The sequence below is a fragment of the Enterococcus sp. JNUCC 77 genome (assembly GCF_054819945.1).
Genome location: NZ_JBTHIG010000002.1, coordinates 57,672 through 115,342 on the forward strand (window position 1 = coordinate 57,672; position 57,671 = coordinate 115,342).

The 57,671-nt window shown below is 35.2% G+C and carries 60 protein-coding genes, 2 pseudogenes and 1 other annotated feature (2 of these 63 cut by a window edge); of the genes and pseudogenes, 15 read left to right on the forward strand and 47 right to left on the reverse strand.

The genetic code is table 11. The features are described 5' to 3' along the window. A protein-coding gene (locus ACVWNY_RS13095; RefSeq protein WP_454072118.1) for a hypothetical protein crosses the window boundary here: on the forward strand, positions 1 to 1,119 show its 3' end. 1,284 nt of this gene lie to the left of the window's left edge; 1,119 of the gene's 2,403 nt are visible here — the last part of the coding sequence; its start codon lies off the left edge, out of view; its stop codon occupies positions 1,117 to 1,119. A gap of 43 nt (positions 1,120 to 1,162) precedes the next feature. Here ACVWNY_RS13095 and lacD read toward each other — a convergent pair whose 3' ends face one another. From lacD to ACVWNY_RS13130, 7 genes are all read right to left on the reverse strand, one after another. Further along, positions 1,163 to 2,155 carry a tagatose-bisphosphate aldolase gene (gene lacD, locus ACVWNY_RS13100; protein WP_218325993.1) on the reverse strand — a complete coding sequence of 331 codons (993 nt, stop codon included), beginning with the start codon at positions 2,153 to 2,155 and terminating at the stop codon, positions 1,163 to 1,165. A 19-nt stretch (positions 2,156 to 2,174) separates the two neighbouring features. Further along, positions 2,175 to 3,347 (reverse strand): SIS domain-containing protein, encoded by a 1,173-nt coding sequence (locus ACVWNY_RS13105; RefSeq protein ID WP_218325994.1) that lies wholly within the window; start codon positions 3,345 to 3,347, stop codon positions 2,175 to 2,177. Between the two features lie 13 nt (positions 3,348 to 3,360). After that, positions 3,361 to 4,092 (reverse strand): GntR family transcriptional regulator, encoded by a 732-nt coding sequence (locus ACVWNY_RS13110; protein WP_218325995.1) that lies wholly within the window; start codon positions 4,090 to 4,092, stop codon positions 3,361 to 3,363. Between the two features lie 263 nt (positions 4,093 to 4,355). Next, positions 4,356 to 4,769 (reverse strand): YjdF family protein, encoded by a 414-nt coding sequence (locus ACVWNY_RS13115; RefSeq protein ID WP_218325996.1) that lies wholly within the window; start codon positions 4,767 to 4,769, stop codon positions 4,356 to 4,358. A 141-nt stretch (positions 4,770 to 4,910) separates the two neighbouring features. Continuing rightward, positions 4,911 to 5,393, reverse strand: a complete 483-nt coding sequence (locus ACVWNY_RS13120; RefSeq protein ID WP_218325997.1) for an MGMT family protein — start codon at positions 5,391 to 5,393, stop codon at positions 4,911 to 4,913. Between the two features lie 60 nt (positions 5,394 to 5,453). Beyond that, positions 5,454 to 6,071 (reverse strand): phosphatase PAP2 family protein, encoded by a 618-nt coding sequence (locus ACVWNY_RS13125; RefSeq protein WP_218325998.1) that lies wholly within the window; start codon positions 6,069 to 6,071, stop codon positions 5,454 to 5,456. Positions 6,072 to 6,172: 101 nt separating this feature from the next. Continuing rightward, positions 6,173 to 6,778, reverse strand: a complete 606-nt coding sequence (locus ACVWNY_RS13130; protein ID WP_218325999.1) for a helix-turn-helix domain-containing protein — start codon at positions 6,776 to 6,778, stop codon at positions 6,173 to 6,175. 202 nt (positions 6,779 to 6,980) lie between these two features. Here ACVWNY_RS13130 and ACVWNY_RS13135 point away from each other — a divergent pair, with 202 nt between their 5' ends. Further along, positions 6,981 to 8,315, forward strand: coding sequence for a dihydrolipoyl dehydrogenase family protein (locus ACVWNY_RS13135; RefSeq protein WP_218326000.1), 1,335 nt, complete (start codon positions 6,981 to 6,983; stop codon positions 8,313 to 8,315). Between the two features lie 57 nt (positions 8,316 to 8,372). On the opposite strand, the gene msrA is transcribed toward ACVWNY_RS13135, so the two are convergent. The 7 genes and pseudogenes from msrA to ACVWNY_RS13170 all read right to left on the reverse strand — a co-directional run bounded on the left by msrA (position 8,373) and on the right by ACVWNY_RS13170 (position 14,169). Beyond that, positions 8,373 to 9,158: a peptide-methionine (S)-S-oxide reductase MsrA gene (msrA, locus tag ACVWNY_RS13140; RefSeq protein ID WP_218326001.1), complete on the reverse strand. Its 786-nt coding sequence runs from the start codon at positions 9,156 to 9,158 to the stop codon at positions 8,373 to 8,375. A gap of 54 nt (positions 9,159 to 9,212) precedes the next feature. Beyond that, a complete protein-coding gene (locus tag ACVWNY_RS13145) occupies positions 9,213 to 10,046 on the reverse strand; it encodes an HAD family hydrolase (protein WP_246601459.1) in 834 nt (277 codons plus the stop codon). Positions 10,047 to 10,052: 6 nt separating this feature from the next. Beyond that, complete coding sequence (locus ACVWNY_RS13150) at positions 10,053 to 10,787, reverse strand: DeoR/GlpR family DNA-binding transcription regulator (protein ID WP_218326002.1); 735 nt, start codon at positions 10,785 to 10,787, stop codon at positions 10,053 to 10,055. 91 nt (positions 10,788 to 10,878) lie between these two features. Then, a complete protein-coding gene (locus ACVWNY_RS13155; RefSeq protein ID WP_218326177.1) occupies positions 10,879 to 12,054 on the reverse strand; it encodes a MalY/PatB family protein in 1,176 nt (391 codons plus the stop codon). Continuing rightward, positions 12,044 to 12,900, reverse strand: a pseudogene (locus ACVWNY_RS13160) (DUF3737 family protein). The gene ACVWNY_RS13155 and the pseudogene ACVWNY_RS13160 overlap by 11 nt, the downstream one beginning before the upstream one ends. A gap of 4 nt (positions 12,901 to 12,904) precedes the next feature. Next, complete coding sequence (locus ACVWNY_RS13165; protein ID WP_246601460.1) at positions 12,905 to 13,411, reverse strand: cyclophilin-like fold protein; 507 nt, start codon at positions 13,409 to 13,411, stop codon at positions 12,905 to 12,907. 197 nt (positions 13,412 to 13,608) lie between these two features. After that, positions 13,609 to 14,169 carry a DapH/DapD/GlmU-related protein gene (locus ACVWNY_RS13170; protein WP_218326004.1) on the reverse strand — a complete coding sequence of 187 codons (561 nt, stop codon included), beginning with the start codon at positions 14,167 to 14,169 and terminating at the stop codon, positions 13,609 to 13,611. A gap of 109 nt (positions 14,170 to 14,278) precedes the next feature. On the opposite strand from ACVWNY_RS13170, the gene ACVWNY_RS13175 reads away from it, so the two are divergent. Then, the gene (locus ACVWNY_RS13175) at positions 14,279 to 15,151 is read left to right on the forward strand and encodes a LysR family transcriptional regulator (RefSeq protein WP_218326005.1); all 873 of its coding nucleotides are present in this window, start codon (positions 14,279 to 14,281) and stop codon (positions 15,149 to 15,151) included. Here ACVWNY_RS13175 and ACVWNY_RS13180 read toward each other — a convergent pair. From ACVWNY_RS13180 to ACVWNY_RS13205, 6 genes are all read right to left on the reverse strand, one after another. Then, positions 15,148 to 15,540 carry a hypothetical protein gene (locus ACVWNY_RS13180; RefSeq protein ID WP_218326006.1) on the reverse strand — a complete coding sequence of 131 codons (393 nt, stop codon included), beginning with the start codon at positions 15,538 to 15,540 and terminating at the stop codon, positions 15,148 to 15,150. The genes ACVWNY_RS13175 and ACVWNY_RS13180 overlap by 4 nt on opposite strands. Before the next feature lie 16 nt (positions 15,541 to 15,556). Further along, positions 15,557 to 16,414: an aldo/keto reductase gene (locus ACVWNY_RS13185; RefSeq protein WP_454072120.1), complete on the reverse strand. Its 858-nt coding sequence runs from the start codon at positions 16,412 to 16,414 to the stop codon at positions 15,557 to 15,559. A 97-nt stretch (positions 16,415 to 16,511) separates the two neighbouring features. Then, on the reverse strand, positions 16,512 to 17,057 hold the full coding sequence (locus ACVWNY_RS13190; RefSeq protein WP_218326007.1) for an NAD(P)H-dependent oxidoreductase: 546 nt from the start codon (positions 17,055 to 17,057) through the stop codon (positions 16,512 to 16,514). A 22-nt stretch (positions 17,058 to 17,079) separates the two neighbouring features. Further along, positions 17,080 to 17,652, reverse strand: a complete 573-nt coding sequence (locus ACVWNY_RS13195; RefSeq protein ID WP_218326008.1) for a flavodoxin — start codon at positions 17,650 to 17,652, stop codon at positions 17,080 to 17,082. Between the two features lie 160 nt (positions 17,653 to 17,812). Next, entirely contained in the window at positions 17,813 to 19,720 is a 1,908-nt protein-coding gene (locus tag ACVWNY_RS13200) for an SSURE domain-containing protein (RefSeq protein WP_218326009.1), read from the reverse strand. Between the two features lie 493 nt (positions 19,721 to 20,213). Continuing rightward, complete coding sequence (locus ACVWNY_RS13205) at positions 20,214 to 20,675, reverse strand: hypothetical protein (RefSeq protein WP_454072121.1); 462 nt, start codon at positions 20,673 to 20,675, stop codon at positions 20,214 to 20,216. Between the two features lie 80 nt (positions 20,676 to 20,755). Between ACVWNY_RS13205 and ACVWNY_RS13210 the strand changes: the two genes are divergently transcribed. After that, positions 20,756 to 21,109 carry a VOC family protein gene (locus ACVWNY_RS13210; protein WP_246601461.1) on the forward strand — a complete coding sequence of 118 codons (354 nt, stop codon included), beginning with the start codon at positions 20,756 to 20,758 and terminating at the stop codon, positions 21,107 to 21,109. A gap of 149 nt (positions 21,110 to 21,258) precedes the next feature. On the opposite strand, the gene ACVWNY_RS13215 is transcribed toward ACVWNY_RS13210, so the two are convergent. The 24 genes and pseudogenes from ACVWNY_RS13215 to ACVWNY_RS13330 form a co-directional block, all read right to left on the reverse strand. After that, complete coding sequence (locus ACVWNY_RS13215) at positions 21,259 to 21,570, reverse strand: carboxymuconolactone decarboxylase family protein (RefSeq protein WP_218326011.1); 312 nt, start codon at positions 21,568 to 21,570, stop codon at positions 21,259 to 21,261. A gap of 11 nt (positions 21,571 to 21,581) precedes the next feature. Then, positions 21,582 to 21,986: a cupin domain-containing protein gene (locus tag ACVWNY_RS13220; RefSeq protein ID WP_218326012.1), complete on the reverse strand. Its 405-nt coding sequence runs from the start codon at positions 21,984 to 21,986 to the stop codon at positions 21,582 to 21,584. 1 nt (position 21,987) lies between these two features. After that, complete coding sequence (locus tag ACVWNY_RS13225; protein WP_218326013.1) at positions 21,988 to 22,530, reverse strand: flavodoxin; 543 nt, start codon at positions 22,528 to 22,530, stop codon at positions 21,988 to 21,990. Between the two features lie 135 nt (positions 22,531 to 22,665). Continuing rightward, positions 22,666 to 25,326: an ABC transporter permease gene (locus ACVWNY_RS13230; RefSeq protein WP_218326014.1), complete on the reverse strand. Its 2,661-nt coding sequence runs from the start codon at positions 25,324 to 25,326 to the stop codon at positions 22,666 to 22,668. Positions 25,327 to 25,339: 13 nt separating this feature from the next. Continuing rightward, on the reverse strand, positions 25,340 to 26,008 hold the full coding sequence (locus tag ACVWNY_RS13235) for an ABC transporter ATP-binding protein (RefSeq protein ID WP_218326015.1): 669 nt from the start codon (positions 26,006 to 26,008) through the stop codon (positions 25,340 to 25,342). A 119-nt stretch (positions 26,009 to 26,127) separates the two neighbouring features. After that, complete coding sequence (locus ACVWNY_RS13240; protein WP_218326016.1) at positions 26,128 to 27,033, reverse strand: sensor histidine kinase; 906 nt, start codon at positions 27,031 to 27,033, stop codon at positions 26,128 to 26,130. Next, positions 27,030 to 27,698, reverse strand: coding sequence for a response regulator transcription factor (locus ACVWNY_RS13245; protein ID WP_218326017.1), 669 nt, complete (start codon positions 27,696 to 27,698; stop codon positions 27,030 to 27,032). The genes ACVWNY_RS13240 and ACVWNY_RS13245 overlap by 4 nt, the downstream gene beginning before the upstream one ends. A gap of 297 nt (positions 27,699 to 27,995) precedes the next feature. Beyond that, the gene (locus ACVWNY_RS13250) at positions 27,996 to 28,154 is read right to left on the reverse strand and encodes a hypothetical protein (RefSeq protein ID WP_454072123.1); all 159 of its coding nucleotides are present in this window, start codon (positions 28,152 to 28,154) and stop codon (positions 27,996 to 27,998) included. A gap of 213 nt (positions 28,155 to 28,367) precedes the next feature. After that, positions 28,368 to 28,736: a hypothetical protein gene (locus ACVWNY_RS13255; RefSeq protein ID WP_246601462.1), complete on the reverse strand. Its 369-nt coding sequence runs from the start codon at positions 28,734 to 28,736 to the stop codon at positions 28,368 to 28,370. Beyond that, on the reverse strand, positions 28,736 to 29,368 hold the full coding sequence (locus tag ACVWNY_RS13260) for a TetR/AcrR family transcriptional regulator (protein WP_218326018.1): 633 nt from the start codon (positions 29,366 to 29,368) through the stop codon (positions 28,736 to 28,738). The genes ACVWNY_RS13255 and ACVWNY_RS13260 overlap by 1 nt, the downstream gene beginning before the upstream one ends. A 143-nt stretch (positions 29,369 to 29,511) precedes the next feature. Continuing rightward, a complete protein-coding gene (locus tag ACVWNY_RS13265; protein ID WP_218326019.1) occupies positions 29,512 to 30,354 on the reverse strand; it encodes a transporter substrate-binding domain-containing protein in 843 nt (280 codons plus the stop codon). 22 nt (positions 30,355 to 30,376) lie between these two features. Then, positions 30,377 to 31,123: an amino acid ABC transporter ATP-binding protein gene (locus ACVWNY_RS13270; protein ID WP_218326020.1), complete on the reverse strand. Its 747-nt coding sequence runs from the start codon at positions 31,121 to 31,123 to the stop codon at positions 30,377 to 30,379. Then, a complete protein-coding gene (locus tag ACVWNY_RS13275) occupies positions 31,123 to 31,794 on the reverse strand; it encodes an amino acid ABC transporter permease (protein WP_218326021.1) in 672 nt (223 codons plus the stop codon). Before ACVWNY_RS13275 ends, ACVWNY_RS13270 begins: the two co-directional genes overlap by 1 nt. Further along, the gene (locus tag ACVWNY_RS13280; RefSeq protein WP_218326022.1) at positions 31,775 to 32,434 is read right to left on the reverse strand and encodes an amino acid ABC transporter permease; all 660 of its coding nucleotides are present in this window, start codon (positions 32,432 to 32,434) and stop codon (positions 31,775 to 31,777) included. The genes ACVWNY_RS13275 and ACVWNY_RS13280 overlap by 20 nt, the downstream gene beginning before the upstream one ends. 379 nt (positions 32,435 to 32,813) lie before the next feature. Next, complete coding sequence (locus tag ACVWNY_RS13285; RefSeq protein ID WP_218326023.1) at positions 32,814 to 33,722, reverse strand: LysR family transcriptional regulator; 909 nt, start codon at positions 33,720 to 33,722, stop codon at positions 32,814 to 32,816. An 11-nt stretch (positions 33,723 to 33,733) separates the two neighbouring features. Further along, on the reverse strand, positions 33,734 to 34,831 hold the full coding sequence (locus ACVWNY_RS13290; protein WP_218326024.1) for an aminotransferase class I/II-fold pyridoxal phosphate-dependent enzyme: 1,098 nt from the start codon (positions 34,829 to 34,831) through the stop codon (positions 33,734 to 33,736). Then, on the reverse strand, positions 34,818 to 36,023 hold the full coding sequence (locus tag ACVWNY_RS13295) for a MalY/PatB family protein (RefSeq protein ID WP_218326025.1): 1,206 nt from the start codon (positions 36,021 to 36,023) through the stop codon (positions 34,818 to 34,820). The genes ACVWNY_RS13290 and ACVWNY_RS13295 overlap by 14 nt, the downstream gene beginning before the upstream one ends. Positions 36,024 to 36,079: 56 nt before the next feature. Then, positions 36,080 to 36,303 (reverse strand) — a binding site (T-box leader). Between the two features lie 43 nt (positions 36,304 to 36,346). Continuing rightward, positions 36,347 to 37,228 carry a LysR family transcriptional regulator gene (locus ACVWNY_RS13300; RefSeq protein ID WP_218326026.1) on the reverse strand — a complete coding sequence of 294 codons (882 nt, stop codon included), beginning with the start codon at positions 37,226 to 37,228 and terminating at the stop codon, positions 36,347 to 36,349. Positions 37,229 to 37,303: 75 nt separating this feature from the next. After that, the gene (locus ACVWNY_RS13305; protein WP_454072342.1) at positions 37,304 to 38,269 is read right to left on the reverse strand and encodes a 5'-nucleotidase C-terminal domain-containing protein; all 966 of its coding nucleotides are present in this window, start codon (positions 38,267 to 38,269) and stop codon (positions 37,304 to 37,306) included. Beyond that, positions 38,255 to 39,952: pseudogene (locus tag ACVWNY_RS13310) on the reverse strand (bifunctional metallophosphatase/5'-nucleotidase); the annotation flags it as partial. The gene ACVWNY_RS13305 and the pseudogene ACVWNY_RS13310, both read right to left, overlap by 15 nt. Positions 39,953 to 40,402: 450 nt before the next feature. Then, positions 40,403 to 42,154, reverse strand: a complete 1,752-nt coding sequence (locus ACVWNY_RS13315; protein WP_218326027.1) for an ABC transporter ATP-binding protein — start codon at positions 42,152 to 42,154, stop codon at positions 40,403 to 40,405. Then, positions 42,147 to 43,910, reverse strand: a complete 1,764-nt coding sequence (locus ACVWNY_RS13320; RefSeq protein ID WP_218326028.1) for an ABC transporter ATP-binding protein — start codon at positions 43,908 to 43,910, stop codon at positions 42,147 to 42,149. The genes ACVWNY_RS13315 and ACVWNY_RS13320 overlap by 8 nt, the downstream gene beginning before the upstream one ends. A gap of 19 nt (positions 43,911 to 43,929) precedes the next feature. Continuing rightward, complete coding sequence (locus tag ACVWNY_RS13325) at positions 43,930 to 44,373, reverse strand: MarR family winged helix-turn-helix transcriptional regulator (RefSeq protein ID WP_218326029.1); 444 nt, start codon at positions 44,371 to 44,373, stop codon at positions 43,930 to 43,932. A gap of 153 nt (positions 44,374 to 44,526) precedes the next feature. Then, positions 44,527 to 44,766 (reverse strand): hypothetical protein, encoded by a 240-nt coding sequence (locus ACVWNY_RS13330; protein WP_218326030.1) that lies wholly within the window; start codon positions 44,764 to 44,766, stop codon positions 44,527 to 44,529. A 365-nt stretch (positions 44,767 to 45,131) separates the two neighbouring features. Between ACVWNY_RS13330 and ACVWNY_RS13335 the strand changes: the two genes are divergently transcribed. After that, complete coding sequence (locus ACVWNY_RS13335) at positions 45,132 to 45,368, forward strand: GNAT family N-acetyltransferase (protein WP_425514611.1); 237 nt, start codon at positions 45,132 to 45,134, stop codon at positions 45,366 to 45,368. Positions 45,369 to 45,412: 44 nt separating this feature from the next. On the opposite strand, the gene ACVWNY_RS13340 is transcribed toward ACVWNY_RS13335, so the two are convergent. The 3 genes from ACVWNY_RS13340 to ACVWNY_RS13350 form a co-directional block, all read right to left on the reverse strand. Beyond that, a complete protein-coding gene (locus ACVWNY_RS13340) occupies positions 45,413 to 45,559 on the reverse strand; it encodes a hypothetical protein (RefSeq protein ID WP_218326031.1) in 147 nt (48 codons plus the stop codon). Between the two features lie 35 nt (positions 45,560 to 45,594). Then, complete coding sequence (locus ACVWNY_RS13345) at positions 45,595 to 47,100, reverse strand: zinc ABC transporter substrate-binding protein AdcA (protein ID WP_218326032.1); 1,506 nt, start codon at positions 47,098 to 47,100, stop codon at positions 45,595 to 45,597. Between the two features lie 143 nt (positions 47,101 to 47,243). After that, entirely contained in the window at positions 47,244 to 48,149 is a 906-nt protein-coding gene (locus ACVWNY_RS13350) for an AraC family transcriptional regulator (protein WP_218326033.1), read from the reverse strand. Positions 48,150 to 48,293: 144 nt separating this feature from the next. On the opposite strand from ACVWNY_RS13350, the gene ACVWNY_RS13355 reads away from it, so the two are divergent. The 10 genes from ACVWNY_RS13355 to ACVWNY_RS13400 form a co-directional block, all read left to right on the forward strand. Next, positions 48,294 to 49,319 carry a galactose-1-epimerase gene (locus ACVWNY_RS13355; protein ID WP_454072125.1) on the forward strand — a complete coding sequence of 342 codons (1,026 nt, stop codon included), beginning with the start codon at positions 48,294 to 48,296 and terminating at the stop codon, positions 49,317 to 49,319. A 4-nt stretch (positions 49,320 to 49,323) separates the two neighbouring features. After that, complete coding sequence (locus ACVWNY_RS13360) at positions 49,324 to 50,505, forward strand: galactokinase (protein ID WP_218326035.1); 1,182 nt, start codon at positions 49,324 to 49,326, stop codon at positions 50,503 to 50,505. A 98-nt stretch (positions 50,506 to 50,603) separates the two neighbouring features. After that, positions 50,604 to 51,491 (forward strand): diacylglycerol/lipid kinase family protein, encoded by an 888-nt coding sequence (locus ACVWNY_RS13365; RefSeq protein ID WP_218326036.1) that lies wholly within the window; start codon positions 50,604 to 50,606, stop codon positions 51,489 to 51,491. 280 nt (positions 51,492 to 51,771) lie between these two features. Further along, complete coding sequence (locus ACVWNY_RS13370; protein WP_218326037.1) at positions 51,772 to 52,905, forward strand: acyltransferase family protein; 1,134 nt, start codon at positions 51,772 to 51,774, stop codon at positions 52,903 to 52,905. Next, positions 52,905 to 54,407, forward strand: coding sequence for an AMP-binding protein (locus ACVWNY_RS13375; protein WP_454072126.1), 1,503 nt, complete (start codon positions 52,905 to 52,907; stop codon positions 54,405 to 54,407). The genes ACVWNY_RS13370 and ACVWNY_RS13375 overlap by 1 nt, the downstream gene beginning before the upstream one ends. A 12-nt stretch (positions 54,408 to 54,419) precedes the next feature. After that, positions 54,420 to 55,412 carry an aliphatic sulfonate ABC transporter substrate-binding protein gene (locus tag ACVWNY_RS13380; protein WP_218326039.1) on the forward strand — a complete coding sequence of 331 codons (993 nt, stop codon included), beginning with the start codon at positions 54,420 to 54,422 and terminating at the stop codon, positions 55,410 to 55,412. An 11-nt stretch (positions 55,413 to 55,423) separates the two neighbouring features. Beyond that, positions 55,424 to 56,185 carry an ABC transporter permease subunit gene (locus tag ACVWNY_RS13385; RefSeq protein WP_218326040.1) on the forward strand — a complete coding sequence of 254 codons (762 nt, stop codon included), beginning with the start codon at positions 55,424 to 55,426 and terminating at the stop codon, positions 56,183 to 56,185. Between the two features lie 11 nt (positions 56,186 to 56,196). Beyond that, entirely contained in the window at positions 56,197 to 56,925 is a 729-nt protein-coding gene (locus ACVWNY_RS13390; protein ID WP_218326041.1) for an ABC transporter ATP-binding protein, read from the forward strand. Positions 56,926 to 57,046: 121 nt separating this feature from the next. Beyond that, positions 57,047 to 57,244 carry a hypothetical protein gene (locus tag ACVWNY_RS13395; RefSeq protein ID WP_218326042.1) on the forward strand — a complete coding sequence of 66 codons (198 nt, stop codon included), beginning with the start codon at positions 57,047 to 57,049 and terminating at the stop codon, positions 57,242 to 57,244. 86 nt (positions 57,245 to 57,330) lie between these two features. After that, positions 57,331 to 57,671 carry the 5' end (the start) of a CPBP family intramembrane glutamic endopeptidase gene (locus tag ACVWNY_RS13400; RefSeq protein WP_454072127.1) on the forward strand. The gene runs 448 nt beyond the window's last position, so 341 of the gene's 789 nt are visible here — the first part of the coding sequence; it begins with the start codon at positions 57,331 to 57,333; its stop codon lies beyond the right edge, outside the window.

Genomic DNA, 57,671 nt, shown 5'->3' on the forward strand with positions numbered 1-57,671 from the left:
GTTGATTACTATCATTTAACAAAAAAAGACATGATTCGTGACTATGTGATAAAAATCGGACGACATTTTGTAAAGGAACACATAAACGATCAAGGTGCTGTATGGTGTCAAAATAAGAGCACTAGCATTCCTAGAGATTATTCGACGGTTCACACTCCTGTAACTGGTTTACACAAATTAGCCACAATAGCTTTTGACAAAGATCAAACATATTTTTTAAAAACAGCTGAAAAGTTGGCTGATCATATCTGCCAAAGAGGACTGAACTTTCCTACTGAAGGAGAACAATCGACAGAAGATGGTTCAATGGCTTGCAGTGCTTTGTCTTTGTTATATGCTTATAAGCATATTCAACCAAAAAAAGAATATTTAAATACAGCCAAACTAATCTTGGATAAACACCGTGTTTTAGAACTTAACGGTGCAGATAGTCGTCTTTTTTATTCCAGTTTACGATTTTGGGAAACCATGTATGAAACAAGATCTTGGGGACCATCAATTAATGGCGGTCATGCTTGGAGTTTGTGGACAGCTGAAGCAAAATTACTCTACTCAGAAATCACCGATGATTACCAAGCCTTTAAAGAAGCTTACTGTGGATTTATGGCGACTTTAAGTAATATGGATGAAAACGGCGGGATTTTTTGTTGCTACACTCCAGACATGCTTCCAGGTAAACCACATTCTTATGATCTTTATTTAGAGAATCAAATTGAAAAAGGAAACTTTATTGATCTTTATGAAACAAGTACAAAATTTGCTCAAAGTCAACCGACTCACAGCTATTCTACTAGCGGAACATATACTTTAATAAAAGCAACTGAATACTGGAATCGCATAGCAGGTATAGATTTTACTGATTATACAGCTATCAATGGTCTGCTAGAAAACACTACTTTTACTCTTGCCATTGAAAATGAAGGCACGTTATTGATCAATGGTTTACCAGAAGAAGAATTATTCATTATCTTACCACCTGAAAATACTACATTAAAAATTAAAATGACGCCTGATCAGTTTCAAAAACTCACATTTTTAAATTGTGAAATAATAAAAATTGATGGTGGCTATTCAATTAATAAAATCCAAAAATCATTTTCAATCAAACCAAAGAAATAAAAAAAACACTTGGGACAGCGCAGCAAGCGTCCCAAGGTTTTTTTTATTCTATAACTTCAATTTTTTGATACCAAGAAGTGGCAGTTTCAGACAACACTTTATTTAAACTTTCAATATTATTACGTCCTTCTGTTTGCAACCACTCGCGGGCATTAGCTTCTCCTGATTCAACTAAAGGTTTCACACCATCTTTCCAAGTTGCACGCCCACACAAAACGCCATTAAAAGTTGAACCTGCTTCATGGGCAAAAAGAAGTGTTTTTTGGAACATATCAGTAGAAACACCGGCACTTAAAAAAATAAAGGGTAATCTTGTTGCCTCACTTTGATCACGGAAAAATGCAGCTGCTTCTGAAGCAGAATAAGCTATCTCTTCTTCAGCAAAACCTTCAACATAATGCATGTTTACTGGTACCTCTACTTTTAGAACATCTACTTTGTAACGTGGTTTATCAAACTCTTTCATCATCTCAATAACTTTGTGTGGTTTTACTTTAGCATATGCTAAAGAATTCGCGTCATTATCTATTGCATCATAAGACACTAACTCTAGATAAAATGGCAAATCTTCTGCCGCACATTCACTGCCCAGACGTTCAATAAACACATGCTTTTGATGATTAATTTCCTCATCTTCATCCACATCATAATAAAGCAGAAATTTAATTGCATTGGCCCCTTGCTCTTTCAAACGCAACACCGACCAATCAGCTAATAAGTCGGGCAAACGTCCCGGTGTACTTGCATCGTAACCAGTTTTCTCATAAGCCAATAATAGTCCAGCTTCAGAATCCCGAGCATTCGCGGCCGGTAAACCATATTCTGGGTCAAGTAAGATTGACGAAGCATAAGGAGTCAATACTTCTGACACTAATTTTTTAAACTCTTCAATTTGCTGATCTGTTGGTTCTTTCCCTAGGGCTTTTATCATTTTTTTCAAGGCACCTCGTTGATCAATTGCAAGAGCGCTAATCACACCATCTTTGTTAGATAAGTGATCCATGGCTGCCTTTTTATTTTTCGTCAATTTTAGCATGAATTTTTCCTCCATTTTTCTACTGATAAGGGTGAATGGTGACACCTTTTACTACTCTGTTAACTGTGCCAGTCGGTGAAGGCGTATCTGGTGTATTTCCAACTTTAACTGAAGTTAATAAGGCAACAGTTTGAGCCACCATCACGAAAGCCAAAGCCGCGTAGCCATCTGGAAGCAATGCTAATTCTTCTGAAAAAGAAAATTGATCACCAGAGAAATTTCTTTTCCCTGGTTGTGTGATAGCAATGACACCCGCTGCAATCTCATCTGATCGAACTTCCTCTAACACGTCTAAATCATAATCTCGTGTATACGTTTGGTTGTTAACAAAGCCGAACATAACTGTCTTATCATTAATAAAAGATTTGGGACCATGACGAAAGCCCATCGAAGAATCAAATACTGTTGCCACTTTGCCAGCGGTTAATTCTAAAATTTTCAACTGAGCTTCGCGACTCAAACCAGCTAAACTACCTGATCCTACATACACAATTCGATCAAAGTCAAGATCAACAATTTTTTGAATGTCTTTTTCACGAGCAATCACTTCTTCACCTAATTTGCTAAGCGTTTCAACATACTGCTTTTTTGTTTCTAAGTTGGATTGATCAAAAACTAACAAGGTACTTAATGTCATACACGAAAAGCTACCTGTCATGGCAAAACCATCATCATTTGATCGACTTGGCATTAATAAAAGAAAACTTTTCGCATCTGCTTGGCTCATTTTTGCTAACTGCCCATCAGCAGCACAAGTGATCGACAAATGATGAATTGTATTCACTACCTGATTAGCAATCTCAACAGCCGCGATACTTTCTGGACTATTTCCGCTTCGTGCAAAAGAAACAAGTAATGTCGGTTCATCACTAATCAAATATTCTTGAGGAGAAGCAACAATATCTGTTGTCCCGATTGCTTCAAAAATAAAATCTTGATGATTTCCGTGCTGACGTAAATATGGTGTGATAGTATCACCAACGTATTGTGAAGTACCAGCGCCTGTAAAAATAACTCTCGTTTTTTGACCTTTTGCTGCTTCTTTGACTTTTCCAATAAATTCTTGTAGTTCTTCTTGCGCATTTTTGTAAATATTTATAGTTTCTTCCCATAATTCTGGTTGTTGGTGAATTTCACGAGTTGTAATTTCTGCACCAAGATCTATTAATTTTGATTTTTCTAATTCAAACATTTTTTTATTTCTCCTAACTATTTCGAATATGTCGAATCTTGTAATGAAATTGATCCGCACGAGCAACACTCAATGTGTACTCAATTATTTCATTTTTTACATTGTAAGTTGAACGAGCCAAATGAAGCACAGGGGCACCTTCAGGAATCATTAACAATTTTGCGTCTTCCAAAGAAGCAATACTTGCATAAAGTTCTTCATCTGCTAATCGAATGATTTGATCGAAATCTTCAGAAAAAACATCATAAAGTGGTTTGCTCCGAAGAAGTGATTCTTCCAATGATAGAAATTTTTTAGCTGGTAAATAAGTCTCTTCAATCATTAATGGTTCGTTATCAGCTAATCTCAACCTACTTAAGTGATAAACCTCTTCCGATAAAGAGAGGTTTAAGCGCTGAGAAACGAAATAATCCGTTGTGATTTTTTCAAACAATAAAATGCGGGTTTCTGGTTTTTTTCCCATCTGCTTCATTTGTTCAGTAAAGCTATATGCTGTTGCCAAATCAGTATCATCATTTTTGATATCAGAAACAAAGGTTCCTTTACCGTGGCGTCGATAAATATAGCCACTGCGCTCTAATTCTTCTAAAGCCAGGCGGACAGTTGTTCGGCTAACATCATATTCATGAGTTAATTTTCGCTCAGATGGCAACTTGTCATGTGGAATCATGCCAGTGTTCATTCGCTCTTTTAATAAATCGGCCAATTGGTGATACAAAGCTTTGTTTTTTAAAGAAGTTGTCATAAAATTCTCCTACCTCGATAACTGGTTATAACCTTATACCAATAGTACGGTGGTTTTTTTTATTCTGTCAAGATAAAATATTTTTCCTTTTTTTTAGAGATTAAAAACCCGATTGTTTCAGCAATATCGGAAAAATATTAATTTGGATTAATAAAAGACCCAGTATGATAATTTAAAATAAAGTATGAAAATCTAATACCAGTTAAGAAAATAAAACTAAAAAAAGAAAACTTTCAAATAGAAAGTTTTCTTTTCGTGCCTATTTAATGCCCTTTTTTCTTTTGTTGCTTTTTTAATTGCTTTTGCTGAAATTTTGCTTCTGCCACATCAGCTTTATCTTGCTTTTGTCGTTTTTGCTTAGCTTTTTTGTTCAGCTGATGAACTTCTTGCAGTGCAAGTTGTGACTTGGTGGAAACAACTGGTTGACGTTTGGCACGATTAATCATTCGTTGTCGCCGTTTAGGATTAATTTTTCTCTCAACAATACCATTGTTTTCAGCTTTAACCGTTTGGCTACTGGCTAGAATTTTAGGCAACTGCTGATGAATAAAAATCATAATGTCCTGATCTTTTGGCTCTGGACCAAAAGTATGCTTGTAAACCAGCGATTCCTTTTGATCTTGAGCTTCCACTAAACCACACCAAAATGTGCCATCAAAATAAACAGTTAGTTTCATGATAGCCCCCCCCTTTGTAAAAATTACAATGGACGACCTGGAGGGAAGGTTACTGACATTATTTTCATAATGCTCACGGACTACCAACCGTGACGTGTTTTTATGTTCTTTTAGCATAAAAGGATTTAGTTAATCTGTCAATTAATCTTTTAGTTCACAAAGCACCGTCGGATAGTCTTTTACGTAATAGCGAAAATTTTTGCGACCCTTACGAATAATCTCATGACCTTCTGCTTCTAACAATTTAATCTGCGCTTCAACACCACCAGGATATTTAGGATGAAGTTCCCCCTGTGCTTTTAATGTTCGCCAATAAGGTGTTTTATTTTCATTTCTTTGATGGCTTGCCCAAGCAACAATACTGATAAATATTCCCGCAGTAATTGGATCAGTAAAATCAGCCTCATTTTTTTTAGCCAAATAAGCGCGAATTTCACCAGTAGTAATGACTTTCCCCCCAGGAATTTTTTTCATGATTTCATCATAAGTTAACGGTGGTGCAAAATACATTTTTTCTCCGCCATATTTTTTGATTGACTTTTCGTCTGTCAAAATCTGAATTTTTGGCATCCCTTTTGACTCATGGAGCATCTTATTAAAATCTTTTTTATCTTCATTAGCCATTTCTCTCAGCTCCTTTTCTTTCATCATAGCTAAGATAAAGTAGTCAGGCAATGAGACACTTTATTTATTTTTTACATTTGCAAAGATTTGATAAGTATAAATCAAAAAGAAGCTCAACAGTAAACTACCAACAATGTCACTTAACCAATGAACACCTGAAAGTAAGCGACTAATCACTAAAATAATCATTACTAAACTAAAGATCAGCGTCACTGTTTTTCTTTTGAAATAAATAATCCCACAGGCTAAAACAGTCACACCAAATAAAATATGGCTTGACGGATAAGAGGGTTCCATTAAACCCTCGACTAAAATCGGTCGGTAATTAATCACTACTTTTTCAAAAAATAGATAACAGCATGACATTATGAAATAGATTATCCCTAAAACTAAAATATTTTGATCCACTAGCAACAGTCGTTTGCGTTTTACCCATTGAAAAGCTCCTTTTATAACGAAATAAAGTGCCACTAAAATTGTAAATAATAAAAAAACATCTGACAATTTGTCCCACAATGGATGTACGCCAAAAAAATGGTGCCCCCACTGATTAATAGTAGCAAATCCGACGAAACTACTTTGGGGGCCAATTTCTCGAACATCGATTACTTTTACAGCCATTGTAAAAATTAAAAATAACAATAAAGGAATAACAAGTTTAATTGATTTTTGTTTCATATTTTCTACCCACTTCCATCTTTTTTCGGTACTCTTGAAAGATACCAAGTCGGTAAAAAAATCATAAGAATCTAGTGCTCACATCCTGGTGACGTATCGTGTCATCTGGGATAAATCAATAAAAACACCTTAATAACTAATAACATCAGTAAAAAAGAAGCCGCATATGGTTGTCTCATAGCAATCATTAAAGTAGTAAAAATCAACAAGCAGCTAATTGAAAAAATAATTAAATATTTCTCGTTAAACTTTGAATTTCGACCCATTAAATAAAAAGCAAAAAGATTGTATAGAAATGTAAAAATTACGCTTACCACAATAATTCCTCTTTGGATAACAGGAGTTTCGGTTAAATTTAACAGTGAAACATGAGCGACACGTGTTCCTAAATCATTACCGAAAAGAGGTAAGAAAAAGAAATCAACTACTAGTAAATCTAACAAGAAAAACAGTTGCTTTCGTGATTTACGCTTTTTTTCTTTCAAATCTTTTTGTGCAAGATTCAATAATTCCTTGTTTGATAACAAATCATCCAAAGAAATATTAAACAAAACAGATAATTCTTTTAAAGAATCAATACTGGGATAACCTCGCCCTGATTCCCATTTTGAAACAGCTGTTCTAGACACAAATAATTGCTGTGCCAGTTCTTCTTGGGTCCAGTCAGCTTCTAATCTAAGTTGCTTTATTTTTTGATTAAGCTCCATTTTATTCTCCTGAAAAAATTTTCTTAAATCCATTTTACCAGTTTAATCATCCTGCTACATTGTACTTTTGACTGATAAGATCAAGCGAAATCTTTGTCTGATTATTTTTATTAATGGTAAACTTAACTAATCAATCATTTTTTAAACAATAGATAATCGTTTCTAACTAGAAATTTTTCAATATAAAAGAGGAGGAGATTTAATGAATTTTGATGTATTGTTTTTAGGAAGTGGACAAGGTGCTTGGAATGGCGCAATTCCCATGGCTAAGGCAGGATTGAAAGTTGGTGTAATCGAAGAAGGGTTATTTGGTGGCGTCTGTACAAATCGCGGTTGTAATGCAAAAATTACTTTGGATCGTCCTGTTGAATTGTTACGACAAGTCGAGCAATTGCAGGGACGCGGTTTTAATGGCGTGCCACAATTAAATTGGTCTGATTTAATGGCTCATAAGCATGAAGTAATCGACTCATTGGCACAAAGTAATCAAGACAAATTAGAAAATGCAGGTGTAAAAACAATTATTGGTCGCGGAACTTTCGTTGACAGTCATACTATTGAAGTAGCTGGTGAAAATTATACTGCCGATAAAATCGTGATTGTCACTGGCCAACTACCTCACCGTTTGGCTATTCCTGGAAATGAATTATTTCACGACAGCACAGACTTTTTAGTTTTAGAAAACATGCCAAAAAAAGTAACGATTATTGGCGGTGGTTATATCGGTATGGAATTTGCAACTATGGCTAATGCTTTTGGCGCTGATGTGACAGTTATTTTACGGGGCGACAAAGTTTTACGAGAGTTCCACCAAGATTATGTCGACATTCTGGTGAAAGATTTAAAAAATCGTGGCGTGAAATTCCATATTAATGAAAAACTGAAAAAAGCTGAAAAAATCGATGAAAAAGTAATATTAACAGGCGAAAATGGTTATACACATGAGTCTGACTATGTGATTGATGCAACTGGTCGCCGTCCGCAACTAAAAAATATGAATTTTGAAGGCATCGGCTTAGAATTTGACGAAATAAAAGGGATTTTTGTCAATGAATTTTTAGAAACAAATCTAACTGGTGTTTATGCAGCCGGCGATGTGCTTGCTAAAAGCCAGCCAAAAATTACTCCAGTAGCAGCTTATGAATCTCAATATTTGGCTCATTTATTTACTGGTGATACAAATGAAGGAATTGTTTATCCGCCAATCGCGAAAACAGTTTTTACTTCTCCAAGATTGGCCGAAGCAGGGATTTCCATCGCCGAAGCTCAAACCAAGCCAGATGAATACAAGATTACTGTTGTAGATTATGCTGCAAAGGATTGGTTCCATCAAGTAGGAAATGACGATATAAATTTAATTAGTTTTGTTCATAACAAAGCCGGTTATTTAGTTGGCGTGACGAATCTAGGAAATGATGCAGTCGAAACAGTTAATGGATTATTAGATGTCATGAATGCCAAAATCAAAGCACCTCAGCAAGAAGAATTAATCTATCTTTTCCCAAGTATTGCCCACTCTTACATGAAATATATTTAATAAAGAAATGACGCTAAGCGAGATAATTTAGCTTAGCGTCATTTTTTATCGATTTATTTATTTTTGATATTTTAATAATTGTTTGCGGGCCCTTTCGATTGCTTTGTAGCGCTTTGGCTGTTTCTTATAAAATTGTTGATGATAGTTTTCAGCTGGCCAAAATGTAGCTACTTCGCGAATTTCTGTCACAATTGGTTTGTGGTATTTCTTTGCAGCAATCAATTTGTCTTTAGAAGCTTCCGCAAGCTTTCTTTGTTCCTGATTCGTTGGAAAAATCGCAGTGCGATATTGATTCCCACGGTCTTGAAACTGTCCTTGGTCATCTGTCGGATCAATGATTTGCCAATATATTTCCAATAATTCTTGGTAACTAATTAGGCGAGTATCGAAAATGATTTCTACCGCTTCTAAATAACCACTAGCACCAGTATGAACAAAATCATAACTAGGATTTTCTAGGGTCCCACCAATATAACCTGATAAAACAGAGATAATTCCTTGGCGTTCTTCAAAAGGTTCCACCATACACCAAAAACACCCACCAGCAAAAATCGCCCGCTCTTGATGTTCGACATCTGAAATTTGATGCTGTTCAAAATCAAACTGAACAACCTCACCATCAGTGATTCTTTGATAAAAATCAGCCACTTCCGGTGTCAAACTATTCCGACTTGCCAGTGGACGTAAACCAATTTCTAATTTTGCTAAGGCTGTCTGATCATTGCCTTCAGCAGCCACAGTATCTTTAAAAGCAGTTAACAGTGATCGTTCAAAATCTCTTGTATGTGGATTCAAAATCAAATTATAGACGTCACTTAAAATTGTTGTTGTATCAAGTTTCATAACCTTCCCTCCCATTAGAGAAAAATCATTTGAAATTTAACACATTTTCTGAATTTAAGCGAACTTTTGAATTGGGGTCAAAATATATTTTTGTAGTGCTCGACTCACACCATTTTGATTATTATTTGCTGTAATTTGATTGGCTGATTTTTTCACAGTTTCCGGCGCATTATCCATAGCAACTCCCATTCCCGCTTGAGTCAACATGGGAATATCATTGAAATTATCACCAATCGCCATCGTATTTAGTAGATTTACCTGATAATAATTTGCTAACTCCAACAATGCCTTTTGTTTTGAAACCTTATGATTAGTTACTTCTAAATAATTATCTTTTGATAAGTAGAATTCGCTTTCAGGAAAGTTTAAATTACTTAGGTATTCAAAGACTTCGTTGATTATTTCAGGTTTTTCAATTAATAAAAGCTTATGGATCGGAATATTTTTTTTCAGTAATAATAATTGAATATTACCTTCAATTGGTTGGTCACCTGAAATTTCAGCTTCAATTTCCACCCAAGAATCAATTTTATCTACATACCATGACTCACCAGAATATAAATTAATTGAAACTTGCGGAAAAATATTTTTTAAGATATCAACTAGAATACTAACTTCTGGCTGAACTAACTCATGACTAAATAAGGTTTCATTCTCTTTCATAATCAATGCTCCGTTATAACAAGCTATCGGTTGATCTTGAATTTCTAAAGCTTGAGCTAACGGCCACATTCCCTTTGGCGAACGAGCCGAAGCTAAAACAAAAGGAATATCTCTTTCTTTTAAAAGCTTTATTTTGCCTATTAATTGGTCGTCTAATTGATGCTGATCATCTAAAATTGTGCCATCAATATCACTTATAATAAATTTAATCGCCATCTCTATCATCCTCTCTTAAACAATTATTTTTATCTGTGAAGAAAACGGATTAGTTACAGAATGGTCTGTAACTAAATAATCAAATTCTGAAATATCTGCTGCAAAATAAGTCGCTGATTGTTGGAATTTTTTTGATTCCGCTACAAGAATTTTGGTCTTAGTTTGCTTCAAAATTAGTTTTTTTAAAATAGCATCTGATTCGTCTTGAAATGTCACTTTGCCATCTTTTAAACCTGCTGCACCGATAAAAGCAACATCAAAAGTCATATTCTTCAAAATTTCAGCTTCATTTAAGGCATAATAAAAGCGATTTTTTCGATAAAATTTCCCACCAATTAAATAAAAATCAATTTTTTCATTACTACTTAGCATGATGCTGTTGTCTAGTGAATGAGAATAAATCCGACAAGGTTGGTCAATTAATTGTGCCATCTTTAATACAATCGTTGAAACATCAAAAAAGTTAGTCTGCCCATCTTCAATAAATTCCAATGCTTTTTTGGCAATTTGACTTTTTTCTTTAGAGAATTTCTCCAAGCGCTGATTATAAGAAGCAATTTCTTGCTCCTCTTTGTTAGAGATAATACCTCCGTGGGTTCTTTGGACCAAACCACGATCAGCTAATAAACTAATATCACGCCGGGCGGTATCGCGAGAAATATCGAAAATTGACATAACCTCTTTAGTACTCAATTGTTCTTTTTCTTGTAAAAATTTTTGAATTTCAACCAATCTTTGTTCTTGATACATGCCATCACCTCAGTAATACTATATCATATTTTTAAGCAATTGTAAGTATTTTTATTTTTTTGTAAGCATTTAATGCAAAAAACTCATTACCTTAAGATAATGAGTTTTGCTTAAATTTTTCAATTCCTTGATAAAAACGATCTAATCCATCCGCTAAACGAATTTGGGGACAAGCATAATTCCAACGTAAAAATTGTCTGCCATTTCCACCAAAAATATCTCCTGCTGATAATATCAACCCGGTTTCTTTTCGCAAAAAATCAGCCAACATTTTACTGTCATTCGTGATTCTCGAACAGTCCAACCAAGCCAAATAAGTTGCTTCTGAGGAAATTATTTTTATCTCTGGTAGCTTATCATGGATAAACTGGTTTAAACTTCGACGATTTCCTGTTAAATAGCGTTTCAGTTCTTCTAACCAGTCTCCTCCTTCATCAAATGCCGCCATCGCAGCTTGAATGGCGAAAGTATTCGGTTCTGCCACTTCATCGATATTAATACCGCGATGCACTAATTGAAATAATTTTGGATTTTGCACATAAATCACTGACGTTTGTAAGCCAGCCAAATTAAAAGCTTTGGTAGGTGCCCAGCAAGTAATAGTTTGTTGAGCGATTTCTTTGGAAATGGCAGCCATTGGTGTATAAGAAAATTCTGGATGCGTCAGGTCACAATGAATTTCATCACTTAATATCAAAACATCATTTAAAAGACACAACTCACCAATCTTTGCCAACGTACTTTTGTCCCAAACTTTGCCAATTGGATTATGGGGATTACAAAAAATCAACATGGTTGTTTTCGGATCAGCCAATTTTTTCTCTAAATCTAAATAATCAATCCCATAACGGCTATCTTGATAAGTCATTTCTGAAGCCAAAACCTGACGTTGATTGTTGAGAATCGAATTGAAAAAAATATTGTAAACTGGTGTGATAAGAACTATCTGGTCATCCACTTTTGTCATCTTACGAACGATTAAAGAAATTGCCGGCACAACACCTGTACAAAACATCATTGCATCCGTTGCTAGTTTAAATTGGTGCTTTTTCCACCACCAATTTTGAATACTCTCAAAAAATTCTGGTGGAACAGTATTATAACCGAATGCCCCTTGTGAAATTCTATTTTCCAAAGCTTTCGTCACAGCAGGTGCGGTTTCAAAATCCATATCTGCTACCCACATCGGCAACTCATTTTCAGCAATATCCCATTTATAAGAATTATTTTGGCGACGATCAATTAATTGATCAAAATCAACTGGCATGGGCGTGATCTTCTCTTGTGGTAATGTTGGTTGCTTCTGGAACAATTTTCGGATCATCAAAAATCAACTCCTCCACAGCCAAAGTAGAAATCTTTCCGCTAATCGGATTTTTGATACTATCAACCGTGGTCGTAATCTCAGCATCGACGGTTGAATATTCAAAGGCCAAATCGGTATTAATCACACGACAGTTAATTAACTTAACATTTTCCAGTAACACATGCCTTGTTCACTCTCAATCACACAATTCACAAAAGTCACATTTTTAGAATTCCAACCTAAATATTCACCAATGATTGTCGAATCAGAAACCACCACATTTTCACAATTCCAAAAAGCATCTTTTGAAATAATTTTACTATGACGAATTTCAATATTTTTCCCGCCATCAAAAAGATAATTTCCTGTAATCGTTAATTGATTAGCGGTAATTTTTTGACTATTTATACCAAAATAATCCCCGGCTGCAGATACTTTTTGTAAATAAATATCTTGGCAATTCCATAAAGTTTCTTGGGCATTTGGCAGATCGACATTGGTTAAGTGAATATCACTACTACGACGAAATGTTTTAGGCGCTTGAATCAAACTATCGGAAATCATCAAATGATGACTATACCAGATACCTGAACGAGCTGTGTCCAGTAAGGTGATATTTTCTGCTTGAATACCACGTGCGTACCATAGTGGATATTTCCATTTAAAAATATCATTTTCTAAAACTAATTGATTGCTTTCTTTTAGTGGTGATTCTCCATCAGCAAAAACGGAATCACTAATTTTTAAATTTTCAGCTTTAAATAAAGCTCGTTCGCCTGTTAATAATGCTTGTTTAATTTCATTCATATTGTTACTCCTTTTCAGTCAACCAAAGAATTTCGGCTGAATCATTTGCTCTTAATAGTTTCCTTAGTGCTGTCGGATTGTCGATTTTCCCAATCCGGGTATAAGAATAATTGGTCGAAAAATTTTCGTAAAATACCACTAATGTTTGACTGCCATAAAGCATCACATCGCCAGCTTGAATTTGCTCTACTTGTTGTGCATTTGTAGTTAAAACATCTGATAGATCAGCAAATTTTTCATTATCATTGTGATCGGTCATGGTTAATTTCAACGGCAATAAGTTTTGGAAAGCCGTTGCGGTGGGATTTTTTTCATACTGAATAGAAAATGATTGATCATTCACTTGTAAATAGTGTTGAGTTTGATAGCTACTCATTTCAGTCTCACTTTCTGCTATATGCTCGTTTTTGTTAAAAGAGTCTTCTGTGTTGGTTGAAGGTCTAACTGTTTGATTGCTACAAGCGGATAACAGAAAGATAGCCAAAAATAAAAATACGATTTTTTGTTTCATAAAATCTCTCCCAGAGGTTGGTTAAAGTGTTTATCCCTGCGGGGTAAAATTTGTTGCACCAAGTAAGTGTCAGTTTAATCAATTTTTAGCTTATCTAGAAATTTCGGAATGCTTACTATAATTCATCGACCTCTTCTTAATAGTTTGAACTTTACAACTTCAAGTCAAGGTGAAGTCAATAACTTTTTTTAAATAATTTAAATTTCTTTGATAATTTTTGCTGGTGTTCCTGCCACAATCACATTATCAGGCACATCTTTTGTAACCGTCGCATCAGCTGCCACAATTGCATTTTCTCCAATTGTCACGCCAGGTAAGACTGTCGCATTAGTACCAATCCAAGCGTTTTTCTTAAGCTTAACTGCCTGTGGTAAAATACCCCTTCTTTTTTGGGGATCAATAATATGGTTCACTGAAATAATTCTTGCCATTGGTCCAATTAAGACGTCATCTTCAATTTCAATCCCGCCCAAATCGACAAATTGCACATTTTGATTAATAAAAACATTTTTCCCAAAAATAATATGTTTACCAAAATCTGTATAAAACGGCAGAGAAACGACCACAGAATCATCAATTTTTTGATCTGTGATATTTTCTAAATAAGTCAAAACTTCATTTGGTGTCCGATATCCTTGGTTTAATTCTGCAACTAAACGTTCGTTATTATCTTTTACCAGATGAATTTCTCGAAAAAGTGTCGAGCCTTTTAATATTTCTTTACCATTAATTTTTTGTTGTAAATTGTATGTATTCATCGCCATCACCTTTATCTATTTGATAGCTTAAGCATACTCGGATATAATTGACTTGACTAATACTTATATAGAATGAACTGATATGCTTTTTTATTATAGGAGGAATTAGATGGATTTAAGAGTTCTAAACTACTTTTTAACGGTTGCTCGTGAGAAAACTATCAGCCGTGCAGCAGAAGTTTTACATCTTTCACAACCAACATTATCGAAACAATTAAAAGATTTGGAAATTGAGTTAGGCGTGGAATTATTTAAACGGGGCAATCGCGAAATAACTTTGACTGAAGATGGTGTTTATTTGCAAAATCGCGGACAAGAGATTTTATCTCTGGTGGATGTCACTACTGCAAATTTACAAAAAAATAAAGTGATTGGCGGAGAAATAACAATTGGGGGTGGCGAAACACAAAGTTTTCAATTTATATCCGTTATTTTAAATGACCTTTTAAAAAACTATCCAGATTTATCAATTCGTTTATATAGTGGTAATGCAGATGATGTAATGGAAAAGATCGACAAAGGCTTACTAGATTTCGGGCTAGTCATCGATCCTGTCAAAAAACAAAAATATGAGTATTTACGGTTACCAATGAAAGATCGCTGGGGTATTATTGTTAATCGGAATCATCCATTGGCAACATCTAATCAAATCACGCCAGAAGATTTACTCAATCAATCCTTGCTCATTTCAAATCAATCTTTGGTAGACAATCAACTAGCGGAATGGTTAGGCGGAAACCTCAGCAATTATCATATTGCCGGGACGTATAATCTATTATTTAACGCTTCGTTATTAGCAAAAGAAGGGAATTTAGTTATTTTATCAATTGATGGTATTATCAATACGCAACAATCCGATTTAATTTTCATACCATTTTCTCCCCCATTAACGGTGAGTATCAATCTGATTTGGAAGAAAAACCAAGTATTTTCTAACGCATCAACCCTATTTTTAAAAAATTTATTGCAAGAAAATAATTAAGCCATAACAAATTGCCAACAAATTTCTGCCTCTTCCTCTGCTCGTAAGCTTTGGATTTGGCAGAGATTTTTCGTTAACCGTCCCATTTTTATTCGCGGGACGCCCATTGTAGTACATTCATCTTCTAAACAAATCCCAATTTCTTTAGTCCAAGGAAAATAACTAATGTCACCAGCACAAGAATAATACTGCTCTGTGCAATTTGTCGTCAATTCTACTTTCGAAGAAAAATAATAGGTTGCTAAATCATTCTTTTGGAAAAACAAGGGCTGTTGAAAATTACACTGCAATAACACATCAAAGAAGCAAGCACAAATATCTACTTCCGTCAAAGTATCCCCCATCTGCAAAAAAACCTGCATCTTTTGTAAATTCTTCCGTTGATTCACAATTACTCCTCCATCTTTACCATAATGCCAAATCAGTTTTTTTAGTTGGCGCCTGAAAAACTGAATCTATTAAAATTAATTCTTCAGCAGTTAATTTTTTAGTTGCAGATGCAACATTTTCTCGTATGTGTTGTGGGCTTCCGGCTTTAGGAATAGCAATGGTGCTTCCTTCTCTGATTGCCCACGCTAACATTATTTGCCCAACACTGATTTCTTGATCATCAGAAATTTTCAAAAGCACGACACGTTGCTCTTCAGTCAACTGTTGCCATTGACCTTTAATCATTGGTGAGTAGGCCATTGTAGTTATCTGGTTTTCCTGCAGATAAGGCAACAAATCAAACTCAGCACCACGATCAATAATATTATATTTAATCTGATTAGTAGCACAGTTTTTGCCTTGTGGTAATGCCAATAGTTCTTCCATGTCTGCAGTATCAAAATTAGAAACACCCCAAGCACGAATTTTCCTAACCTTTTTTACCTCTTCCAAACTAGCTACTGTTTCAGCTAAAGGTATATCACTTTTCCAGTGTAAAAGGTACAAATCTAGTTCATTTATTTTTAATCGTTGTAAACTTTTATCTAAACTTTCCAGTAGTTTTTTTCTGTTAGCATTTTTAGGTAAGACTTTTGATACAACAAACAAATCTTCCCGTTTCTTATTTTTGATGGCCTCGCCAACTAGCTCTTCTGCTTTTCCATCGCCGTACATTTCAGCTGTATCAATCAACTGGATGCCTTGGGATAATCCTTGCTGAATAGCCTCAATTTCATTCTCACGATTCATTGCATGGTCACCTATTTGCCAAGTTCCGATGCCGATAGGAAAAATTTCTTTACTTGCTAGGTTCACTTTCCCAATTTTTTTCACCTTCTATACTTTGATTATTTACACTTTACTCCTTGGAGTTCGGTTTAAGTCAAGAAAAAAAACTAGAACATTAAATTTCTAGTCTCTTTATTTAATCTTATTCATAATCACCTAATAAAGGTAATTCTGCTATTAAATAATTTGCATAGTTTCTTGCGGCGACTGCTAGTTCCGATTCAGAAATGCTTGAAGCTCCGGCCAATACAAATGGTTTAACAAATTTTGTACCAATTAAATTACTTGTTGCTTGAAATGGACGTAGTAAATCATGAACCTCATATTTAAAATTAACCTGACGAACATAATTTTTAGCTGGTGCACCAGGTGAAACAGCAATTAATAATTCTTTCCCTTTTAATGCATTTCCGCTACTACCATAAGCCCAACCGTATTCTAGAACTTCATCTTGCCATTGTTTCAACAAAGCTGGTGAAGAATACCAGTACATCGGGAATTGTAAAACAATCCGGTCCGCTTTCTCTAATCCAGCTTGCTCAACTGCCACATCGATTTTAAATTCTGGATAAAGCTGATACATATTTTTAACAGTCACTTCTGATAACTGTTCTGCCGCCTCTGCTAAACGACGATTGACTGTCGATGCATTTAAATCTGGATGAAATACTAATACGAGTGTTTTCAATCTTTCATAGTTATTTTAATTTTTAATCCCCAGTTAACCAATCTGACACATTATCCTCCATACTATCCATATCATTTTCTGATAAACCAAGACCAGCGTGTACATTTACTCCGCTAGCTAACGATTCAACTTCTTCAACTGCACTATCAATCCCACTGCTACCACTAGTGTAAAAAGGATACACTTCTTTACCTGACAAATCATTATCTGTTAAAAATTTTTGAATTGGTAAAGAAATTGATCCATACCAAATTGGTGAGCCTAAATAAATAGTATCGTAATCTGCTAAAGATGTCTCTATATTAGCTAAGTCAGGTAACGCATCATTTTCTATTTGTTCAGAAACAATATCGGTTACATCAGAATATTCATCAGAATAAGGTTCAGCAGTCGCAATTTCAATCAAGGTGCCACCTGTTTTTTGCTGGATTTCATTGGCAACTTCTGCAGTTGTACCCGTCAATGAGTAATAAATAATTGCAACAGAATTGTCATTGGAAACTGTTGTAGATTCTCTTGTATCAACCGCATCTTCTCCCGTACCGCAAGCGCTAAGTAAAAATAAACCAAGTAATGCGAAAATGATTTTTTTCATGGTCCTTCCTCCTAAATATTTTAAGTTAGCTTTACATTAAAAGAAAAGATCTTCCATTACCAATACTTATTTAGAATCCCAGATATGCCAAAAAAGCATATCAACCGTACGACAAAAAAAGCCAGAGGATAAATTCCTCTGACTCAAAAGTTAAAAATTCTTATTTCACACCGTAAAATGCGATGCCTTCATCTTTCCAACCTTTACTTACAATACCATCTTTTTCAGAAACTGATGTTGTAAACAAGTGAGAACCTGCACCTTTGGCATTAGGATTAAATGCACGGTACACTGCAACACCTTCAGCTTTATCAGCAGAATAGAATGCTACGCCTTCTTTATTCCAACCAGCATTTGCAACTGAATTGTATTCAGCTTCACTAGATGTGTAGAAGTGTTCACCTGAATTTTTGTTGTATAAACGATAGACAGGTGTACCAACTGCTTCATTGGCAGTTTTCCATGCAGTACCTTCATCAGTCCAACCAGCTTTTATGACTCCATCAAACTCAGATTTACTTACAGTGTATAAGTGTTCACCTGAATTTGGATTGTAAGCACGGTATAATTTAACACCATTGTAAACGGCTTTTTCAATATTTACAGTAGTTGTTTTAGTTGCAATGACTGAACTTGTATCAGCTTTACCATCCGCACCTGCTGCATATACCTTAGTAGTAGCAGTATATTTACCAGGGTTTGCTTGTAAGGCTTTCACTAAATCTTCGCCAGTTTTGCCAGCTGCAGCGCCATCTAAATCAACTTCGTAGAAATACTTATCAGCTTCTAAATTAGCTGCTGGAGCGATTGCAGCGTTTTGATCTACGCCGTTATCAGACCATTTTTCATCAGTAGAGTTGATTAGTAATCTTGTTAACATACCATCGCCACCGTAAGCTTCAAACGGAATGACTTGATTAACACCAGCTGAAAATGGTCCAGTAAAGTTAGCAGCACCAACTTTTTCTCCAGAAACAGTTACTGTGTCTTTGATATTTTTAGAAACGGAATTTTGAATACTTTCATCAACAGTTAAAGCAACTGTCTTAGTCGCTACTGGTGTAGATGTATTATCAGATGCATAAACATTAACAGTTGCAGTGTATTTACCTGGGTTTGCTTGTAAGGCTTGTACCAATTCATCACCAGTTTTACCAGCAAGTACGCCACTTAATGAAACATTATAAGTGAATTGGCCAGCAGTAAAGTTTGAAGCAGCAAGTAAGGCTGCATTTGTTCCAGCAGAACCATTATCTGACCATGCAGCATCATCAGAAGCTTTTAATAATCTTCTTGAAATCATGCCATCTCCACCAAAAGCTGAAAAGTCAAGATCTGAATTAATTCCAGCTGTATAAGGGCTGTCAGTTCCTTTACCATTTGTTACATCACTAACTGATAAAGTAGCTTCACTTTTAACTGTATTGTCTAAAGCTGATTGAATATCTGGTATACCAATTTTAAATTGAACTTTTTTAGTAGCAACTTGTGCATTGTTTTGATAAACAGTCACTGTTGCATTTAATTCAGTTGCAGTTGTTTCTTGTAATGCTGTTAATAATTCTTGATTTGTTGTTTTGTCTGCGAATTCAGGATCTGTTAGTTTTACTTGATAAGTATAACCATCTGCTTCCGTTAAGCCTTCCACAGGTAATAATGGAGAATTGCTGCCAGAACCATTATTAGACCAAGCCGCTCCATCTGAAGAGTTTAACAACAAACGAGTAAGCATGCCATCTCCGCCAAATGCAGCAAAGTTGATATCTGAAGATACACCCGCTAAGAAAGGACCGTCAGCTTCAGCTGCTGTAATATCACTTTTAGAAACATAAGCAGTTGTTTTAATATTGTCTTGAACTGCTTTTACAACATCGCTTGAAGTAACTGCTTTGCTAGCTGCAGTAGTAGAAGTCGTTGCGGCTTGAACTTTTGTTTGTCCAGCAACTGCTAATAATCCGCTAGTTCCTAAAACTGCTAATGAAACCAATGAAGCTGCGATTCTTTTTTGTTTGCTTTTTGATAAAGCTCTTGTTTGTTTTTTTAACAAACTTTGATTTTTGTTACTCATGGTAACTCCTCCATTTTTTTACGACCGACCACTCACATAAAATCAGTAATGTCAAAATTAAATCTAACAAATATTACATAAATACATTTATGCTTCGTAAATAAGTCATATTTTTATTTTCTATGAAGTTTACATCGCTTAGGGAAAAATTTTATTTGTCCAAATAATTTGATTTCCTATGTTTTTCATCGCTTCATGAAAAGGATACTACTATTTGTTATTCTTTTTGTAAAATTATATGTTTGCTTAAATTAAGTATTATTTACAGACTATTCTGAGTAAGTATTTATATAATTATCGATCAATAAGAATAAACTCAAAAAAAAATATTATTTTTATTTCAAATGCCTGAATTTATCGAAATGAATCTTATATTGAAATTTTTTATATCAAGCTATCTGAAATTTCAATAGTAAAAAAATTAAATTCCCCTCAATAGCTTGATACTTACGAAAAAAAAAACCAAGCTAAAAAATTAGCTTGGCTTAAAATATCACGCTTTAATTTGATTAATATCTTCAGTAATTATCCAATCGTCCATATTATTTTGACGGTCATACTTAAATGGTTCGATAGCTTCTAAATGATCAATTTCATATAGGGCTAAAAATTTCTTTCCTGCCCAGCGTTTATACTGCGCTTTTGAAAGATTCAATTCCTTTTCATGTTTATCAACAAATGCAGCCGATTCTTCAGGAGTCATCTTTTCAGTTTCTATGATATTTTTAATTACACCACGATGCGTCACCATTTGATTGCCGCCAGTTTCAACAAAATAGACAAGGTCATCGATTTTTGCTCGTCCACCCAATGGACTTTTTCGACCTGCGGCGCCACGAATAATCATGGTTTTTTCCTTATTCAACAATTTTTCTAATTCTTTTCCTTGCTTGTTTAGATAGACTAGGTGTTCAGCCCGTCCTTCTTTGTTCTGATACCATTCACTTACAGCCATTTTTTACCTCCAATTGAATCATTTTAATTTAATTTTATTTCATGCTAAGATAACGCCAAACTAAGAAAGTAGGGATTATCTTGAAAAAAATACGAATTATGTTTTATGTACAAAACGTGGAAACCATCAGCCAATTTTGGCAAGAAAAACTAGGTGCTGAATTGATAGAAAATCAGCCATTGCCAAAGGGATTGTCTAATGCTATTTTAAAAATTTCTGGTGAAATTGAATTTGTGATTTTCCCCCGAGACTTCATTGCTGAGGTTTCGCCGGAGGTTTTAGATAGCACGCCTTCTTTGATGTTGTATCGAGAAGACTTTGAAGAATTGCATGAACGCTTGAACCCATCAGCAGAATTAATGACAGTTGATCAGACTGCTACCTTTAATTTTACCGACCCTGAAGGAAATTATTTCGTGATTGCTAAGGCTTAGTTTATTATAGCAAAAAAATAGACCTGACGGTGGGGTCCGTCAGGTCAGGAGTTAAAAATGAAAAAGTGTTAGGGTTGTTGTTGGTACTTATAATATAAGTCATAAATGTGAAGAAAGTTTGAATTTTTATGGTTAATTTAAAAAAAACTTTATTTGTAAGTTTCTTTCAACAAATTAAAAGCCGTCCATGCTTTAGGCCAACCTGCGTAAAAAGCTAAATGGGTAAACATTTCTACCAACTCTTCTTGAGTGACACCATTTTCTTTAGCAATTTTCAAATGAGCTTCTAGTTGTGGCAAACCTTGTGACATTAAACTAGCGACCGTGATCATACTTCTGTCATGAGCAGAAAGCTGACTTTCCCGCGCCCAGACTTCACCGAATAATACATCATCATTTAATGCCGCGAATTGTGGTGCTAGATCACCTAAGTTATCTCTACCTGCTGTTTGTTTTTTCATGATTATTCCTCCTAAAGTTGATCGTAATGAGTATCTTCAACTGGTTCTAGCCAAACTGCTTTTCCGGCAGTTATTGCCAAATGTTCAAACCAACTATCTTTTTTAGCACCATGCCAATGTTTTACGCCATCATGAGTTACAATAACATCTCCAGGTTTTAAACTTTGAGGCGCTTGACCATCTTCTTGATACCAACCTTCTCCACCAGTTACTAATAAAATTTGAAATCCACCTTCGTGAATATGCCAATTATTTCGACAACCTGGTTCAAAAGTTACATTACCGACACCCACATTCACATCGGGATCGGCAACCAAGGTATTTAAATAACTTTGTCCAATAAAATATTGTGCATAAGCGTCATTTTTTTCTCCAACTGGAAAAATGACGCCATTCTTTACTTCTTCGTTTTTCATATTATAAGCTTCCTTTCTTTAACTGTTTCTTATGACACGTATCACACTGATATTGCATCAGCCAATTATCGATGGCAGTTTGACTTTTTTCAACTTTCGACCCACGAACAGCTAATCCTGTTTTGATTATTGCAGTGGGACAAAGATTCTTTAAATCAACTAAAGAACTTCCTAATGCACTACCTTCATGGGTACAAAAAGGATAAATATTTTTTCCTGAAAAATCTTGCGAGGCTAAAAAGTGCTGCAAAATTTCTGGCATCGTGCCGCACCAGTTAGGATAACCGATAAAGAACTCATCATCATCAACATTTATTGATAAATCGATAAAATCCGTTGTTAATTCTTTTTTATGACAAACCTGTTCAACTAAGGCATCATAATTTTCAGGATAAGGTTGACTCGGTTTCAAAGAATATATTTCAGCATCAATTTTTGCGGCAATGTTTTCAGCTAAAATTGCAGTATTGCCTTTTTCTCGAACTACTTTTTGCCCATTAATAATCGTCTCGCCGCCATGGGAGAAATAAATAATGATTGCCATATTTACTGCCACCTCCTTACTACTTCTTCATCTTAAACCCATATTTGTTATTGGTCTAATACCTTCTTTTTTAGTTATCATAGCTAGAAGGCATGAAAAAACTTCCCGGCAAACTTTGCCAGGAAGTTTTTTACTTTAATTATCTGCTTTTCGTAAACGTTCAATAATCGGTTGTTTTGCGACAAAATAATAACTGATTAGAGGAATGAATATCCCTAAAATCACAAAAATTGGAAATACGATCAGGACTGGAACAATCGTAAATTGGTAACTAAAGAACCACAATACCTTTTCAATCGTCTGACTTAATAATGGTGCTGAAATCAAACATAATCCAAGTGAAACTAAAGCTGCACCGATAGTATAGTACAATCCTTCCCAAACCAACATTAGCTTTAATTGTTTTCCGGTCATTCCGACAGATTGTAAAACTGCAAATTCTCGCCTTCTTGCTAGAATCCCACTCAAAATAGCATTAATAAAATTAAGGATGCCTACTATTCCAATAATTAGACACAATACACCGCCTAATAAAGCAAACATATTCTTCATTGATTCAAATTCTTTAAGATAAGTTTCTTTGCTTTCAAAATCTAACTGTGATTGTTCATTCTCAGTGAAATTTTGCAAATAATTGCTGATTTGTTGATTATCTCTTTTAGATGTATCAAAAGCAAAACTCATAATCCCATCAGAGTTTGAATCTGCTATGAAATTTTTGTCATCCAAAATAAATTGATTTCGACCATAAAATCGATAATCTAATGTATTAGGAATTGTCACCAGCGCTGCAACTTGATATTCAACATCACGATACTCTTTTGACCGTCTTTCCCACTTTCGTTCCTCAGGCTGATTGTCAAAAATTTCTCCAGTGTCAGGATCAAAGTATTCCCACTTATCGGTATAACGAATGGTAACTGTGTCTCCAACTTTAGCCCAATGACTGGCTTTTATAGGACTATCGTAATCATTTTTTTGATACACTGCTGCGATATATTTTTTTGTAGGATCTTTTATTTTTTGAAGATTACCCTTTACAGTAGTAAGTTGTCGCAAAATAAAATCTTCCATACCGTACATATACACATCATCAGCTAATAAGTCTCCTGATCTTTCACTACGATCGATGACAGTATCTAAGTCATGCTGATCGTAAAATAGTTGGTTATTTTTACGGAAGATATCTTCGCTAACAAATTGATGTATATCAGAAAGCACACCATCTTCAGAAGACTGACCGTAAATACGACCGCTATCTGTGATGCCTTTTTGTTGTTTAATTTCTTCGATAGCTTCTTCAGGAACAGTCATATCACTGGTCCAATAAGGTGTATTGACTTGAAAGTAACCAGCATCAGCTACGATATAATCGGTTGTCATTTTCCTCAAATATTTATCCATATCAAAGCCATTCACCAGAGTTGTTGTTAAATTTAGTAATACAACAGCCAAGGATAAAGAAATAACAGTGATAAGTGTCTTTAACCGATTTCTACCAAGATTGGCCCAGGCCATTTTTGCGATTGAAGCACCTTTAGTTGTTTTCCGAATTTTTTTATTTTTTCCGACGCCATCTGTGTAACGTATTGCTTCAACAGGGGAAACTTTAGCAGCTAACTTGCCCGGTCGCCGACAAGAAATAATGACCGTTCCAAAAGAAAAAATTGCCGAGAAAATAAAAATAAGAGGGCTAACAGAAATACTATCTATCGTTACATCATTTAAAATATTTAAAACTGCCGGGGTTAATTTAATTCCGATTAAATAACCAAGTATTAAACCAACTGGAATCCCAATACATGATAAAATAATCCCTTGTAATCGAATCAATCGTTTAATCTGACGTCCTGTCGTTCCAATTGTTTTTAGTAAGCCATAAAAACGAATATCATTAGTCACGGAAATCTGAAATACATTGTAAATAATCAAGTAGCTAGTGATCATAATCAATATTAACAATACGGCTATCGTAATAACAGCCATCGGATCCTGTTCAGAGATTGCTTTGGCGCCAGAATATCCCCAGTTTGTACCAGTAGCAATATAATTTGCTTTATTCTCATTTGTATTTTGAAAGTCTTGATCTTTTAAGACAGCTTTTATTTTATCACCAATACCTATACTATTCCGAAACATTACATCCATCGTCCACAGCGTAGTCAAACCATCATCGCCAATAGTTTGTAATTGATCAAAGATTTGACTAGCACGACTTTCAGGAATTAGGACATGGCTTGCGCTGCTTGCTTCGTCATATTTCCACCAACCAGACAAACTAAATGTTTGCGTTGTTTCCTTACCATCAACTAAAAATTTTAGTGTGAAACGCTCACCAATTTTTGGTTCTATTCCTAGTAATGATAATACTCTCGTATCTGTCGCAGCTTCATTCGTTCCTTCTTTAGGAAGTCGACCTTTTTCAGGAATACTAAAGGTCCATTTAGCATAATTTTGATCGCTATAACCGACCTCAACATGGGCTTTGTTAAAAGGGGCTTCTGTCGGTGAACCAACGAATTGACGCAGACCAAATTTTTTTATTTTTGAATCTTGTTGTAGCTGACCAATTTCATCTTTTGTAACATATTTGAAGCCTGCATGAGCATAACCACCAACTTGCCTGAAATTACTTTGTTGAAAAGCGTGATTGATGGAAGAGCCGATAGTGAACATCGTTGTAAACAAGATAGAAGTTAAAATAATCGCCAAGACAACGATCACATTGCGGCCTTTTTGACGGGTTAAACTGCGTAAACTAATTTTTCGAATAATTTTACGATTAGCAACTTTCATACTGGTCACCCCCCTATTGTTCCACTAACTGACCATCTTCGATCCGAAGAATCCGGTCAGCTAATTGGGCAATCTCTTCATTGTGGGTAATCATTACAATCGTTTGATTATACTTTTGATTGCTAACTTTCAACAAACCTAAAACATCTTGGCTAGTTTTTGAATCTAAATTTCCAGTAGGCTCATCAGCTAATAAAATGGCTGGTTGAGTAGACAAGGCCCTGGCAATTGCTACTCGTTGCTGTTGACCGCCTGATAAATGATTGGGTAAATTTTGTAATTTTGAAGTCAGACCTAACGTCTCAATAATACTATCAATATATTCAGCTTTAGGTGCATAGCCATCTAGTTGGCTTGGTAAAACAATATTTTCGTAAACGTTTAAAACCGGCACCAAATTATAATCTTGAAAAACAAAGCCAATCTTTCTCCGTCTAAAAATGATTAATGCTTCTTTTTTTAATTTAAAAATATCAACACCATCCACTTTGACACTCCCACTAGTTGGTTGATCCAATCCACCTAACATATGTAACAAAGTGGACTTCCCACTACCAGATGTACCAACGATTGCTACAAATTCTCCTTTAGTGATTGTCAGATTGACATCCTCCAACGCATGAACCATTGTATCGCCAGTCCCGTAAGTTTTTGTAAGTCCTCTTGTCGCTAAAATATTCATCTCTAAAACCCCCATAAAAAAAGTCTGTAAGTGCTTCTCTACACTTCAGACTTTAACAAATAAAACTTACCAGAATCTTTCTCCACTACAATAAAATCTAACAAGTTTGTAAGAATTACTTATTTCACTAAAAAAACTGAAAAAGTACTGCCTTCTTCAAGTTTTGAGTCAACTTTCAGATAAGCATTCTCGGCAGCTAAGATCTGCCTTGTTAGGTATAAACCAATCCCTACGCCTTCATTATCTGCCACTGAACTTGAACGATAAAAACGAGTAAATATTTGAGCCAATTCTTTTTCAGAAATTCCAATCCCAGTGTCTGTAATATCAATTCGGCAGAAAAATTCATAGGCTGTCGTTTTTATCGTAATCTTCCCATCATCAGCTGTGTATTTGATGGCATTTTCAACAATATTCGCTAGCGCTTCAGTCGTCCACTTCTGATCGAAAATTGCTTCTTCCTGGGTATTTTCAAGAATGATTTGAATATTTTTTTGTTGCGCATTTTCGTTGAACTGTAATTGCACTTCTTTTAGCATTGGTAAAATTGCCGTCTTTTGCGGATGTAAAGCTAAAATTCCTGTTTCCAAACGAGACAATTTAATCAAAGTAGTAATTAAAAAGTTCAGTTTTTCAGTTTGCTGACTTATTTGTGTAAGATATTTTTGATTCTCGGTAGATAGGTCTGCTTGCTCTGCCAATAACTGCGAATACAATAATAAATTTGTCACAGGTGTCTTGGTCTGATGGGAAATATCAGAAATTAATCGCTTAATTTTCTCTTTTTCATGCGCCATTTGTTCCGTGGAACTGACCGAAGTAGTTAAATACTCTTTCATTTGACTTTCAATCGAAGACAATATGCTTTCATCATAATTAGCTTCATTAAATGTACCTTCTTTAGCTTTCACTAGCATTTGAGACAAGCGATTTAACATTTTTCTAAACCGCCATCGTTGCCAAAATAAAATTATGAGTAAGCAGATAATAATTACCATGCACCAAAACAATAGATTTAAAATCATTTATCCCACCGCCAACTATATCCAAGCCCATAAATTGTTTTTATTTCCTCCACCGCATCCAACTTGTCTCTGAGTCGCTTAATAGTCACCGACAAGGTATTGCCATCAATAAATTCTTGCTCGTTGCCCCAAACTTGATCCAATAACTTTTCCCGCATAACGGTAATTCCACGATTTTCGATTAAAATCCGTAATAGTTTTTGCTCTGTTTTGCTTAGTTCAACAGACTGTTTATTTTTAGAAAAAATCATTTTATTAAAGTCAAAAACGAACTCATCCATCACAAATAATTCTTGTTTTTTCTCTTGCTTACGTCGCAATTGGGTGTTAACTCGCGCTCGCAAAACTGCCAGACTAAAAGGTTTGGTAATGTAGTCGTTGGCGCCATATTCTAAGCCTAAAACAATGTCCATTTCAGTATCATTAGCCGTCAACAATATCACGGGTATATTGAAACTATGTTTGATTTTTTTTAGAAATTCTAAGCCGTTACCATCAGGTAGATGAATATCTAGTAAAACTAAATCTATTCCTTGATTTATAAGAACAGTTTCAGCATCAGCTAAGTTGTTAGATTGAATTATTTGAATTTCCAAATTTTTTAAAGCAATTGATACACCTTCACTAAGCGCCCGATCATCTTCTACAATCAATATTTTGTCCATGTGATCTCAACTTTCATTTGATTCAATTATTATATCATGGAAATAATTTGATTATTTGACTGCTTTATATTTACCCAAAAAAACCAAGAACCTATTTAAAGATCCTTGGTAATTAAAACTTAATTTGCTCTTTTCTTCCGATACCAAACAAATCCACCTAAAACAATCAACATTAATTTGGTTTTAATACCAGTTGCTTGGCTGGGTCACTGATGATGTTGACGTTCCAATTGTTGTCTATCTGTCCTTAGAATAGAACCACCTCGCACTGTTGCATTATATACAAAAAATTATTTCTTATGACTCTTCTGTATGTCTGCCTACATAATAAGGTTGCGTTCGACTATCTCTATTAACAATGCTTCTATTGAAAGTGTAACCAGCTAAAACTTTGCTTCGTACTGAGAACAATTCCCCAATTTCATCAGTGTAAGATTCTGTTTTAGCGAGTTCCATAACGGATCCATCTTGATATTTGACGATAAAAAAATTTTTTCACATTAGATTCTGGATTGATAATTTTCTCTGATTAAATCAATCGTATGATTTGAAGATTAGCTTTAAAAGTAAAAGGGACTGGCTTCTCAAAAACTTTGGTGTCATTTTCTGTCAGCGCATGAAAATAAACATAACCTTTAGTATTCTTTGTAGTAATAGTGTTATTTAAATTTACTTTACTATTAATGGTGCGAATCTACCAATGATCGACTTTAAGATAATGCAACCAGCAACAATAAAAAGTGCAGTTTTTGAATCATAGATAATGGGAATATTCCATTTGAACATTTGTACGACTGTAATTACCAACGGGATTACACCAAAAATGTAGCCCACAATTGTGAGAGGATGCATTGGAGCGTTACTTATAAACTTACCGATGGTCGGCATTATCATACACATTGCAAATCCGATTATGCCCAAAGTAATCACTGCTGTTCTTGGTCCGTTGATGAATAATATTTGTTTATTCGATAATCCCGCATAAACAATCAAACCGGTAATAATCCACTCCACTATCAATATTCCAATTCCCTTCATTATTTATCACTACTTAAATAGATTGCATTGAACTGTCTAATATGTTTTTCTAAAAAAATTAGGGCTTCATCATACTTTTCGGGCTGATTGTCGTATTTAGATAGCAATAAATAAAGAGGTGAATAAAACTGCACTGCCATAATCATTGGATCAACATCAAGATAAATTTCATCTTTTATTAAATTAGTAAATACACCTGATATATAATCTAAACCATTGTCTATTATCAATTCATGAAAAAATTTACCTGCTTCTGTTGTTCTATATTGCTCTATAGTTAGCATTCTACGTAATTGCGAACCATATTCTGTTTTGAGATAGAATTGGAACATTGTAATACTGATGCGGAATAATTCCTCTCTGAGATCATTTTCTTTTGAAAAGATATTGGTCATGCTCTCAGGAGGCATAAAAGTAGAAACTTCTTCTTGATAACGACGTTCGATATCTTTGAGAATTGAATCAAAAATGTCTTGCTTATTATTGTAATGTTTGTATATAGCGCTCTCTCGGATTCCGATTTCTTTTGATATGTCTCTAATGCCGACCCCATCATAGCCTTTTTCAGAAAATAACTTTAATGCAACTAATAGAATAACTTCCTTCGTATCCCGCGTTTTATTTTTTGGCATAATATCCTCCTCAAAAAATATAGTGATCGATCGTTCACCATTATTATAGTGAACAATCGATCACTTGTCAAAAAAGAATTAAATTGACTTTCTCGAGTGATTTTTAAGTAGTTAACCTTTTTGCTTATTAAGTCTATAATTTCTTAATTATCTGTAATAATCACATCAGAAGCTTTAATCTCTTCACCAAAAAATGGTTTTAAAGTTTCATCATATGCGGTTTCAAAAAAGCCATCTTTATCTAACTTAGTGATTTCTTTATTGGTCCATTTTAATAATGATTTATTACCTTTTTTGACTGCAGGATTAATTGTTGATACTTCCCCGATTTCTTTGATCCCTACTTCATAATCAGGATTATCTTTGACCCAAGCGTATAAATAAGTATTGTCATCTGCTAGTGCATCTGCTCGACCATCTGTTAATGCTTGGAATTGTTGACTTTTTGAGTCAAATTTTTCCAAGTTTACTTCTGGTTGTTCTTTTGTAAAATAAGTTTCGGCAGTGGTTCCTTTTGTGACGATTAAATCTTGGCCTTTTAATTGACTGGCTTTAGTAATAGCATCAGATTTTTTGGAAACAACACCAATCCCAACTTTCATGTATGGTTTAGCGAAATCAACTACTTTTTCCCGCTCTGGAGTTTTCGTGAAATTGGCCAAAACAATATCAACCTTATTTGATTTTAAAGCGTCGACTCGTTCTTCCGCGTTAACTGTGACAAATTCTACATCGTCTTCACTGCCGATTAAATCTTTTGCTAATTGTCTTGCCAGATAAACATCGTATCCTTGATGATTTCCTTCGTCATCTAAATAACCATACGGAGATAAGTCACCAAAAACGGCTACTCGTAATTTCCCACGCTTTTTAATAGCTGAAACAGAAGATTTATTCTCTGCTGCTTGGACTGGTTGATTGCTACTAATAATTAACGCTCCCAACGCAACTGTTGCTAAAACGGCACCTAAAAATTTCTTTTTCATATTTACATCCTACTTTCTTTTTTTATAATTTAGAGAAGTCGAGACTTCTTAAAAACGTAATCGCTCTTTCTGTTTGGGGATTTTCAAAAAATTCCTCAGTAGCGGCTTCTTCGACTATCTCCCCATCCGCCATAAAAATAATACGATCGCTAACTTGTTTAGCAAAAGCCATTTCATGGGTGACAATCAATAGCGTTTTGTCTGTTTCCGCAAGTTCCAAAATAACTTCTAACACTTCTCGGACATTTTCTGGATCCAACGACGCTGTTACTTCATCAAATAGCATCAAGCTAGGATTCATTACCAAACTACGGACAATTGCTACTCGTTGTTTTTGACCCCCAGAAAGTTGGCGGGGATAATCATTGGCCCGGTCTCTTAAACCTACACGATCTAGCCACTCCAAGGCTTCATTTTCAACCTCTGCTGCTTTTCTATTTTGAACTTTGACTGGGCCGACTTTGAGATTTTCTAAAACCGTTTTATTGGGGAATAAATCGTAGCTTTGAAAAACCATTCCGATTTCTGGTCGGACTTTCTGCCAATTTTTTTCTGTTAATAGTAATTGCTGATTTTTAAAAAATATTTCTCCTGAAGTAATGGTTTCTAGACCATTTAAACAGCGGAGTAAAGTACTTTTCCCACTGCCTGAGGGACCCAATATAGCCACTACTTCTCCTGGTTGGATAGTTAAATTAATTTCTGATAAAACTTCTTTATCGCCAAATTTTTTGACAATTTTATATGCAGATAAAAGTGCTTCGGACATTAGCTGCTCCTTTCTAAATAACTGGCGAATTTACTTAAGGGATAGCATAAAATAAAATAAATACAAAAGATAATGCCATAAATCCACAGGCTTGCAGTAGGCACCTCAATCGTGTAGTTTTCAATAATTTGTTGACCTACTCGAATCATTTCCGTGACACCTATCATCATTAGTAAACTGGTGGTTTTTATCACTCGCGTGACTAAATTGATGGTGGTAGGAATAATAGTTTTTAATCCTTGCGGCAACAAAATCTCCTGATACAGTTGGATCCGATTAAAGCCAAGAGATTTCCCAATTTCAATTTGATTCTGACTGACATTTTCCAATGCACTACGAGTCAAATCACTCATTTCCGCCGATATCCATAAAACAAAAACCAAAATCGAGACGGTTTGATTTGATATTTGCCAATTAAACATTTCTGGCAATAAATAGTAGAAAAGAAATAATAAAACTAAAAGCGGTACAATTCGGAAAATTTCCAAATATAGTTTAAAGATAATTCGAATAAATGGATTGCGACTGGTTCGTATCATGCCAAAGACAATACCAATTGCTAGACCTAACACTAAAGAGATGGCCGAAATTTTTACAACTTCCCAAACACCACCTAACAATCTAGTAAAATTACTGCCTTGAAAAAGGAGTTCATACCCGGCGATTTTCATAGCCCACACTCCTCTCTAACAAATAAATAAGTAGTACAATCGGCAAAATAAGTACTGCATAACTTATGACTAGCATAAATAAAAATTCCCGAGTCATATAAAACATCCCAATTAAATCACGAGTCGTATTGGTCAAATCCATGATGGCAATCGCACTAAATACGGAAGTTTCTTTTAATAAGAAAATACAGTTAGCACCAATACTAGGTACTGCTAACGGCAATCCTTGCGGTAAAATAATTTCTTTCGTAAGTTGATACTGATTAAAGCCAATCGATTTTCCTGATTCAATTTGAATTTTCGGTACATACTCAAAACTACTACGGAAAGACTCCGCCATGTAGGCCGCACCTAAAAAAGTTAAACCGATAATGGCTGCCACATTTTTATCAATCGGTAAACCAATTTTTGGTAGTCCATAATATAGAAAGAAAATTTGAATTAGCAATGGTGTATTCCGGGATAATTCTGTATACATGATTGCTAATCGATTGATTAGGGGGACTTTAAAATAGCGAACCAAGGCAATCAAAAAACCGATAATAATAGATAGAACAATTCCCGCCAAACCCAACCCAAGCGTGATTTTCATAGCTGTCACATATTGGGGGATATTTTCTTTAATAATTGCAAAATCCATTTGTTCCTCCTTCCAATAAAAAAATCTCTTTGCCATCATTGACAAAGAGACGAATTTTCGCTAAACCACTCTTGTATAATATATACCTCGACCACTCCAAACGAAGTGCGGTCAGTTAACGGTGACTACCGTCTAAAAAGCGTCAACTATTTAGAAAACTCCGAGCTCATCTTCACTCAAAAAATCTCTATCCTCTTTCTCACCTGCCGAGGTCTCTGTTATGGGCTTTTTTAAGTTACTCTTCTCTTCAACATTTTTAATTATTTACTAATCATATTATAATCCTAAGAAAACTTTTGTCAAACTTAAAAATAACTCATCTATAAGTAAAATTAGCTTTTTTTTAGCTGTTTTATCGAATTATAAAAAACACCTATGTCTATCTATAAGATAAATCAATAGATAGAATTTCTTTTATTTCTGAAATGAATTCAATCGCTGCAGAACTTTTCTTACGTTGCGAATTAGTCACTGCAATCAATTGATGAGTTAAACTATCGCCAAAAGGTTTTAAAATAATTTCTTTTTTGATGAAACCTGCTACTATTCCTAAACCAGACGCATATGCATCAGACTCTGCTAAAAGATTCATCAACGTTCCACGATCATTTGTATATAGACTAATCTGATTCTTATTGATTTCTAGCGGATCTTCATCAAAATGACTAAATCCTTGTTCTTCTTGAATAAAACGCACTTGTGGAAACTCTTTTAAATCATTAGACTGAATGGTTTTCTTAGTACTCAATGGATGGTCCCGGCGTAAAAAAATCTGGGTTTTAAATTCACCAAGGACTTCGTAAGAAAGCTTTTCTTGTTTAAAATATCTAGTTAAGGTTTGCTGGTTTTTCTGATCTAAGTAGATAATCCCTACCTCACTTTCAAAATCCCGTAAGCTTTCTAAAATTCTCTTAGTGGTCGTCTCGATTAATTGAAAACTTTGAATCTCTTGTTGAAACTTGTTGGTTACTTTCAAAAATGGTTGAGATAAAAAATCGTAATGCTGACTGGCCACAATAAAACTTTTCTGTTTCTCTCCTTGGTAATGATTTTCTAGCATTGAAACTTGCGCTAAAATACGATGGGCATAAACTAAAAAATCACTGCCTTCTTCAGTCAGCAATACCCCAGACTTAGAGCGAGTAAACAATGAAATCCCTAATTCACCTTCTAAATCTTTGACTGCACTGGATAAACTTGGTTGGGTCACAAATAAATCTTTGGCGGCTTGGCTAAAGCTACCAGCTTTAGCAATTTGAATCACGTATCGACAATGTTGTAAATTCATTTTATTTACTCCTATTCAAATACTTTTAAGGCTTCGATTAAATCAGCTATCAAATCATCACTATCTTCAATTCCTACTGATAAGCGCAATAAATCTGCAGTTAACCCGTAGGATTCTCGCAATTCTTGCGGAATGTCGGCGTGAGTTTGAGTGGTTGGATAAGTAATCAAGCTTTCTACACCGCCAAGACTTTCCGCGTAAGTAATTACTGCTAATTTTTGTAGAAATTGACTGATTTTATTCTCATCTGCCACTTTAAAACTGATCATCGCACCTTTATCAGGATAAATCAGCGCTTTTAAATGTTTGACTTTAGCTAGTGCTTGGGCAACTTTTTTTGCATTTTTTTCTTGTTCTTCAAAACGTAATTTAAAAGTTTTTAAACTGCGAATAAACAGCCAGGCATCGAAACTTGATAAAGTGGGGCCTGTCGTATTGGATAGCCAGGTCAATTTTTCTGCTAATTCACTAGATTTACTGATGATTACCCCCGCCAAAATATCATTGTGTCCAGTTAAAAATTTGGTTCCCGAGTGAAGAACGATATCAGCACCTAAATCCAATGGACGTTGCCCTAATGGTGTTAAAAATGTATTGTCCACAATCAATGGCGCATCATTTTCGTGAGCTAGAGCAGCAACTTTGGCAATCGATACTTCTTGCATTAATGGATTCGTCGGTGTTTCCAAAAAAACAGCCGTAATAGCCGGTGAAATTTGTTTTTCAAAACTTTCTAAATCATCAAAATAATGGAAAGAAGCAACTTTCCGCTCAGCCAGATCATCAAAATAACGGTAGCTACCACCATATAGATCCCGGGAAACTAAAAATTGACTACCATTTGGAAATAAATTAAATATTAATTGAACTGCCGCCATACCAGAGCTGGTGACAACTGCACCGGCACCGTTTTCTAATTCGGCTAGACCACTTTCTAAAATATCACGGGTAGGATTTTTCGTACGAGTATAATCAAATCCTGTACTTTCTCCAAGTTTTGGATGAGCAAAAGTAGTTGATAAATAGATGGGTGCACTAATAGCACCTGTTTGTTGATCTGATTTGTTGCCGATTTGGGCTAATTGAGTGGCTAATTTAAATTTTGTCATGATTGTCTACTCCTTTTTTTAGCTGATCTACCACGATTAATCTGTCGACAGCAATTTTGATATTTTTAGGTGAAGTAGCTAAATTAATTCGGATACAGCTTTTACAATCTTCAGAAAACCACTCTCCGTAATCAATCGCCAATTGTGCTTTATCTTGAATATAATATTTGACTTTTTCTTTAGGAATCCACTGACTTAAATCTAACCACAAAAGATAGGTTCCTTGTAACTCACCCACAAAAATTTCAGGAATTTCAGTTTGTAAACGGTCTTTAACATAATGATAATTTTCTTCAATCACACCTAAAAATGCTTGCAGCCACTCGTCTCCAGTTTGATAAGCGGTTTTGGCTGCCAATTGTCCTAACGAACTGTTTTCCGTTTGTTTATTTCTACTGGACCACTCTGCGAAAATTTCTCGATTATTTTTACTGGGAATCCAGATGTGGGCATTTAATAAAGTCGCCATGTTAAAAGTTTTCGATGGTGCATTGCAAACAATTAACGATTTTAAGTTGCTAGCTGCCGTAATAGCCGAGGTAAACTGTTGATTGGATAAAATTAAATCTGAATGAATCTCATCAGCAATGACTAACACTTGATATTTCTCGCAAATTGCCAAAACTTTTTCTAGTTCCTCTCTTTGCCAAACCCGTCCAACGGGATTATGAGGAGAACAGAGAATAAATAATTTTACTTTGTTGTCCCGAATTTTTGTTTCAAAATCAGCGAAATCAATTTGGTAAATCCCATCATTTAAAATCAAGGGATTTGTTACCAAGCTTCTTTTTTTGTCGCTAATCGCATGATAAAACGGATAATAGACTGGTGGCTGAACCAAAACAGCATCTCCCTCTTCAGTAAAGCAATCAATTAAATCATATAGCGCTTGAACAACACCCGTTGAAAAATGTAACCACTCAGCTTGAAATTGGGTTCCCGCATGACGTTTTTGCCAACCATCATAAGCTTTAAAATAATCTACTGGTACGGTTGAATAACCAAAAATACCATGGGCAATACGCTCACTTAAAACATTTTTTACCGTTTCCGGTACTGAAAATTCAGTGTCTGCTACCCATAAAGGTAATAAACCAGCATCTCCGTAACGTTCTTGTAAAGCATCAACCTTCAACGAATTGGTATTATTTCGTTCTGTATAATAAGTCTCAATAAATTCTGCTGTGTTCATTTTTACTGCCACCTTTCAAATTTTAAATAAAAAAAACGCCCCTTTGTCATCATAGACAAAGGGACGAAATAATCCGTGTTACCACCCAAATTTGTATTATAAAAATACCTCAGCCGTTCCAAATGAAACGCGGTGAAATATCGGTCACAACCGTCTAACAAGCGTGAACTTGCTAAAAACTCAGAGCTCATCTTCACCGACTACTCACAATACCCTTTCTCACCAACCGGGCTCTCTTTGCTTGCCTTTCATCTGCTACTCTTCTCTTCAACGTTTATTATTTAATGAAATTATAATCTTATTCCCATCTTTGTCAAGAGAAATTATTGGAAGGATTCTTGCATTCTTTTAATAAATCCATCAACTACCGCCGAATTCACACGATGTTTTTTCCAAACAAAGACGCTATAGGTAGAGATTGGAGGATCCAATGGTATAAATTTTGTAGTTCCTGTACGATGATGTAATTCTACGCCACTAATCCCAAAAGCTGCACCAATATGATTTTCAACTAAAGAAAAAACATTAAAACTCAAATTAAAATTCCCGCGAATGTTCAGTTCATCAATCGTTGTCCCCGCCCAATCTGCTAATAATTTTTGCGGCTCCGGCCTTTGTGGCATAATTAAAGGCAAACCAATAATATCTTTAGGTTTTAAAACTTTATTTTGACTGATAAAGGCGGTCTGATCTACCCAAATACCCCAAACTTCTTTTCGCGGTAACGGCAAGCGGTGATATTTTTCTGTCGGTACTGGTTCAATTAAAATGGCGACATCTAACAAACCTGCATCTAATTTATCACTGATTTCATCACTGGTATTACTGAAAATATTAAAAGTGACTTGCGGATAATCAGATAAAAATTCCTCTAGTATCATTGCCAAAGTATCTGAATTATCTCCTTCGATACACCCAATACTAATATGTCCACTAAATAATTCTTGTCGTTGATGTAAAAATTCTTGTTCTGTTCGTTCAGTTAACTCGATGATTTCCTCTGCCCGCTGTTTTAAATAGCGACCTGCATCAGTTAATATTAAACGTTTATTTTCGCGGATAAATAAAGGCGTCGCTAATTCTTCTTCCATTTCTTTTAGCTGACGACTTAAAGTTGGTTGTGTAATATGTAAGGCTTGCGCCGCTTTGGTGATATTGCCATATTCGGCAATTGTCCAAAAATAACGATAACTTCTTAATTCCATTTTTTTCTCCCAAACAGTTTCTTTTTATTATAAAGAAAAAATCACTAGAAAGACAAGCTTTCTAGTGATTAATTGTTAAACTGTTTTTTTATTGCGACGATACAAACCATAGCCTGATACAAAAATCAGAACAATACCAATTCCAGCATAGGCTGCGACTTCTTCGTTGGTTTTTGGCAAAATACTATATGGTTTTTGTTGATTATTTTTTGGAGTTGTATCTAATAAAAGCAGATCGTTTTTCTTCTCTTCTTCTGGTTGCAACATTTTCCGATAATTCGCTTCAGAAATCGAGATAATGCGACTGTTCGCAAACTCTTTATCGTACGCTTCTAAATCTAATTCAGGTGTTTTCAAATAATTAGTTAAAATAGTAGTTAAAGTTGGGCCAACTTCTTTTTCACCATTTAAAGTTGTAAAGTCGGAAGTCAACGAATCATTGATAGCCATTCTATATTCTTTATCTGCTTTTAATGCTTCGAATTTTTTACTATCTTGATTATACACCTCAATTGCTAACACACGATCCCCAACAATATTTTTTCCAGTTGTGTTATCTGGATTTGATGCCAATACTGTCGCCGTTTTATTTGTGTCATAATACATCCGAATCGAGTTAGAAATCTGTAGGAAATGATGATTAACACTTAGTTTTGGTTGTCCATAATCATCTAAAATAACTGATCCTGAAACATCCTTTTGCACATCTGCTGCTAGCGCTAACTCAAACATTTCTTGAACTTGTGCACCTCTTACTTTAATTTGTGAAATATTTTTTTCTTCCGGTAAAACGGCTTTGACATTATTGGCAGTTACCTGACCTTTTTCAATGCTTGCTTGAATATTGTCACTACTAATCACCGCAAAATCAGAAACTCCGCCAGTAAAGCCGGTCTGCCCATAACTAAGCATCGCATCACCGATTAGATTTCCTAGATTAGTTTCTCTGGTGCTAATATTTTCTCTTACACCATTGAACAAATAAGGATTACTTTTTAAGATAATTTCATCTACCACTGGTGTCACACCAGCATCAATCACATCTTGCTTAGTAATAGCTTTAACATTTGGTGTGCGGCCATCTTCTGAATTTTGGACGGTAATTTTACCACTATTGACTAATTCAATCGCTGCATTGCGCCAATCTGAATCAAAATTATAACCAATTACTTCCCAGTTTTTTTCAATTTCGGTTTCAGGTGAAATAACTTTTTTATTTTTGATATATTCGGTAATTAATCCTCGCAAAGTTTCGGGATCAGTCGATACTAATGGGGCTTCAGTTACGATTCCCGCAGCTAGTAAGCCTTCATAGCGATAATTATTCATGGCAATCGAATAATTCGCTGCAGGATCGATTGCTTTTCCTGCTATTGTTGGATTAATAATTCGGTTGCCTGTTCCTTTGGAAATATCTATTTTATAGTCAATTCCTGAAAAAATGTCATAATTATAGACGCGAATATCTTTATTAAAACTAATGGTTAAGTCATCTTCCTCAGGCGTATTGTAATAAGCAGCTTGATTTTCCATGTATTTCAATAAATTTGCACCAGTAATATTCACACTAACTAATGTATTAGGATATTTATAAATATCAAAAACATTGGAATAAGTCAAATCTCCTGCCGGCAAGGCACTATCACTTTTAAATAAAGCAGAAGCCGCCAATTGAGCGCCCGTCGCTTCTCTTTGTACATTATTAATCAAAGAAATCATGGCTGTTGGTTGTAGTTGTGCTTCAGGAATCCCCTTAATTGTTTGTGGCGGTAAGAAATCTCCTGAAGCTTTCCCAATCACAGCAGAGATATAAGCTTCTGTAGTCTCGTGATATTCTTTGGTTGCATCTTTTAATTTTTCGTCAGCAGGTTCTGTGGTTGTATCAACAATTTTTGCTTCACTATTTGAAACTTGCCAGTCATCTTGATTCTTTTCTACATTCAAATCAATTTGAATCATTTCTGTCCCAGTATCTTTCGGTCCTGCTACTGGCACTTCACCATTTGGTCCAGCAACTTTTAATGCATAAGAACTATGGTCATGGCCTAAGATATAAGCATCGATACCAGAAACATTTTTTATTACTTCATCTGCAGCCGCCGCCGGATCGGTATCTTGCCGACCAGCATGGATTGAAGCTACCACAATATCAGCACCTTGCTCTTCTAGTTCTTTAACTGATTTTTCAGCTTCGCTTTTTAAAGGTTTAAAATCTAAACTTTCAACTTTTGCGCCATCCCATTTCGGAATATGAGGAGTCACTAAACCTAAAATTCCCACTTTTAAATCTATTTGATTATCGCCATCAAAATCTATTTCTTTTATCGTTGTACCATTTACAAAGCGCGTGTTCGTCCCTTTTTGATAAATATTTCCTGCTAGAATAGGAAATTCTGCTTCTTTTTGAATTTTATCGATTAAACTTAAACCGAAATTAAACTCGTGATTTCCTAAAGTCATAGAATCATAACCGATATAATTCATGGCTTTAATCATCGGATTTGGTTCTGAAAATTTGTCTTTGTTGTAAATATCATCGGTCATAATCGTGCCCTGTGTCATATCCCCATTATCGATTAATACCACACCATTTGCATTTTCTTTACGAATTTTATTTACTGTGCTACTTACTTGAGATAAACCTACAGGTACTTCTTTATTGTCTTCGTAAGACCAATCCCATAATTGTCCATGAACGTCTGACGTACCTAAAATCGTCAACTTTCCATTACTTACTGCCGCTTCAGCTACCTGAGCCTCTTGACCTTGGTAAATAATTCCACCCACAAATAATAATATTCCTGTTGTAAGCGTCATTCCTAATTTAAAATTATTTTTCATTTTCTTCAAAAAAAATCCTCCTGACAATATTTTTTGTCTAAAATAAGAATACCAATTCCCTCCCTATTTTGAAAGGGTTTTCCAAATTATTATAACTTAAAATTTAGTTATTTTAATTTTTATATTTATGTCGACGAATCCATAATATATATACTAATTAAATAAATAAAAAGAGATTTATTCCAAAAAATATTGATCTAACTGTCTTTTTATAACTGAGTTGTGACAAGTATAAAATATCTCATTTCTACTAGAAAAAAATATCATATGTTTTTTATTGAGCGTTTGGAGACAAAAAAACACTTGAGAGCCAAGCTCTCAAGTGCACCAAAATTATTTAGCAAACTGGCTATTATATAGATCAGCATAGAAGCCGCCTTCAGCCATTAATTTTTCATGGTTCCCTTGTTCAATGATATCGCCATGATTCATAACTAAAATTTTATCCGCATTGCGAATTGTAGATAGTCGGTGAGCAATCACAAAAGAAGTTTTACCTTCCATTAATTTATCCATCGCTTTTTGAATGAGTTCTTCTGTTCGAGTATCAACTGAACTTGTTGCTTCATCCAAAATCAACATTGGTGCTTGCTTAATTAAAGCACGAGCAATTGTCATTAATTGCTTTTGTCCAACAGATAACTCAATGCTATCATCTAAAACAGTGTCGTATCCTTTTGGCAAAGTATTAATAAAATGATCAATCCCAACTGCTTTACATGCATCGATGACAGCTTCATCTGTCACGCCTTCTTGGTTGAAAATCAAATTTTCTTTTATTGTTCCTTCAAACAACCAAGTATCTTGTAAAACCATACAAAATTGGTCGTGGACTTCTTCACGTGTCATATCGCCAGTACTTTTTCCATCAATCAATATCTTTCCACGATTGACTTCATAGAATTTCATTAATAGATTTACAATTGTCGTTTTACCGGCGCCGGTTGGACCAACAATCGCAATTTTTTCACCAGCTTTGGCATCGACTGAAAAATCATGGATAATCGTTTGGTCTTGATTGTAACCGAATGATACATGATCAAAATGGACATTGCCAATCGTATCTTGTAATTGAACTTTTTTATAAGATTCATCAGCCATTTCTTCTTCATCTAAGAATTCAAACACGCGACTTAAAGCTGCGCTAGCTGATTGTAAAGTAGAAAATACTTGGGCTAATTGTGCCAATGGATTGGTAAAAATTCGCACATAAATCATAAAGGCTACAACCACACCAAAAGTAATTGTACCATTTAGAGCTAAGACTGAACCAACTACACAGACCATTACATAACCAAAGTTTCCGATAAAGCTCATCATTGGTTGCATAATACCTGATAAAAACTGGGCCCGCCATACACTACTATATAAATCTTGGTTTAATTTGCCAAATTCCTCATTAACCTCATTTTTGGCATTATAAGTCGTAATGACACTGTGACCTGAATAAACTTCTTCTGCAAAACTTGAGACTGCACCAAGTTTTCGTTGTTGGCCACTGAAATGCTTTTGTGATTTTGATAAAATTAAAACCACTGCCGCAAATCCTAAAAAGACAGAAATAATTGCAGTCAAACTTAACATCCAGTCATTATGGAACATCATAATGACTGAACCGATTAATAAAGTGACTGAAGGTGCCAATGAACCTAAACTTTGATTCAAACTTTGCCCAACTGTATCTAAGTCATTGGTTACCCGTGACAAAGTATCCCCTTGTTTATGAGAATCAAAATATTGTAAAGGTAAACGATCAATCTTTTCGGATACTTGCGTCCGTAATTTTTTAGAGAATTTTTGGGTAATCGTTGTCGTAATAAAACCTTGAACATAACTCATCACTGCGCCGATTCCATACAATGTTGCTAAGAAAATACAGATGCGAACGATTTTATCAGTATCAATATCTCCAGTTAACCCCGCAGTTATCGTGTTGGTAATTTCACTTAATTGATCAGGTCCTAAAATTGTCGTAATACTGCCAACTGTGGCAAAAATTACTGCAATGATAAAAGGAATTGTATACTGGCCGGCATATTTTTTAATATTTGCCCAGTTTAAATGGCTATTATTTTTTTTATTCATGGGCCAATTCCTCCTTAGATAGTTGTGAATAAGCAATTTCTTGATAGACTTGATTTTTCGCTAATAAATCTTTGTGAGTACCAGAGCCAACAACGTGACCTTCTTCTAAAACAATAATCAAATCGGCATCCATAATCGTACTGATTCTTTGTGCCACAATTAATTTTGTAGTCTCGGGCAATTCTTCTTTTAAAATACTCCGAAGTTTTTGGTCAGTTTGGTAATCCAAAGCAGAAAATGAATCATCGAAAATTAAAATCTCTGGCTCACGGGCAATTACTCGGGCAATCGCCAACCGTTGTTTTTGTCCACCTGAAAAATTGGTTCCGCCTTGGGCTACATTTGCATCTAAGCCCTCAGGTTCTTCATCAACAAAAGATTTCGCTTGAGCAATTTCTAAGGCACGATTGATTTTTTCATCATCTAATGGATAAGCTTTACTGGTTCCCATTTCCATATTTGACCGAATCGTTCCAGAAAACAGCACTGGTTTTTGTGGAATGTAACCGATAATATCGTTTAATTCATCCTGCGGATATTCTTTTACATCGTGATTATCGATTTTTAAACTACCTTTTGAAATTTCAAACAATCGTGGAATTAATTTCAAAATCGTACTTTTACCACTACCAGTTGAACCGATAAAGGCAACTGTTTGACCAGCTATGGCGCTAAAATTCACATCATGTAAAACTGGATTTTTGGCATCTGGGTACGCAAAAGTGACATTACGAAAATCAATCTTCCCTTTTACATCAGTTGTTTCAACTTCTTTATCAGTAAATTGAATCGATGGTTGTAAGTCTAACACTTCATTAATCCGTTGAGCAGAAACTAAAGCTCTTGGTAAAATGAAGAAAATCATCGTCATCAAAATAAAGCCCATCACTACTTGCATAGCATAAGAAGTAAAGACCACCATGTTAGAAAACACAGTCAATTTATCCATACCTACGGCATCTTGAATCAAGAATGTCCCAATCCAATATACGCCTAAAGTCAATCCGCTAGAAACCAGTGTCATGACCGGACTGAACATAGACATCATCCGACCGGCAAATAAGTTCACCGCCGTCAATTCATTATTGGCACCTTCAAATTTTGCATCTTGATATTTTTCGGCATTGTAAGCCCGAACTACCCGAATACCAATTAAGTTTTCTCGGGTAATACCGTTTAAATTATCGGTAATACTTTGCACCATCGCAAATTTAGGACGAACAAAGACCATAATCAATGTCAACATTACCAATAGGAAGAAAACGGCCACTCCAGTAACTGCTGTCCACTGCCAATTTTGTCCAGCAATTTTAGTAATTGCCCAAACTGCTGTAACTGGACCTTTGATAACGACTTGCAGACCCATCGCAATCAACATTTGAATTTGTGTTAAGTCATTCGTAGTTCTCGTGACTAAACTAGGCACAGAAAAATGTTGAATCTCGCTAGTTGAATAGTCGGTGACTTGTTGGAAAACTTCTCCTCGAATGCGCATCGTTAAACCCGCTGCAATCCGTGCCGCAAAATAACCAACAATAATTGATGCCGCGAAACTTGCTAATGACAATCCAATCATTTTAAATCCTGGTGTCAAAATATCTCCAGTCTTAGTCCCCGGCTCCTGTAGTAAGCGGGTAATATCTGACATGTAATCGGGAATTTTTAATTCTAATCCGACTTGCAGCAAAATAAATAAAAAGCTGATGATGACTAACAGCCGTTCCATTTTGCTTGTTTTATTAAATAATCTGAACATACACAATCTCCTTAAATCTTTAGTTATTTTCTAAATTCTTTTTGATTCTTCTAGTGATTTTTAAATAAGTTTGAACTTCTTCTTCAGTCAAACCATTTTTCAATCGTCCCTCAACCGTTTGGACTAAATCATCAATTTGGTTCATATTTTTTTCAGCTTTTTTAGTTAAGACAATCTGATTTAAGCGCTTATCTTCTATGGAAGGAATTCTTTTCACAAAACCATTCTTTTCCATTCGATCAATTAAACGACTGGCAGTTGGTTTTCTAATAGATAATTCTTCTTCGATATCTTTCTGATAGATCGCACGATGATCATTTTTTTTAATAAATCCCAGTGCCCAAGCTTGCGGACCCTTTAGTTTATCTACATTCCGCGCCGCAGCTTCCTGATCAATCACTCGACTCAATAGAATCATTAACTCCCGTAATTCAAAGCCAACTTCACTATGTTTGCCTATCATATGTCACCTCCAAAAATATTAGTTACCCCGCTAACTATATTAAGGAAATTTTCATGAAAGTCAAGAAAAAGTATTCAACTTCTTTATTTTTTTAGGCATAAAGAAATCCATACTAGTTATACTTATAAGCATAAAAAAACTACCACTTTTTCCTTAGAAAAAATGATAGCTTTCAAATACCTTGAAAGAAATTTCTTGCTTAAGCATTTCGCGATGGGCATTTTTAGCTGCTTCCAACGATATGCCAAAATCTTCAGTGGCAATTTGCATTTGAGTCTCTATTGATGAGAATTCCTCTAGTTGAGAGTCTGGATTGTTAAAAGGATTATATTGGATGGAATTGCTTTTTTGATAAAAATTTTTCAGCCAAATAGTTGCTTCTTGATTGGTCATAACTGTCATTCCTTTAATGATTTTCATCATAATAACATGGCTGACAAATAAGCAAAATTAGTTTGCTTAAGAGTTTTGTTCTATTAATAGAAAATAAATCTTCTGTTACAAAATCCAGACCTGTATACTAATGATAAATATCTCGGGAGGTACATTATGGAAAAATTTAAATTAGCTCGTTGGAAAAAAATGAAGGTGAACTTTTCTTTCATCAATCAAATGATATAGTTTTATACCAAAACATGAGTAATAATTTTCCTAAAAATCTAGCCGACTGTGAAAAAATGGTGGATTTTTTTGCAGAGAGTAACGATCAAAAAGAATATGTCAGAAGTATTCACATAAATCAGTAAATTGCTGGGTGTATCGGTGCTTTTTTTGATTCTGATATTTATCTAAATAATGCTGAAATTGCTTATTGGCTTGGAAAAGATTATCGTAATCAAGGCATTATGTCTAAAGTTATTATTGATTTTATTGATGAATTATTTTTAAAAACTACTGTTCATCGCATTTACGCTCGTCCCTTTGCTTATAACCAAGCTTCTTCAAAAGTTCTAGAAAATGCGGGAAAGTATCTTCAAAGACGGAAAATATTTTGACAACTTCCTTTATTCAAAAATTCGCTAAAAAAATAGACAGGGCACTATGCCTGTCTATCTTTCAACATTTCATACTTCAATAGATTTTTGATAATCACTGTGCAACAAACAATGGTCACCATTTTTTGCAGACGTTTCTCTGAAAATTCTAAGCTGTATTTAAAATCTTTATTTCGGACTTCAACTTTCATGGCTGCACCTCTTTTTTAGATAATTATACCATATTTTAGTGGGCCATCATTTCTTGCGCAATTGTGATACCAGACATTTTTTCTGGATAATAAGTCGGCCAGTGATCCATTTCAGCTAATAATGCTTCTTGACTATCAGCGCCAAAATAAATATGAAAGTGACCAGAATCACTTGAAGTAATACTATGATCACTAAATTGTACATAACGATAAGGTGAATTTTTATCGACTGCTTCAAATAAATAACGAACGCCACGATTACCAGCTTCATAATCTAATATTTGGTAACCTTTAGTTTGATATTTACTTTCTTCAGATGTACCATCTGCTTTAGTAAATTTCATAGTATCTTTAGTGATTTCAATTTTTTCAACATCGGTTTGATAGCCGGTAGTATAGTATTCTTTATACTCTTCAGCCGTTTTATCTTGTTTTAATTTGGCTTTGTAATCAAATATTTGATCTAACGTACCATCTTCTAAGTAAGGATAAACAGACTGCCATTTTCCTGACCAATTACTCAGTGGACGATTTTCTACATCTTCATCAGCAAAATAGCCATTATAAACAGATTTTTCAACTTGCTTTTCTGGTGCTTTAGAAGTGGTTTCTTGATTAATTGTTTTTGCTAAATTGTCTAGATTTTCAGTCATGATGGAAACATAGTCTTCACCAGCTTCAGTTTGTTCCTTTGTCAAACCTTCCAACGGATTCAAGATCAATAATTCTAGCCCAGTTTCATCGGCTAAAGTACGGGCGACATTATCTGAGGCATTTTTTTCAAAATAAATATATTTCAAATCGTTATCTTCTACGTAACTTTTTAGCTCGGCTAAACGACTTGTTGTTGGTTCTTGAGTCGATGAAATACCTGAAATAGAAACTTGGTTTAACCCATAGTCTAATGCTAAATAACTAAAAGCAGTATGTTGAGTGACAAAGTTTTTTTGCGTAGCAGTGGATAATTTTTCCGTATAAGCTTGATCTAAATCGGTAAGCTTGGCTAAATATTTTTCTGCGTTTTCATTAAATTGATTGGCTTGTTCAGGATACGCCTCACTTAATTGATCTCGAATAATTGCGACTTGTTTGGCTGCATATTTTGGTGAAAGCCAAACGTGAGGATCCAATTCGTGGCTATGACCGGCTTCGCTATGATCATGATCGTGACCCTCTTCTTCACTGCCAGGTAATAAAACCATATCTTTTGTGGCTTTAATGATTTTAACATCGCCTTCTTTTAAAGTTGTTTCAACATCCGGCACCCAAGTTTCCATATTTTCATTATTGTAAACAAAGACATCGGATTCTTGTAATTGCGCCATCTTTTTAGCTGAAGGCTCGTAATCATGAGCATCCGTGCCTGCAGGTACCAATAATTCTACTTCGCCAACATCTCCCACAATATTTTTAGTGAAATCATACATCGGATAAAAAGAAGTCATAACCTGCAACTTTTCAGTTTCCGTTTGATTACTGCCACAAGCAGTTAATAATATCCCCGTCAATAAAATAATTCCTGACAAAACTAATTTTTTCATTCTTATTCCCCATTACGCTTTATTTGAACAAAATGTAATGCTTACGATTTGTTCTCGAGGAGTTTACTGAAAAAACTTTTGCTTGTCAATCTATTTTCGCAAATATCTTTAAAAATATTTGCATATATGAATGAACATTCATTTTAAGTCGCTCTAGAAATAATTTTTTGTTGCTCCAATTGGATTTTTAAACGATCTAATGAAACATCTTGAAATTGATTTTCTTTCATTCGTTTTCGATAATGACTAGCGGTTTCGCCGGTACTTTTTTTAAAGGCCCGAGAAAAAACTACTAAACTGTTAAATCCTACCGCTTCTGAAATTGTCTCAATCGAATCTTCTCCAAAGGATAATAAAAAAGCGGCTTGATTTATCCTGACACCTGTCAAATAATCTTTAATCGTCGTAGTTAAGTGATTACTAAAAACTCTAGATAAATGGCTGCGATTGACTGACAACGCCTCGGCAATTTCAGTCACCGTAATATCTTTTTGATAATTTTTTTGGATGTACTCCATTGCTTCTATAGTCAATGGCGAGTAAATTTTTTCCTCAGCGAAATAGATATGCCCTTGGTCCTGTAATAGTTCTGCTAAAAATTGATTGGTAATCGCATTTAACTGTAATTCACTTGATAAATCATTTTGTTGAAAACTGAGACAATTTAAAATGTATTGAACAAATTGTTGCATTTTACTGGTCTTCATCGTATAAGCATTCTTTTTTAGTAATGTTTCTTGAATAATTTTTTCCGCACTTTCCCCACTAAAAGCTATCCACGCATATAACCAAGGATTTTTACCATCGGCGCGATAAAAAGTTAATTCATTTGGACGAACCAAAAATAAATCGCCTTTTTCCAGTTGAAATTGCTGATCTTTGACTTGATAGATACCCTTTCCTTCCAAAACAACATGTAAAACGAAATTTTCGCGGATTGCTGGACCAAAAGAATGGAAAGGCATCGTTTGAGAAACACCACAAAAATCAAAGACCAAATCCCCGTTTATTTGCTTTTTATCTTTTCGTAAAAATATTGCTCGTTCCATATCGTCACCTCAATTTCAGCTTAGCAAAATTTTTGACTTTTGCAACAAAAAGTTAAATGATAGTCACACAAGTATCTACAATAGAAAACGATTTCTTGTTAGTTTATAATTAATCCGAAATGACTTTTGGGAGGAAAATAAAGCATGCAGATAAAAGAAACAGATTTTGGGCAAGATTACCATTTAATTACAGTTGAAAACAAAAATGGGGTGGAATTATCCGTTTCTGATTTAGGGGCACGAATTGTTTCATTAAAAGCCTTAAATCGAGAATTGGTTTGGGGATTTGATTCGGCGCAAGAATATTTAGACAACGATTTGACTATCGGGGCGACAATTGGTCGGACAGCCGGAAGAATTGCCAATGGCCGTTTTAATATTGCCGAAAAAACTTATCAAGTCAGCCAAAACAGTGGTCCTCATAACTTGCACGGTGGAATGCCAGGATTTGAAAGTGCTAAATGGGAGTATACTATTTTAAATGGTGAGAATGAAGCATCGGTTTTATTTCGTTTAACTAGCCCAGATGGTACTCACGGTTTTCCGGGAAATTTAGAAGTGGAAGTTCGTCATACTTTGACTAGGGACAATCTTTGGCGAGTAACAACTCGTGGTGTGACAGATGAAGCGACTCTGTTTAATCCTACCAACCACGTTTACTTTAATTTATCTGGTGATTTAAGTGAGACTATCGATCAACACAGTCTCTATTTAAATAGCAATAGTTTCGCACCGATCATTAATAGCGGGATTACTGACGGAACAAAAGCCGACGTAAGAGGGACTCCGTTTGATTTTCAACAAGAAAAGAAAATCATCGACTTCTTTAACAGCCGTCAACCACAATCGGAAATCGTTGATGGCATTGATCATCCCTTCTTTTTCAAGCAAACGGGTTTACGTTTTATGCAAGCAAAATTAACTAGTCCAGATGAAAAGTTGGCCATCGAATTATTTACCGATCGTCCAACAGTTGTTCTATTTAGCGGTAATTTTGGTAAGGACTACTATTTAATGAGAGGAAAAAAAGTTGGCCGCCATCAAGGCTTGACTTTTGAAACCCAATTTGCTCCTGGAGCTGAACGTTTTTCAAGCTTTGGAAACATTGTTCTACCGGCAGATTTTCCTAAAGAAACCATTACTGAATACAAAATAAACTTTAAGGAGTAAGCATATGAAAATCAACACAGAATTAACAACTAAATTTAATGAAATATTTGGCGCAAAAAAAACTAATCAATATTTTTCTCCGGGTCGGATTAATTTAATCGGGGAACATACTGACTACAACGGTGGGCATGTCTTCCCTGCGTCCATCACGATTGGCACGACTGGAGTAGCAGCTAAAAGAACAGATGATCAAGTCAAAGTTTATTCGATAAACTTTCCTGACGCTGGTGTCATTTCTTTTTCAATCGATAATTTGAGCTTTGATAAAAAAGATAGTTGGGCAAATTATGTTAAAGGCATCGTATTGAAATTAATAGAGGCTGGTCACAAGATTGATACTGGCTTTGAATTATTAGTTTCTGGCACGATTCCAAACGGTGCTGGACTTTCTTCAAGTGCCTCATTGGAATTATTAGCAGCGGTAGCTTTAGAGGATTTATTTCACTTAGATACTACCCGTTTGGAATTAGTAAAATTAGGACAAAAAGTTGAAAATGAATTTATCGGTGTAAACTCTGGGATCATGGATCAATTTGCGATTGGTTTTGGTGAAATTGATGAAGCGATTCTGTTAGACACCAATACTTTAGCCTATGAAATGGTGCCAGTAAAATTAGATGATTATGCGATTGTCATTATGAATACCAATAAACGCCGAGAATTAGCTGATTCAAAATATAATGAGCGCCGCAGTGAATGTGAAGAAGCCCTACGCCGCTTACAAACAAAATTAGATATTCAGGCTCTAGGTGATTTGGACGAAACAACTTTTGAAGCCAACACGGATTTAATTGCTGATGAAACATTAATTAAACGAGCGCGCCACGCAGTAACAGAAAATCAAAGAACTTTAATCGCCAAAGATGAATTGGTTCAAGGTAATTTGAGTGCTTTTGGAAAATTATTGAACGCCTCACATCAATCTTTGAAAGAAGATTATGAAGTTACTGGCATTGAACTAGATACGCTAGCAGAAACAGCCCAAAAACAAGATGGTGTCTTAGGAGCTCGAATGACTGGTGCTGGTTTTGGCGGATGCGCCATCGCGCTCGTAAAAGAAAGTGAAATTCCAGCTTTCGAAGAAAATGTCGGGTCAAAATATCTGGATGTTATCGGTTATGAGGCAGATTTTTATGTTGCGCATATCGGAAATGGAACTACCAAAATCAATCAGCTAGCTTTATAAACTTTTTTGAACCAATCGCAAGGCTTGCGGTTGGTTCTTTTTGATTGCTTGTGCTAGTCTTAATTTGAAACTTGTTGGTAAATAATGGAGGGATAAAAATGAAGATTTTAATTATTTATAATCAAAGCTCCGGCAAAGACACCGGCAAACATTTAGCGGAAGATCTAAAAACAAGCTTAGAAAAAAATAACTCAGAAAACACCATCGACCTAGCAGAAACCGGGCCGAAAATTGATCCTAAAACTTTAACGAATAAAGCTGTATCTGAAAACTTCGATACAATTGTTATGACGGGCGGCGATGGAACCTTGCGACATATTGTCCAAGCCTTTGACCAATACATGGACAAATTTCAATTTGCGATTCTACCGGGAGGAACGGTAAATAATTTTGCGACTGCTTTAGATATTCCAAAAGATCCTGAAGAAGTGGCAGAAATCATTTTAGCTGGCCATCAAAAGAAAGTCGATTATGCCTTAGTCAATCAAAAAGAAGTCTTGCTTTCTAGTTTGACTGTCGGAATTTTAGCCGACACTGCAGCAAACATTTCCCAACAGGAAAAGCAAAAATATGGTAAATGGCCTTTTGTCAGAAATTTTGTCAAAATGCTAGCGAAAAAGAAGAAATATTTATTGAGTTTTTCTACTGGAAAGAAAGAATGGCAAGAAAGTTGCCAACTTCTAGCCATTACTATGTCGAATTCGGTTGGCGGCTTTCCTGATTTTGACCGAGAAGCTACAGCTGATGATGGTTTGATGCATATTACAATTTTACCTCGCATGCATTTTTTGATGTATTTAATGAATCTCCATAATGTTTTGCGGGGACAGATTGGTAAAATTCCAACTGTTCAATATTTCCATGAATCAGAACTAAAAATTCATGGGAAAAGTGATATCAAAGTTCGGATAGATGGTGATGATGCCGGTACTTTACCGATTGAAATTGACGTCCAAAAACATAAATTAACCATTCTAGTTCCTTAAACTCGAGCATGTCTCGAGTTTTTTTCATTAGACTTATTTTGAAATCGCTTTAATTTTTATGAGTGTTTAATTATTCTTCCCCCTTCACACTTTATTCAATTTTTCTTCACCTTCAAAGTGTTGAGGTTGCAAAGTTCTTTTATTATAATTCGATAATAATATACGATAAAAAAATCTTATTTTCTCAGAATTAAATTGTCGTTTTAGTGTAATCAACTAGTAAATTTTGGTAAAATAAAGAGTACTGAAATTTTTTAGCGGATTTGAAAGGAAGTCTTTAGTGAAAAAGAAATATTTATATGAAGTGGATTTCATGCGAAATTTCTTCATTAGTGGGGTTTTATTAAATCATATTACCGGTATTGTAAAAGGTTTATTTGATTCTGGGGCGATTATGTATACAGTTTTAGGCAGCTTACATGCCTCTTTACATTTTACTCGGATGGGTTTTATGTTTATGACTGGTTTGGTTTTATTTTTAGCCTATCGCAATAAGGATCTTCAAGTTTTTTCTTTTTGGAGAAAACGTTATGTGTCTGTTGGGATTCCTTACATTTTTTGGAATATGGTATACAGCCTATTCGCTTTACCGACTGAAACCTTACAAAAAGTAATTGGTGATTTCTGGGGTCACTTGATTCATGGCGATCAGGCATATCTTTACTACGTGCTAGTCACCATGCAACTTTATTTAATTTTCCCTTTCCTATTATTATTTTTAAAGAGATTCAGAAAACATTCCAAATTAATCTTTGCGATCAGCTATCTTTTACAATTAGCCATGACTTTCTTCATTAAATATAAAATTCGAGATTTTGATATGAGCAACTGGCCATATCTCCTTTCTCATTGGGGTATTTTTGTCGGAACGTACCAATTGTATTTCATCGCTGGCGGTATCGCATCATTAAACTATGACCGCTTCACTGCTTTTGTTGAACGCCATAAACGAAAGATTAATTGGCTGGCTTTATTATCTATCCCAGTCATTTGCGCTTATTATTTATGGAATTATCAAGTTCTTGGCTTATCCGAATCTAATGCAAAATCAGTCCATCAGCCATTATTTGTCATTTACGCAACAATTATCGTGCTGTTTGCCTTAAACTTAGGACGCCGTTGGGCTGCTTACCGTGAAAAATATCCAGAAAAGTTATTCAGCCGTTACATTTCATTAGCTGCTCAATTATCATTTGGTATTTATTTGACACAATATATTGGCATGACCCTGATGAGGACTTTCTTAATTCCCGTCTTACGTGACCATAAAGTTTTTGCTCTACCAGCAATCCCCTTATTATTTATTTTCGTATTTGGACTATCTTTTATTATTTCCTACTTATTATATAAATCGCCATTGTCCAGTTTAATCGGACGAAAGCATCAAAAAAAATTAACTGGAGGTCGTAGGTAATGACGATCCTAACAACCACTTTAAATAAAATTTTACATGAATCAGTAGACCAAAATTTCATCAAAGATTTAGCTGCTGATCAATGGTACACCAAAGAAGAAGTAACAGCTGAAGTCGAACGAATCGCTGAAGTCTTCAAAAAAAATGGCCTCAAACCAGATGATGCCTTGATTATTGCTGTGCCGAATTCTTATCGTTTTGTCTTGTTTTATTTAGCCGCTTTAACTAGTGGCATCACCATTACTTCAGTCAATCCAGAAATTCCCGCCCGTGAATTAGAGCGCATCTTGGTAAAACGTCCTTATCGCGGCGTACTTTTAGAAGAATTTCGGGAAGATTTACTGACTGATCAAGAAATTGTCGACAGCTTCAAATTAACCCAAAATCAAGATTTATTTGGCAATCAATTATTAATCACTGAAGAAAACTATGCCAATGGACGGACCTTATTGACTGAATCCAGTGTTGCAATCCAAATGTTCACCTCAGGAACTACTGGAGAACCTAAAACGGTCGGTATTTCCCATGAACAATTATTTGCGGCAACCAGAAATATTCGTGAGTCTCATCAATTAACAGATGAAGATATTACTTATGTTTGTCTTCCCTTATTTCATATTAACGCACAAGTGATTTCCTTATTATCAACGATTTTAAGTGACGGAAAAATTGTTATTGGTAAGAAATTCAGTGCCCGTTCATTCTGGTCAATCATTACTGATGAAAAAATTACATGGGTTTCAGTTGCGCCGGCAATTTTAACTATTTTGTTAAAACGTCAGCAACCTGACACAAAAATATCACATAACCTACGCTTTATTCGATCAGCATCAGCACCCTTAGCTCCATCAATAGCTGAAAGCTTCGAAAAAACTTTTAATGTACCAGTTATTGAATCTTATGGTATGACAGAAGCTGCCAGCCAAATCTGTATCAACCCACTGCCTCCTGAAAAACATATTTTTGGTTCAGTTGGCAAACCATATGGCTTAGAATTAAAAATTGTCAATGAAGAAAATCAATTATTAACACCAGAAATAGTTGGTGACATTGTCATTCGAGGAGCGAACGTAATCGATTATTATGTCGACCGACCAGACAATACTGATTTTAAAGATGGCTGGTTTTATACCGGTGATGTCGGATATCTAAATGATGAAGGTTATTTATTTATTGTCGGACGTAAAAAAGAGGTTATTAATCGCGGTGGTGAAAAAATTAGTCCTTATGAAGTTGAAGATGTCTTATTACAGCTACCAGAGATTGATAATACTGCTGTGGTAGGCGTTCCCGATCCGATTATTGGACAAAAAGTAGCTGCCTTTATTGTATTAAAACCAGATATAACTGAAAGTCAGCAACTACTAAAAAAAATTCAACAGCATTGTGAAAATCAACTTTCAGCCTTTAAACGACCAGAATTTTATTACTTCGTGAAGGAGTTACCAGCAGGCCCTACCGGAAAGATCCAACGAAAAAAACTAATCGAACAATTTACTTAGAGGAGATTTAAGATGAAGAACAACGTATTTAAAAAAATCGCTGCTATAATTGTCGGTGTTTTATGGATTGCAGGAGTTTGGACAGGTTATCAGCATTTATATGGAACTGACAATGATTCTAATAATTCCTCAGGTTCGGCAGGAACCATTACGATTGGTTATCAACGAGGCGACATCTTTAACCTGGCTCAAATCGAAGGCGGTTTAAAAGAACGTTTAAATGAAGCAGGTTATAAAGTAAAATGGAAACAATTTACAGATGGTTCTGCCTTAATGGAAGCTTTAGTCGCTGGTAGTATTGATTATGGACGGACAGGCAATACCCCACCAGTCGTTTCACAAAGCACCGGCTCAGATGTTGTTTACGTGACCGCCAGCAGCTCAAAATATGAAGGTAGCGCGATCTTAACACCTGAGGGTAGCACAATTGCCGCTTTAACAGACTTAGCTGGAAAAAAAGTTGCAGTTTCGAAAGGATCGAGTGCTCACTATTTCTTGATTAAAGCTTTGGAAAGTGTTGACTTAGCCCCAGAAGACGTAGACATTCAATATTTAGATCCATCTGAAGGACGAATTGCTTTAGAAAATAATCAAGTCGATGCTTGGGTAGTTTGGGATCCTTATACTGCAGCGGCGCAAGAAGAAATGAATGCGCAGATTTTAACCACTGCTGAAGGTTTCTCTACTGACCGTGATTTTATTTTATCGTCTAAACAATTTGCCTCTGAAAATACAGATATCAATCAAATCGTGGTGGAAGAAATGGCTAATTCACTAGATTGGGTCAACAATCATAAAACCGAAATTGCCGAACAGTTAGCTGAAACATTAAAATTAGATGCTTCTGTTGCTGAGTTAATGGTGAATCGTCGAACCTATGGCATGGATGAAATTTCTGATGAAATTATGAGTGAGCAACAAGATATTGCCGATACTTTTTATCAATACGGTTTCATTGACAATCAAATTACAGTCACTGATGCCTGGTTGAAAACATCGGATTAAGGAGGATTGAGATGAAAAGAAATAGCGTAGCTTCGCAATTATTACCCTGGCTGATTCCATTAATTATTATTATTCTATGGCAAATCGCATCCAGCTTGACTTGGATTTCATCGAATGTTCTCCCCGCTCCTTTAGCAGTAGTCTCAGCCGGAGTCGAATTATTTGAGTCTGGCGAATTAATGACTAATTTAACCATCAGTTTATATCGAGCGACCGTTGGTTTTGTGATTGGTGGCGGAATTGGTTTTATCCTAGGTTTATTGACTGGATTATCAAAAACTTGTCGCTTACTTTTAGATTCAACAATCCAAATGATTCGAAATATCCCTCATTTGGCTTTGATTCCATTAGTTATCGCTTGGTTTGGGATTGATGAAGTCTCAAAAATCTTTTTGGTGGCAATTGGTGTAATGTTCCCTGTTTATGTAAATACTTTGCATGGCATTATCGGTGTCGATAGTGACTTGATTGAAATGGGTAAAATTTACCAACTTTCAAAATGGCAATTGTATACCAATATTATTTTTCCTTCCGCCTTACCTTCTATTTTAGTTGGGATTCGATACGCTTTAGGCGTGATGTGGACAACGTTGATTGTGGCCGAAACAATTGCATCTGATTCTGGGATTGGTTATATGGCGATGAATGCCCGCGAATTTATGCAGATGGACGTGATTGTTTTAAGTATTTTACTTTATGCAATTTTAGGAAAAATATCTGACTTGATTGCCAAATATTTTGAGGACATTACGCTTGCTTGGCGTGATCTATAAGAGGTGAAAAAATGAGCGAAGAAGTATTGAAAATCTCCCACGTCTCAAAAAAGTTTGGTGAAACTGACGTGTTAGCTGATATCAATTTTACTATTAATAAAGGAGAATTTATTTCAGTAATTGGAAAAAGCGGCTCTGGAAAAAGTACCATTTTGCGCATTGTCGCTGGCTTAGAAGAAGCCACCGAAGGAACGATGTTGTTAAACGGATCAGAACTACATGGCATCAGCCCTAAAATTCGCATGATGTTTCAAGATGGCCGCTTGCTTCCATGGAAAAATGTCAGAGATAATTTATTGTTAGGACTTGGTAAGAATCGCAAAGCAGACGCTGATGAGCTGTTAGCTCAAGTTGGTTTAGCAGATTATGGCGAACGCTACCCCAATCAACTTTCTGGTGGACAAAAACAACGGGTTGCTTTAGCGCGGGCTTTGTTACATAAGCCAACATTATTGTTACTTGATGAACCCCTTGGTGCCTTGGATGCTTTTACGCGTCAAGATATGCAAGATTTGATTTCTCAAATTTGCCACTTACATCAAATCACTGCCTTATTTGTCACTCATGATATTGAAGAAGCGATTTACATGGCAGACCGCGCCATTATTTTAGGTGATGGTGTCATTACTGAGAATATGGCTGTTGATTTGGCTTATCCGCGAGATAAAACCGATGAAAAGTTGCAAGAACATGTAAAACACTTGATGCAACTATTTTACGGGAATAAAGTATCATCTTAAAACGGGATTTTTTTATCTCGTTTTTTATTTACACAAATTTCACAGCAAAAAAATATTCTCTTAACACCTTTTCGTTATGCTATAAGTGTCTTAAGGACAATCCAATTTAGAAGGTGATGGCATGATCTACGGAAAATTTGTAAATGAATGCAGTGAAATTATCGAAGGAATAATTCTTTATGATTTACCTGAAAAAGATTTGATTATTGCACAAGATAAAAAAGGTTATCTGCATATCGTAAAATCTGCATTGTTTGTTTGCTGTCCTAATCGTCAAAAAGCTGATCCTGATGAGATAGTTTCTAACAGTTATCAATAACAAACTGGTCTGTCTTGAAGACAGGCTTTTTTTGTGCTTTTTTTTGGGAAAGTGTTTATACTTTAAAAAAAGAACGGAGTGAGAAAATGGATTATCCCTTTATTCAAGGTCAAACGCCTGAAATCTCTCGAAATGGCTGGATAAAAATCATAATAGTGAATATTATTTCTGTATTACTCCTTGCCAGTGGTATCATTCATGGTATTTTAACGAGTATTTTGAATTGGATTCCTGGTTTTAGTCATGGTGGGCAAAACATGTTGTATCAGCCTTCTTTAGCAAATGTTTTTGCTGGGATTTTAACTGGTGTAATTTTTTTGTCGATTAATATTTGGGGATTTTCTTCAACAGTGGGCCCTCGATGGAAGGAATTATTTAAGCCTCTAAAGAAAAATGATTTTTGGCAAATTTTGAAGTACTTTATTTT

Excerpts from the sequence above, each read along its gene's own strand:
- lacD (WP_218325993.1), bottom strand. The coding sequence starts at position 2,155 with ATGCTAAAATTGACGAAAAATAAAAAGGCAGCCATGGATCACTTATCT.
- ACVWNY_RS13105 (WP_218325994.1), bottom strand. The coding sequence starts at position 3,347 with ATGTTTGAATTAGAAAAATCAAAATTAATAGATCTTGGTGCAGAAATT.
- ACVWNY_RS13110 (WP_218325995.1), bottom strand. The coding sequence starts at position 4,092 with ATGACAACTTCTTTAAAAAACAAAGCTTTGTATCACCAATTGGCCGAT.
- ACVWNY_RS13115 (WP_218325996.1), bottom strand. The coding sequence starts at position 4,769 with ATGAAACTAACTGTTTATTTTGATGGCACATTTTGGTGTGGTTTAGTG.
- ACVWNY_RS13120 (WP_218325997.1), bottom strand. The coding sequence starts at position 5,393 with ATGGCTAATGAAGATAAAAAAGATTTTAATAAGATGCTCCATGAGTCA.
- ACVWNY_RS13125 (WP_218325998.1), bottom strand. The coding sequence starts at position 6,071 with ATGAAACAAAAATCAATTAAACTTGTTATTCCTTTATTGTTATTTTTA.
- ACVWNY_RS13130 (WP_218325999.1), bottom strand. The coding sequence starts at position 6,778 with ATGGAGCTTAATCAAAAAATAAAGCAACTTAGATTAGAAGCTGACTGG.
- ACVWNY_RS13135 (WP_218326000.1), top strand. The coding sequence starts at position 6,981 with ATGAATTTTGATGTATTGTTTTTAGGAAGTGGACAAGGTGCTTGGAAT.
- msrA (WP_218326001.1), bottom strand. The coding sequence starts at position 9,158 with ATGAAACTTGATACAACAACAATTTTAAGTGACGTCTATAATTTGATT.
- ACVWNY_RS13145 (WP_246601459.1), bottom strand. The coding sequence starts at position 10,046 with ATGATAGAGATGGCGATTAAATTTATTATAAGTGATATTGATGGCACA.
- ACVWNY_RS13150 (WP_218326002.1), bottom strand. The coding sequence starts at position 10,787 with ATGTATCAAGAACAAAGATTGGTTGAAATTCAAAAATTTTTACAAGAA.
- ACVWNY_RS13155 (WP_218326177.1), bottom strand. The coding sequence starts at position 12,054 with ATGCCAGTTGATTTTGATCAATTAATTGATCGTCGCCAAAATAATTCT.
- ACVWNY_RS13165 (WP_246601460.1), bottom strand. The coding sequence starts at position 13,411 with ATGAAACAAAAAATCGTATTTTTATTTTTGGCTATCTTTCTGTTATCC.
- ACVWNY_RS13170 (WP_218326004.1), bottom strand. The coding sequence starts at position 14,169 with ATGAATACATACAATTTACAACAAAAAATTAATGGTAAAGAAATATTA.
- ACVWNY_RS13175 (WP_218326005.1), top strand. The coding sequence starts at position 14,279 with ATGGATTTAAGAGTTCTAAACTACTTTTTAACGGTTGCTCGTGAGAAA.
- ACVWNY_RS13195 (WP_218326008.1), bottom strand. The coding sequence starts at position 17,652 with ATGAAAAAAATCATTTTCGCATTACTTGGTTTATTTTTACTTAGCGCT.
- ACVWNY_RS13200 (WP_218326009.1), bottom strand. The coding sequence starts at position 19,720 with ATGAGTAACAAAAATCAAAGTTTGTTAAAAAAACAAACAAGAGCTTTA.
- ACVWNY_RS13205 (WP_454072121.1), bottom strand. The coding sequence starts at position 20,675 with ATGGCTGTAAGTGAATGGTATCAGAACAAAGAAGGACGGGCTGAACAC.
- ACVWNY_RS13215 (WP_218326011.1), bottom strand. The coding sequence starts at position 21,570 with ATGAAAAAACAAACAGCAGGTAGAGATAACTTAGGTGATCTAGCACCA.
- ACVWNY_RS13220 (WP_218326012.1), bottom strand. The coding sequence starts at position 21,986 with ATGAAAAACGAAGAAGTAAAGAATGGCGTCATTTTTCCAGTTGGAGAA.
- ACVWNY_RS13225 (WP_218326013.1), bottom strand. The coding sequence starts at position 22,530 with ATGGCAATCATTATTTATTTCTCCCATGGCGGCGAGACGATTATTAAT.
- ACVWNY_RS13230 (WP_218326014.1), bottom strand. The coding sequence starts at position 25,326 with ATGAAAGTTGCTAATCGTAAAATTATTCGAAAAATTAGTTTACGCAGT.
- ACVWNY_RS13235 (WP_218326015.1), bottom strand. The coding sequence starts at position 26,008 with ATGAATATTTTAGCGACAAGAGGACTTACAAAAACTTACGGGACTGGC.
- ACVWNY_RS13240 (WP_218326016.1), bottom strand. The coding sequence starts at position 27,033 with ATGATTTTAAATCTATTGTTTTGGTGCATGGTAATTATTATCTGCTTA.
- ACVWNY_RS13245 (WP_218326017.1), bottom strand. The coding sequence starts at position 27,698 with ATGGACAAAATATTGATTGTAGAAGATGATCGGGCGCTTAGTGAAGGT.
- ACVWNY_RS13250 (WP_454072123.1), bottom strand. The coding sequence starts at position 28,154 with ATGGAACTCGCTAAAACAGAATCTTACACTGATGAAATTGGGGAATTG.
- ACVWNY_RS13255 (WP_246601462.1), bottom strand. The coding sequence starts at position 28,736 with ATGAAGGGAATTGGAATATTGATAGTGGAGTGGATTATTACCGGTTTG.
- ACVWNY_RS13260 (WP_218326018.1), bottom strand. The coding sequence starts at position 29,368 with ATGCCAAAAAATAAAACGCGGGATACGAAGGAAGTTATTCTATTAGTT.
- ACVWNY_RS13265 (WP_218326019.1), bottom strand. The coding sequence starts at position 30,354 with ATGAAAAAGAAATTTTTAGGTGCCGTTTTAGCAACAGTTGCGTTGGGA.
- ACVWNY_RS13270 (WP_218326020.1), bottom strand. The coding sequence starts at position 31,123 with ATGTCCGAAGCACTTTTATCTGCATATAAAATTGTCAAAAAATTTGGC.
- ACVWNY_RS13275 (WP_218326021.1), bottom strand. The coding sequence starts at position 31,794 with ATGAAAATCGCCGGGTATGAACTCCTTTTTCAAGGCAGTAATTTTACT.
- ACVWNY_RS13280 (WP_218326022.1), bottom strand. The coding sequence starts at position 32,434 with ATGGATTTTGCAATTATTAAAGAAAATATCCCCCAATATGTGACAGCT.
- ACVWNY_RS13285 (WP_218326023.1), bottom strand. The coding sequence starts at position 33,722 with ATGAATTTACAACATTGTCGATACGTGATTCAAATTGCTAAAGCTGGT.
- ACVWNY_RS13290 (WP_218326024.1), bottom strand. The coding sequence starts at position 34,831 with ATGACAAAATTTAAATTAGCCACTCAATTAGCCCAAATCGGCAACAAA.
- ACVWNY_RS13295 (WP_218326025.1), bottom strand. The coding sequence starts at position 36,023 with ATGAACACAGCAGAATTTATTGAGACTTATTATACAGAACGAAATAAT.
- ACVWNY_RS13300 (WP_218326026.1), bottom strand. The coding sequence starts at position 37,228 with ATGGAATTAAGAAGTTATCGTTATTTTTGGACAATTGCCGAATATGGC.
- ACVWNY_RS13315 (WP_218326027.1), bottom strand. The coding sequence starts at position 42,154 with ATGAATAAAAAAAATAATAGCCATTTAAACTGGGCAAATATTAAAAAA.
- ACVWNY_RS13320 (WP_218326028.1), bottom strand. The coding sequence starts at position 43,910 with ATGTTCAGATTATTTAATAAAACAAGCAAAATGGAACGGCTGTTAGTC.
- ACVWNY_RS13325 (WP_218326029.1), bottom strand. The coding sequence starts at position 44,373 with ATGATAGGCAAACATAGTGAAGTTGGCTTTGAATTACGGGAGTTAATG.
- ACVWNY_RS13330 (WP_218326030.1), bottom strand. The coding sequence starts at position 44,766 with ATGACCAATCAAGAAGCAACTATTTGGCTGAAAAATTTTTATCAAAAA.
- ACVWNY_RS13340 (WP_218326031.1), bottom strand. The coding sequence starts at position 45,559 with ATGAAAGTTGAAGTCCGAAATAAAGATTTTAAATACAGCTTAGAATTT.
- ACVWNY_RS13345 (WP_218326032.1), bottom strand. The coding sequence starts at position 47,100 with ATGAAAAAATTAGTTTTGTCAGGAATTATTTTATTGACGGGGATATTA.
- ACVWNY_RS13350 (WP_218326033.1), bottom strand. The coding sequence starts at position 48,149 with ATGGAACGAGCAATATTTTTACGAAAAGATAAAAAGCAAATAAACGGG.
- ACVWNY_RS13355 (WP_454072125.1), top strand. The coding sequence starts at position 48,294 with ATGCAGATAAAAGAAACAGATTTTGGGCAAGATTACCATTTAATTACA.
- ACVWNY_RS13360 (WP_218326035.1), top strand. The coding sequence starts at position 49,324 with ATGAAAATCAACACAGAATTAACAACTAAATTTAATGAAATATTTGGC.
- ACVWNY_RS13365 (WP_218326036.1), top strand. The coding sequence starts at position 50,604 with ATGAAGATTTTAATTATTTATAATCAAAGCTCCGGCAAAGACACCGGC.
- ACVWNY_RS13375 (WP_454072126.1), top strand. The coding sequence starts at position 52,905 with ATGACGATCCTAACAACCACTTTAAATAAAATTTTACATGAATCAGTA.
- ACVWNY_RS13380 (WP_218326039.1), top strand. The coding sequence starts at position 54,420 with ATGAAGAACAACGTATTTAAAAAAATCGCTGCTATAATTGTCGGTGTT.
- ACVWNY_RS13385 (WP_218326040.1), top strand. The coding sequence starts at position 55,424 with ATGAAAAGAAATAGCGTAGCTTCGCAATTATTACCCTGGCTGATTCCA.
- ACVWNY_RS13390 (WP_218326041.1), top strand. The coding sequence starts at position 56,197 with ATGAGCGAAGAAGTATTGAAAATCTCCCACGTCTCAAAAAAGTTTGGT.
- ACVWNY_RS13395 (WP_218326042.1), top strand. The coding sequence starts at position 57,047 with ATGATCTACGGAAAATTTGTAAATGAATGCAGTGAAATTATCGAAGGA.